This is a genomic window from Sphingobium sp. DC-2 (genome assembly GCF_000722555.1).
In the GTDB taxonomy this organism is placed as follows: domain Bacteria; phylum Pseudomonadota; class Alphaproteobacteria; order Sphingomonadales; family Sphingomonadaceae; genus Sphingobium; species Sphingobium quisquiliarum.
On record NZ_JNAC01000050.1, the window covers coordinates 1 to 56,644 of the forward strand.

Consider the following 56,644-nt stretch of genomic DNA (forward strand, 5'->3'; position numbering starts at 1 on the left):
AATCTCCGCCAAGCATGCTCAAGCTTCACGATTTTTGCAACAGAGCCGACAAGGCCATCCCAGTCGGGGCGCTCGCATTCATGGCCGTTACTGCCAAGGAAATAAGCCCCACAGGTACGGCACCTACAGCCATCCCGCGCCACCTCTGCCGCCTCGCGCAATCCCTGCTGACGGCCTGCTTCTTTCATGCGGGCGAAGGATTGTGCTACTGCCGCTTCATCCCATTCGCCATTGACCATCCAGAGGTAAGCCGCCTCCCGCACATCCTGATCTATCTCGTCGGTCATGCTCTATCCCCTAGCCATTTCGCCCACTCAGCGGCCTGTCGCTCCATGTCGGCGGCACCTTGCTTCAGCCACCCCGCAATGATGGACACCCGCTCAGCAACATCGCCCCCTGTCGTCTCTATCAGGTTGCCAGCCATATCCTGAAGAACAGCGCCGACCTCTCCATCAGGGCGGCGTACAAGCTGAATGTGGCACAGGACACTCCCTTGCAGGCGGGGAAATTCGGTGACGTTGCTCACTGCTCCGGTATCCTCTCATGCCCTGGGTCCATATGGTGGAACACATCGCCCAACTGGCGCTTGTCTACCGCCTGCCCGCAATCGGCGCAGACGTAGAAGTGCTGGCTTTCATCCTCCAGATCGGGGGCTTTGCAGCGGAGGTTGTTTAGCTCTTCGCGGGTTAGTTCAGGCATCACTCCCCCTCCTGTGAGGCGATGGCGCGGATTGCGGCGGCGCAGAGAGCGAGCGCGGGGGTGGCGGCCTCTGCCTCGAATTGCTCGCCATAGTCGGGCCGATGCAGGCGGAACCATGCGTGCTTATCACGTTCTGCGCCAATCTTCAGCGTGTCAGCCTGCCACTCCCAACCTTCCGGCACCAGCAACATGGCTGCATTGAGATACGCGCTTGCATCAAGGAAATTGGCGAAGGTCCAGCCTAACTGGTGCCATTTCTCATAATCCGCTGTCCATTCTTCGCGCTCTTCATCCTCCCAAATCTGCGACGGAGCCGGGAACGCCAGATGGAAAGCGCTCATGAACATGTCGTGGCTCTCAACTTTCACCTCACTGAGTTTGTCAGCCAGCGCGATCAGTTCTTTCTTATCCATGGGTGGTTCCTTCACGGAATGGGAAGGTTATGTCAGCCGCGAACAAAGGCACGTCCTTCGCGGGCGGCGGCTTCCCGTGCATGGCGAGGTAAGCTTTGCAATGCTTGGCCCAGACCTTTTTGCCCCATGAGGTGCCGCCGTGGAAGCATTGCGCCCCAGAGCGAAGGATGCGCTGGCGTTCCTTCCAATCGGTATCAGCGGGAACATCGGCCATCAGGCGCGCGATCTCCTTCTGCGCGGAGGCTTGCCAGTCGCTATACATTTGCTGCCTCACTCCCGTTAAGGCGGGCTTCTGCCAGCTTTAGCAGTACATCGCCGTGGCACGGATCGCCGGGCTTGCACCAGCAAGCGAGATTCTTGCCGACAAGCGGGTCGATCCACCGCCCTTGTGTCAGTGCCATCCACGTTTCCGCAAAGTAGGAAAAGGCAGCAACCGCATCCGCCGCACTATCGCAATGGTCGGGCAGAGCCGTGCTGAAATGGCTAGGGTTGCAGCCGACCGTGAAGGGATTGCCGAACTTCTTGTTCGTCCGGTCCACCTTCACAGTGTTCTCAGGCATCCGCCAGCCCTTCGTGCGGCGCAACTGGACGCGGACCGGGTGTGCGAGTAAATCAGTATCAGCCATGCGATGCCCTCCATCGTGTGGTCAGGGCCGGGGGCTGTAGACGCAGCTTTCCGGCCCAAATTGGTTTGCCAACTGCTGCGGGACTCGGCAGGAATCCGTGGGTCGAAAAATGGCGTTTGCCATCATAACCCGTTGTTCCAGATGGTTTGTGGCTATCCTGCCGGGGTCGCCATCCGCCGCCGCCCGCTACCAGAGCCAGCCCAGACCCAGCAGCAGCACGCCCGCGATCAGCATCGCGAAGGCCAGGAACCCCCAGCCGAAATCAAGGCCGCCCTTATTCGCCATCGAGCGGGCTGTCATCGGGCCGCGCGCGCAGCAGCAGATCGTCAGTCACCGTCATGGTGAAGATAGGATCGGCATCGGCGGGCACTTCGGCGATTGCATCGACAAAGGCGGCACGCGTTTCCGGGTCGTCATAGACCATCTTGCGGTCGAAGGCGGCGCGCCAGGTCTCCTCGTCCGGCCATTCGGCATAGCCGACGAAGCGCCCATCCGCGTCGCGATGCAGCCGCGAGCCGTAGCTGCCATATTTCTCCCGGATCAGGTCAGTTCCACGCCGCCATGCCGCACGGAACTGTTCCTCCTTGCCCGGATGCACCCGCCACCAATAGACCGCGACGAACATCGCACCTCTCCTTTACGGATGAGAGAATGATGCGCGCGGCCAGAGGTTGCGGCAATCACTTACATCCCCCTTCGTTTCGAGCGTAGTCGAGGAACGATATGAGGGTGCTTATCCGTTTCTCGACTACGCTCGAAACGAACGGAGGCGGTCGGCCTGACGATTAAAGAACCGACTGGCCGGTCTTTTCCCAATCCGCCAGGAAGCCCGCAATGCCCTTGTCCGTCAGCACATGGTTGAACAGCGCCTTGATCACCGAGGGCGGTGCAGTCATCACGTCCGCGCCGATCTTCGCGCTTTCCAGCACATGGATCGGGTGCCGCACGCTTGCCACCAGGATTTCCGTGTCGAAGGCGTAATTGTCGTAGATCAGGCGGATATCCTCGATCAGCTTCATGCCGTCAAAGCCATTATCGTCATGCCGCCCGACGAAGGGCGAAATGAAGCTCGCGCCCGCCTTGGCCGCCAGCAGCGCCTGATTGGCCGAGAAGCAGAGCGTCACATTGACCATCGTGCCTTCGCTGGTCAGCGCCTTGCAGGTCTTGAGCCCGTCAATGGTCAGCGGCACCTTGATGCAGACATTGTCAGCGATCTTCCGCAGCACGGCGGCTTCCTTCATCATCGTCTCATGGTCGAGCGCGACGACCTCGGCCGACACAGGGCCATCGACGATGCCGCAAATTTCCTCCACCACTTCCACGAACTTGCGGCCCGACTTGTGGATCAGCGACGGGTTGGTGGTGACGCCGTCGAGCAGGCCGGTGGCGGCAAGGTCGCGGATCTCGTTGGTGTCGGCGGTATCGACGAAGAACTTCATGGCTATGCTCCGGGGCGGGATGTGCGAATCGGCTTCCCTTTAGCGGCTGATCCCCGGATTAGCCATTATTGCCAGCGGCAGGCTTTACGGAAACAGCCGCGTAACATTATGACGGCGGCACCTTTCCAAAGGACCCGCCAATGCCCCGCCCCTTGCGCCCACGCCACATATCGGGCGCCCTTCCCCTGCTGGCGGCGATCGCTGCCCCGCCAGCCACAGCCGCCACCGAAGAAACGCAGGCGTGGATCACCGAATCCCTGACCATCGCCGCGACACCGGCCGACAGCATCTCGCTCGACCTCAGCCAGCGTTTCCGCCGCGACAGTTCCAATGGAGAGCAGCAGACCGCGCGCATCCTTCTGGATCACCGCATCGCCAACGGGCTCCAGATCGGCGGCGGCTTCGCCTTCTTCCACTCCGGCCCCGAACAGGAGCTGCGCCTGTTCCAGCAGGCGACCGTCACGCGCGGCATCTTTCTTGCCCGCACCCGGATAGAGCAGCGCTTCTTCGACACGGCCGATGGTGCAAGCTGGCGGCTTCGCCAGCGAGTGCAGGCGTCCCTGCCCCTGGGCTCCCCAAAAGCCCCGGTCCTCATCGCCGCAGCCGAACTCTTCTTCCACCTCAACCGCGCGCGGCCTGGCGACAAGACGGGCGTGGCCGCCATGCGCCAGCAGATCGGCCTGCGCCAGCCGCTAGGCAGGTCGCTCGATGCGCAGTTGCTCTACATGCGGCAGCAAAGCGTCCGCGGCGGCGCTCCTGACGCCGTGGTCCATGTCCCCTGGCTGACCCTCAACTGGAAGATCTGACCGGCTGCGCGCCCGCATCCTCGCATTCTTCGGGAATCCCGCCTTGCCTCCCGCCCCTCACGCGATAGGGAGGGGCAGATGAGTTCGCGCGCCCGTGTCATCCTTTTGAACGCCGCCCTTGGGCCACTCGATTACCGCGTGCCTCATGACATGAGCGTCAAGCCCGGCAGCATCGTCGTCGCGCCGCTCGGCCCCAGGCAACTTGTCGGCGTGGTGTGGGAAGAGGATGCCTTTCCCGATGTCGAAAGCGTCGGCGACAATCGCCTGCGCAACATCATCGGCCCGGTCGATGCGCCGCCTGTCCCTGAAACGCTGCGCCGCCTGATCGAATGGACGGCGGACTATTATCTGGCTCCCGTCGCTTCGGTCCTGCGCATGACGCTGGCGTCCATGCCCGCGCTGGAGGGCGCGCGCACCGTCATCGAATATCGCGCCACCGGGGACCTGCCGGACCGCATGACCGAACAGCGCGCCCAGGCGATGGAGCGCATTGGCGAGCGTCAGGGCCTGATCCGCGAACTGGCGCTGATTGGCGGGGTCAGCGATGCGGTGATCCGCGGACTCGTCAAGGCGGGCGCGTTCGAGCCGGTGGAAGTCAGCATCGACACGCCCTTTCCCCGACCCGACCCCGATCACGCGCCGCCGCAGCTTTCCGATGGCCAAGCTGATGCGGCGGGCGAGTTCATCGAAGCCGTCCGGCAGCGCGACTTCGCCCCTTTCCTGCTCGACGGCGTCACCGGCTCCGGCAAGACGGAGGTCTATTTCGAAGCCATCGCCGCCGCCATCCGCGAAGGGCGGCAGGTGCTGGTCCTCCTGCCCGAAATCGCGCTGACCGAGCCTTTTCTGGAACGGTTCGAAAAGCGGTTCGGCACCGTGCCCGTGAGCTGGCATAGCGGCCTGCGCCAGAGCGAGCGGCGGCGGGCGTGGCGCGCCATCGCGGCAGGCGACGCGGCGGTGGTCGTCGGAGCGCGCTCCGCCCTGTTCCTGCCGTATCCCAATCTGGGCCTCATCGTCGTGGACGAGGCGCATGAGGCGAGCTTCAAGCAGGAGGACGGCGTTCATTATCATGCCCGCGACGTGGCGGTGATGCGCGGGCTGATGGAGAAATTCCCCGTCATCCTCGCATCCGCCACGCCCGCCATCGAAACCCGGCATCAGGTGGAGCTGGGCCGCTATCGCGAAATCAAGCTGCCCGCCCGGTTCGGCGGCGCTGAAATGCCCGCGATCGAGGGCATCAACCTCCTCACCGACCCGCCCGAACGCGGCCGCTGGATCGCGCCGCCGCTGATCCGCGCGATCGACGAGACGATGGAGAAGGGCGAACAGAGCCTGCTGTTCCTCAACCGGCGGGGTTATGCGCCGCTCACCCTCTGCCGCCATTGCGGCTACCGCTTCCAATGCCCCAACTGCACCGCCTGGATGGTCGAGCACCGGCTGACGCGCCGCCTTGCCTGCCATCATTGCGGCCATGTCATCCCGTCCCCGCGCTTCTGCCCGGAGTGCAAGGAGGAGGACAGCCTGGTCGCCTGCGGCCCCGGCGTGGAGCGGATCGCCGATGAGGTGAAGGCGTTCTGGCCGCAGGCGCGAACCGCCATCGTTACGTCCGACACGCTCTGGTCGCCCGCCAAGGCGGCCGAGTTCGTGAAATCGGTGGAGGCAGGCGCCATCGACATCATCATCGGCACCCAGCTTGTCACCAAGGGCTATCACTTCCCCAACCTGACGCTGGTGGGGGTGATCGATGCGGACCTGGGCCTGGAAGGCGGCGACCTTCGCGCGTCGGAACGCACCTTCCAGCAGATCGTGCAGGTCGCGGGGCGCGCGGGCCGGGGGCAGAAGCCGGGCCGCGTCTTCATCCAGACCCGCATGCCGGAGGCGGAGGTCATCAAGGCGCTGATCGCGGGCGATTCGGAACGCTTCTATGAAGTCGAGACCGAAAACCGCCGCCGCGCCAACGCCCCGCCCTTCGGCCGCTTCGCCGCGATCATCATCTCCAGCGAAGATGCGGACGAGGCCGCGCAGGTCGCCCGGCTGATCGGCAAGTCCGCGCCGATGATCGACGGCATGCGCGTCTACGGCCCCGCGCCCGCGCCGCTATCCGTCCTGCGCGGCCGTCATCGCCACCGCCTGCTGATCCACGCCACAAGGGCGATCGACGTACAGGCGGCGATCCGCGAATGGCTGGGCAACATCACATGGAAATCCGGCACCCGCGTCGCGGTGGATGTCGATCCCTACAGCTTCATGTGAGGGCCTGAACTCCGATGGAAAGCCCCTGCGTCAACATCTGCACGCTGGACAAGGCGGGCCGCGTCTGCACCGGCTGCGGCCGGACCATGGAGGAAATCCGGCGCTGGCGCGGCATGAGCAAGGCCGAACGCCGCGCGGTCATGGAGCGGCTGAGGCGGGCGGTTTAGCCGGAGGCGCTTTCTCCTTCGCCCTGGCGTCATATTCGGCCTTCTGCCCCACCGCCCATTCCCGCATGCCCGATGGGTGGGGCGAAAAAGCAAGCGGATCCAGCAGGCGGGACGCGCGGGCATAATCGCCCCTCGCCGCCATGGAAGCGGCATAGTTGGCGCGATATTCGGGATTTTGCGGCAACAGCGCATAGGCCTTGGCAAGGCCGTCATAGCCAACGTCCGGCATCTCCCCGCCCCTCATCTGATGATAGCGGTAATAGAGGGCGAGCGGCACCGGGTCTTCCGTGTCGGCGCGGTTGGCCTTCACGATCATGGACCTGGCGGCCTTCCAGTCCGCCTCGGCATCGCTATCATAGGCGCGGTCCAGCAGCACATTGGCGCGGACGCTGTAGGCGCGCGACAGAGCGGGGTCGAGCGCGATGGCGCGATCCGCATCGGCCAGCGCCTCGTCCTTTTTCTCCGCCTTCCATTCCGCTTCGGCCAGCAGCGTCAGCGCATAGGCGTTTGGCGGGAATTTGGCGGAGGTGGCGCGGATCGAATCGGCGATCAGGGGAAGCTCCTCCGCCGGAGGATGGTTCATCAACCGCAGTTCGTCTTCGATCAGCGCGCCCCGGACGGGATCGACAGGGCTGATCGCAATCTCGCCAACGGTGACTGCGTTGGCGGCCAGGCGGGACGCCGTCAGCCGCTGACGCATATAGGCGCGCAGGTCCTTTTCCAACCCGTCGACCCCTCCGGCGAAATAGCTGTCCAGCTTCATGTCGGGCACGCCCGCCGACAGGTCCTTCAGATAATGGCTGATCTCCTCCCGCCGGTCGGGGCGATATTGATAATAATGGGTGAGCAGCCAGGCCGTGCCGTAATAGCGGTCGCCATCGCGCAGCCCCAGCCCTTCGGTATCGCGGGCGAACAGCTGCTTGAGCGGATAGGGCGAAGCCATGATCAGCCCCGGCGCGCGCATCAGGGGGATGTGGCCGAACTCTATGGAGCCGTCCTTCGGGAACTTCACGACTGAGAAGAATTCGGCGAATCCCTCCACATACCAGGCTGGGTAAGCCGCCGGAAAATGGTGCAGCATGAAGTAATGGCTATATTCGTGGAACAGGATTTCTTCCGCGCCCGCATCGAACTGGCCCGTCTTCTGGCCGCGCCCCAGCACGGCGAATGCGAACCTGTCCGATGTCGTGTAGAAGCCTGACAGATGCGGATTGCGGGCAATCGCCTTCACCTTCGCATCGTTCGACAGCAGGTAGACATGCACCGGACTGCCCGCTTGCGGATCGTCGATCCCGGTCACGCGGCGCAGCAGGCAGTCGAACTTTTCCAGCTTTTCCGCAAAGTCCCGCAGCTTCGCTTCATTGCTTTCGCTGTAGATGGTGAAATGCCTGCTCTTGGCCTGCAACCATGCGGCATGGGCCGTATCGGGCAGCAGCGCCACCATGAATGCCAGGGCCAGCAGCCCTTTCAATCCTTTTCCCATCAACGCCCCCCGACGGCATACCCCTCATCATTGCCCGTCATGCGGCGGAAAAGAAAGGGGAAAGGCGATGTTCATCCGCCGCCTTCCCGCTCCAGCAGGGCCTTCTTGCGCTCCAGCCCATAGGCGTATCCGCCCAGACTGCCGTCGCTGCGCAAAACCCGGTGGCAGGGGATCAGGACCGCCAGTCCATTGTCGCCGCAGGCCGTGCCCGCCGCCCGCACCGCGCCGGGCCTGCCGATCGCGGCCGCGATCTCGCCATAGCTGCGCGTTTCGCCCGCAGGGATGGCGCGCAAAGCCGCCCAGACCGCCTGCTGGAAGGCCGTGCCACATATGTCCAGCGGCAGGTCGACGGGCGCCGACGGATTCTCGATCAGGCGCACGACCTGCGCCGCCAGTCCCGCCAGGGCGGCGTCGCCCGGCACGATTTCCGCCTTGGGAAAGCGCCGCCGTAACGCGCTCTCATCCTCATCGAAGCTGATGCGGCACAGCCCCTTCGCGGTGGCGGCCACCAGCACGGGGCCAAGGCTCGATCCCACCATTGCATAGCCGATCGTGACGCCCCGCCCGCCGTCCTTCCACGCACTCGGACTCATGCCCAGATGCCGCTGCGCATCGGCATAGGCGCGGCTGGGGGCATTATAGCCCGCCTCATAGATGGCGTTGGTGACGCTCTCGCCCTCCTCCAGCGCTGATTTCAACCGCTGCGTCCGCAGGGACCGGCCATAGGCAGCGGGAGTCAGCCCCGTCTCCCGCTTGAACAGCCGGTGGAAATGATGCGGCGCATAGCCGGCATGGGCCGCGATATCCTCCAGCGAAGGCGGCGTCTCAGCGGCGGCGATGAAGGCCTTCGCCGCCTCCACCGCCAGCCGGTCGCGCCCCGCTTCGTCGGGCCGGCACCGCAGGCAAGCCCGGAAACCCGCCTCCCGCGCCGCCTCAGGCCCGGGCAGGAAAATCATGTTTTCCCTCAGGGGCCGCCGCGCCGCGCAGCTTGGCTTGCAATAGATGCCGGTCGTGAGCACCGCGCCGACGAACAGCCCGTCCATGCCGCGATCGCGCCGCTGAAACGCGTCCCAGCAGGCATCGTCATCCATTGCCATCGGCGTCGGGGCGGAAAGGTCGGTCATCCGGTTCATGCTTATGGATTAGCATGGCGCGTGCCGCCAGCCTTCCCGCTGCTTGCTCTCAAAGCATTTCTCGATTGCCTCAGCCGGGCTTTGCCATATGAATGCGCCGCATATGGTCGCCATCCTCCGCCGCCTGTGCCTCGTGCTCGCCCTCATGCTGCCCGCCGCCGCGCAGGCGGAACAGCAGGACATCGCCGCCGCCGCGCGCGGGGTCGTCCGCGTCGTCATCGTCGCAACGGACGGCAGCGACGCCTATTTCGTCGGGCATGGCAGCGGCTTTGCCGTCGCGCCCGACAAGGTGCTGACCAACGCCCATGTTGTGGAACTGACGCGCGAGGAAAAAAATCTCGTCATCGGCGTCATCCCGTCGGAAGGGCGCAAAAGCTATGGCGGCCGCGTGATCGCCTATTCGCCCGGCAACGACCTGGCGCTGATCCAGCTTGAGGAAGGCCGCCTTCCCGTCAGCACATTTTATGCCGGGGCGGTCAGCGACGGGCAGCATGTGACCGCCATCGGCTATCCCGGCAATGTCGACCGGGCGCAGGGCCTTGGCCTCAAGGACATGATCGAGCCGCTGGGTACGGTGAAGACCAGCGGCAACGTTTCGTCGGGCCGGTCGAGCCACAGCTTCGACACCATCCTGCACACCGCCCCGCTCGCCGCGGGCAACAGCGGCGGGCCGTTGGTTGACGATTGCGGGCGGGTGCTGGGCGTCAACAGCTTCGGATCCGTATCCGACGGCAATGACGCGGAATTCGGTTTCGCCGTTTCCTGGCGGGAAGTCGCCTCCTTCCTGCGGCAGGCGGGCGTTTCCTCCCTGCATACGGTCGTGCCTTGCCGCTCCATGGCGGAAGCCGACGCCGCCGAAGCCGCGCTGACCCAGCGCGAGGCGCAGCAGAGCGAGCAGTCGGAGCGGGCGAAGGCGGACGCGCGGGAGGCCGCGCTGGAAAAGGCCCGCGACACGGCCGAACGCGATATCATCTCCGCCCGCGAAAATGCGATGGCGGGGGCGGCGGTCCTTCTCGCCCTCGCGGTGCTTGGCTTGGGAGCTGGCGGCCTCTACTACAGCCAGGGCCGCGAACGCCGCGCGACATGGTTCCTGGCAGGCGGCGGCGTCCTGCTGCTGGGGGCATTCGCCCTCTTCTTCCTCAAGCCAAGCTTTTCCGGCATCGATGAACGGGTAAAGCTGGCCGATGACAATCGGGTCAGCGGCAACAGCGCCTTTGCATGGGAAGGCGACAATATCTGCCGCATAGACCTCAACCGCAGCCGCCTCACCGTGTCGGAAGCCAATGACATTCCATTCCATTGGACCGGCAATGGCTGCGTCAACGGCAACAGCCAATATGTCAGCGCCGGGAATGAATGGGAACGCGCCACCATCCCCGAATCCGGCAACTTCATCACGGTCAGCCGCTTCGATCCCGTGACCGGCACGTTGCGCGTCCAGCGCTGGCTGCCCGACAGTGACACGATGGACAAGGCGCGCGCATTGTCGAAGGACGGCCCGGTCAAAGCGTGCGGGACCGATCCCGCCCTTCTCGGGAAAATTGCCGGCCTGCGGTCCGATCTCGCTTCCCTGCTGCCCGCCCAGCCCAACGAGCGGCTGGTCTATCATTGCACCAAGGGCCGCCTGTCGCCGGGAGACGCGCCGGACTGACCGGATTTCCGGCGCCGGAAAGCACCGGCAAATCGCATCGATTCCATCCTTGTGACGGAATCGCGTTCCATGACTTGCATAGTCATAATCCCGCTGCTAACCGGCCCGGCAACAGGGGAACGGGCAGCTACTGCTCCCCTCTTTTTGCATGACCGGCAAATCAAGTGCCAGTGACAGAAATTGGAGGACGGTAAGCGCGTGGAGACTACCGGCGGCATTCAGGCTAGCCTCAGCGGACGCTACGCGGTTGCGCTGTTCGATCTGGCCCGTGACGGCAACGCCCTCGACACCGTGGCGGCCAGCCTCGGCGCGATCAAGGGCGCGATCGCCGAATCGGCGGATTTCAGGAGCCTGATCAACAACCCCGTGCTGAGCCGCGATGCAGCTGGCAAGACGATCGCGGCGGTTGCATCCTCCATGGGGATCGACGCGCTGACGACCAAGTTCCTGGGCGTTCTGGCGGCAAACCGTCGCCTTTCGCAGCTGCCCGCGGTCATCCGCGCCTATGAAACGCTGCTTTCGAATCACAAGGGCGAAGTCCGCGCGGAAGTGACCAGTGCGCATCCGCTCGATTCGAACCAGATCACTGCCCTGCAACAGAATCTGCGGACGCGCGTCGGCCGCGAAGTCGCGCTCGATGCGAAGGTCGATCCTGCGATCCTTGGCGGGCTGGTCGTCAAGATCGGCAGCCAGATGATCGATTCCTCCATCCGCACCCGTTTGAATAGTCTCGCCCACGCGATGAAAGGCTGAAAGCCGCAAGGCTTCGATGAAAGGCTGAACATGGATATCAACGCCGCAGAAATTTCGAAGGTCATCAAGGACCAGATCGCCAATTTCGGCACCGAAGCGCAGGTGAGCGAAGTCGGTTCCGTGCTGACCGTGGGTGACGGCATCGCCCGCGTCCATGGCCTCGACAACGTCCAGGCGGGCGAAATGGTCGAGTTCGCCAATGGCGTGCAGGGCATGGCGCTCAACCTCGAAGCCGACAATGTCGGCGTCGTGATCTTCGGCTCGGACGCCGAAATCAAGGAAGGCGACACCGTCAAGCGCACCGGCACCATCGTCGACGTTCCGGTCGGCAAGGGCCTGCTCGGCCGCGTCGTGGACGGCCTCGGCAACCCGATCGATGGCAAGGGCCCGATCCAGTACACCGAGCGCAAGCGCGTTGAAGTCAAGGCGCCGGGCATCATCCCCCGCAAGTCGGTGCATGAACCCGTGCAGACCGGCCTCAAGGCGATCGACGCCCTCGTCCCCGTCGGCCGTGGCCAGCGCGAGCTGATCATCGGCGACCGTCAGACCGGCAAGACCGCCGTCGCGATCGATACCTTCATCAACCAGAAGGGCATCAACGCGGGCGATGACGAGAGCAAGAAGCTCTACTGCATCTACGTCGCCGTGGGCCAGAAGCGCTCGACCGTCGCGCAGATCGTCAAGCAGCTCGAAGAAAACGGCGCGATGGAATATTCGATCGTCGTCGCCGCGACCGCTTCGGAGCCCGCTCCGCTCCAGTATCTGGCGCCCTATACCGGCGTCACCATGGGCGAATATTTCCGCGACAACGGCATGCATGCCGTGATCGTCTATGACGACCTTTCCAAGCAGGCTGTCGCCTATCGCCAGATGTCGCTGCTGCTGCGTCGTCCTCCGGGCCGCGAAGCCTATCCGGGCGACGTTTTCTATCTCCACAGCCGCCTGCTGGAGCGCGCTGCGAAGATGAACGACGCAAATGGCGCAGGCTCGCTGACGGCGCTGCCGATCATCGAAACGCAGGCCGGTGACGTGTCAGCCTACATCCCGACCAACGTGATTTCGATCACCGATGGCCAGATCTTCCTCGAAACCAATCTCTTCTACCAGGGCATCCGTCCGGCCATTAACGTTGGCCTGTCGGTGTCGCGCGTCGGGTCCGCCGCGCAGACCAAGGCGATGAAGAAGGTGTCGGGCTCGATCAAGCTGGAGCTGGCCCAGTATCGCGAAATGGCGGCCTTCGCTCAGTTCGGTTCGGACCTCGACGCTTCGACCCAGAAGCTGCTGAACCGTGGTGCGCGCCTGACCGAGCTGCTCAAGCAGGCGCAGTTCTCGCCCCTGCCCTTCGAAGAGCAGACCGCGTCGATCTTCGCTGGCACCAACGGCTATCTGGACAATATCCCGGTCAAGGACGTGACGCGCTATGAGGAGCTGATGCTCGCTTATCTGCGCCACGACCATGCCGATGTGCTGACCGCGATCCGCGACAGCAAGGATCTGAGCGACGACGCCAAGGCCAAGCTGAAGGCTGCGCTGGACTCGTTCGGCAAGACGTTCGCTTAACGAAAACCGTCGCCCCCGCGCAGGCGGGGGCCCATCTCCGGACCGAGCGTCCCGACGCACCGCAAGGGAGATGGATCCCCGCCTCCGTGGGGATGACGACAAAAGGTTGAAACAGGTAGCATGGCCAGCCTCAAGGAACTGAAGCTCCGCATAGGGTCGGTGAAATCGACCCAGAAGATCACCAAGGCGAAGCAGATGGTCGCCGCCGCGAAGCTGCGCAAGGCGCAGGCTGCCGCCGAAGCCGCTCGCCCCTATTCCAGCCGTCTGGAATCGGTCGTGGCGAGCCTGGCTTCGAAGATCGCTGGCGGTTCGGGCGAAGGCGCTTCGCCGCTGCTGGCAGGCACCGGCAAGGATGACGTGCATCTGCTGGTCGTCGCCAACTCCGACCGGGGCCTTGCTGGCGCGTTCAACGCCAACATCGTCAAGGCCGCCCGCGCCAAGGCGGATGAACTGATCCAGCAGGGCAAGACGGTGCGCTTCTATCTGATCGGCCGCAAGGGCCGTCCGGTGATCAACCGCACCTTTCCCGGCATGATCGTCGCTCAGTTCGACACGACCGGGGTCAAGGAACCCGGCTATGCGCAGGCCGAGGCGATCGCGCATGAGCTGACGGAGATGTATCTGAACAGCAAGTTCGACGTCGCGCACCTCTTCTTCTCGCGCTTCAAGTCGGCTCTTGCCCAGATCCCGACCGAACAGCAGATCATCCCGGTGAAAATCCCGGCGGACGCCAACCGCGACGCCATTGGCGCGACGGTCGAATATGAACCAAGCGAGGAAGCGATCCTCGACGACCTGCTGCCGCGCAACGTCACGGTGCAGATCTTCAAGGCGCTGCTGGAAAATAACGCGTCCGAACAGGGCGCATCGATGACCGCCATGGACAATGCGACCCGCAATGCCGGTGACCTCATCAACAGGCTGACCATTCAGTATAACCGCAGCCGCCAGGCCGCGATCACCACCGAACTGGTCGAAATCATCTCGGGCGCGGAGGCGCTGTAAGTGACCCTCGGGCGGAGCCTTCTAGGATCATGCGTTTCGGTTGCAGCGGCACTTTTCGTTGCAACCGAAACGCACGCGCAGACTGATGCGCGTGCGAAGGATGCCTTTGATTTTTTCAAGGCGTTCTGCGTTGATACTGACGGGGCGAGTGCTCGCGCTCTTTCGGTCATCGGGAATGGAAATGCGATGGCTAACAAATTGCCTGATGCTGTGGTTGCCCAATTACAGGGACAGCCGGGCGGCGTTGCGTGGGCCGTCCGCAGTCCTTCGAATGCGCAACTGCTTTTGGGCTATGTACCAGCAGGCATTTGTGAAATCAGAATTGCGGAAGCCGATGAAAGTTCGGTCGTAGCAAGCTTCGGAGATTTGACCTCATCGCTTCAAGCATCCGCTAAGGGCGAGCTTTCAAAGCCCGAAACTCGTTCTCAAGATGAAGCCCATATCACATACCGGACCTACCGGTTCGATCGGGCAGGCAAGCACGCTCTGATTTCGCTTTCCTCATCCGACAAGAAGGTCGGCGCGCAACAGCATCTAATCATCTTTGGTTTTGTACAGTAAGTTATTCAGACAGCACGAAGAAGGTACTCGTCATGGCAACCACCAACAATGTAGGCCGCATCTCGCAGGTCATCGGCGCTGTCGTCGACGTGACCTTCCCCGATGCGCTCCCCGCTATTCTCTCCGCGCTGGAAACCAGCAACAATGGCCAGCGCCTGGTGCTGGAAGTCGCCCAGCATCTGGGTGAAAACACCGTCCGAACCATCGCGATGGACTCGACCGACGGCCTGACCCGCGGTCAGGAAGTGACCGACACCGGCGCGCAGATCAGCGTTCCCGTGGGTCCGGCCACGCTCGGCCGCATCCTGAACGTCGTCGGCGAGCCGATCGACGAGCGCGGCCCGGTGGAAACCACCCTCTCCGCCCCGATCCACGCCAAGGCTCCCGAGTTCGTCGACCAGTCGACCGACGCGTCGATCCTGGTCACGGGCATCAAGGTCATCGACCTTCTCGCTCCCTATGCGAAGGGCGGCAAGATCGGCCTGTTCGGCGGCGCGGGCGTGGGCAAGACCGTGCTCATCCAGGAACTGATCAACAACATCGCGAAGGGCCATGGCGGCACCTCCGTGTTCGCGGGCGTCGGTGAGCGGACCCGCGAAGGCAACGACCTCTATCACGAATTCCTCGACGCCGGCGTTATCGCCAAGGACGCCGATGGAAACGCGATCAGCGAAGGGTCTAAGGTGGCGCTGGTTTACGGTCAGATGAACGAGCCCCCGGGCGCCCGCGCGCGCGTCGCTCTGTCGGGCCTCACCATCGCGGAATATTTCCGCGACCAGGAAGGCCAGGACGTGCTCTTCTTCGTCGATAACATCTTCCGCTTCACGCAGGCGGGCGCGGAAGTGTCGGCATTGCTCGGCCGTATTCCTTCGGCCGTGGGCTATCAGCCGACCCTCGCCACCGATATGGGCGCCCTTCAGGAGCGCATCACCTCGACCAACAAGGGTTCGATCACCTCGGTGCAGGCCGTGTACGTCCCTGCGGACGACTTGACCGACCCTGCGCCGGCTACCAGCTTCGCGCACTTGGACGCCACCACCGTTCTCAACCGCGCCATTTCGGAACTCGGCATCTACCCGGCGGTCGACCCGCTGGATTCGACCAGCCGCGTTCTGGAACCCCGCGTTGTCGGTCAGGAACATTATGAAACCGCCCGCGCGGTTCAGGCGATCCTGCAGAAGTACAAGTCGCTTCAGGACATCATCGCGATCCTGGGTATGGACGAGCTGTCGGAAGAAGATAAGCTCACCGTCGCCCGCGCTCGCAAGATCCAGAAGTTCCTGTCGCAGCCCTTCCACGTCGCCGAAGTCTTCACCGGCATTTCGGGCAAGTTCGTCCAGATCGAAGACACGGTGAAGTCATTCAAGGCCGTGGTCGAAGGCGAATATGACCATCTGCCCGAAAACGCCTTCTACATGGTCGGCGGCATCGACGAGGCCATTGAAAAGGCGAAGAAGCTGGCTGCCGAAGCGGCGTAAGCTGACGGAAAACTAGCCCCTCCCTTTCAAGGGAGGGGTTGGGGTGGGTGGTGAGCGGAGCGAACCGGCTACCTATCCCAGCAGGTTGCAGGCGATTGCTCACGCAATCGCACCACCCCCGAAAAGCTCGTCCGCTCGGAAGAGGTCTATCAGGTCGTCGTCCCCGGCACCGATGGCGACTTCGGCGTGCTGGAGGGCCACGCGCCCTTCATGTCCACTGTCCGCGACGGCGCGATCCAGATCTTCGCCAGCGCCGATGCGGCCCCCGAAGTCATCCCCGTTCAGGGCGGCTTCGCGGAAGTGAACGAAAAGGGCCTCACCGTCCTCGCGGAGCATGCGGGCTGATCGCAGCCTGACATATCCCGCCATGTAAAAAGGCTGCGCTCCACCGGAGACGCAGCCTTTTTGCTGCCCCAGGCGCAGCTTCCTCGGCCGGCTTGAAATGCTGGACCAGAGCCAGTTTCGACGGTGAATGACGTCAATCATCCGCCGCCCCTGATCCCAGCCGTAGACATTGTCCGCGATCTGCGGTTTCGCGACAGGGCGGATCACAAAAGCTATTGCCGGTCATCAGACTTTCATCCTTTCTCTTCTGTCGCCCGGCCGCGGCGCACGGCACCGGTGCTCCATTCACTTGTATGAAATATCGGCTCTAGCCCGGCGCAGAACCGCCTTGCGCGGCGCGGGCGCCATTAGCCATTTGTCAAAGTTTCCGCCCTATTCACCATTGCAGCCAAATCGGATCGGCCTGTTCTGAACGGCTGGCCCATCGGAATAATGCGGCGGAGAATTATGAGCGCGTTTGGACGGAAGAATGGACCGGCCGGCATCAAGCCGGGATTTGGCGTGGCCCGGCCTATGCAGGGCGGCGCGCCGCGTGAAGAGATACGCGGCGGGGATCAGTTCCCGCCCCTGGACATGGCGCCCCTGCCCGCCGAAACGCCCATTGATCCGCTTTCCGCTCCTACCGGCCAGATGCAGCGTAACGCCGACGCGATGCAGCGCCTGTCCGATCGCGCCAATGCCGAACATATCGCCGACACCGGGCCGCAGGGCTTCGAGGCGTCTGTCCACAAGATCAAGGAACAGGTCCTCCCCCGCCTGCTCGAACGCGTCGATCCCGAAGCGGCCGCGACGCTCAGCAAGGATGAACTGGCCGAGGAATTCCGGCCCATCATCATGGAGGTGCTGGCCGAACTCAAGCTCACCCTTAACCGCCGCGAGCAGTTCGCGCTGGAAAAGGTGCTGGTGGACGAGCTTCTGGGCCTCGGTCCCCTCGAAGAGCTGCTCGCCGACCCCGACGTCAGCGACATCATGGTGAACGGCCCGGAGCAGACCTATATCGAAAAGAAGGGCAAGCTCCAGATCGCGCCCATCAAGTTTCGGGACGAGGAGCATCTGTTCCAGATCGCCCAGCGCATCGTGAACAAGGTCGGCCGCCGCGTCGACCAGACCACGCCGCTGGCCGACGCCCGCCTGCCCGACGGCAGCCGCGTCAACGTGATCGTTCCGCCGCTCAGCCTGCGCGGCACCGCCATCTCCATCCGTAAATTCTCCGCCAAGCCGATCACGCTCGACATGCTCGCCCAATGGGGCGCGATGAGCCAGAAGATGTGCACCGCACTCAAGATCGCGGGTGCGTGCCGGATGAACATCGTCATTTCGGGCGGCACCGGATCGGGCAAGACCACCATGCTCAATGCGCTGTCGAAGATGATCGACCCCGGCGAACGCGTGCTGACCATCGAGGACGCCGCCGAACTGCGCCTGCAACAGCCGCACTGGCTCCCCCTCGAAACCCGTCCGCCTAACCTGGAAGGCCAGGGCGCGATCACCATCGGCGACCTCGTCAAGAACGCCCTGCGTATGCGTCCTGACCGCATCATCCTGGGCGAAATTCGTGGCGCGGAGTGTTTCGACCTGCTCGCCGCGATGAACACCGGCCATGACGGCTCCATGTGCACGCTTCACTCCAACAGTCCGCGCGAATGCCTGGGCCGTATGGAAAACATGATCATGATGGGTGACATCAAGATCCCGAAGGAAGCCATTTCCAAGCAGATCGCCGATTCGGTCGACCTGATCGTCCAGGTGAAGCGCCTGCGCGACGGCTCGCGCCGCGTCACCAACCTGACGGAAGTGATCGGCATGGAAGGCGACGTCATCGTCACGCAGGAACTGTTCAAGTTCGAATATCATGACGAGGATGAGAATGGCCGGATCGTGGGCGAATATCGCTCCATGGGCCTGCGCCCCTACACGCTGGACAAGGCGCGGCAGTTCGGTTTCGACCAGCCTTTCCTGGAAGCGTGCCTCTGATCCGATCGCGCGGCCGCATGCTGCGGCTTGCATGGCGGGCGTATGACCGGCACATCGGAATTTCCACATAAGGAGGATTCCGATGAACCGCCTGATCCGCATCAGCATGCTGTCCGCAGGGCTGATCCTGCCTCTCGCTTCCGCTACCGCCCAGCATGGCGATCATGCCGGTCATGCAGCGCATAGGGCGGCTGACCCTATCGCGGCCGCTGTAGCAGCGCCCACGCGCACGCCAGCCAATGCCGCACGGGATAAATATCGCCATCCCGCCGAAACGCTGAGCTTCTTTGGCATCACGCCGCAACAGACGGTGGTGGAATATTCGCCGAGCGGCGGCTGGTACACCGAAATCCTCGCTCCGCTGCTGCGCGACAAGGGCAATCTGATCGCATTGCAGCCCAGCGGGCGCTTTCTTGACGGATATAAGAAGTTTCTCGCCGCCAAGCCGGACGCCTATGCCAAGGTGAAGCTGGTCGCCTTCCCCGAAGAGACATCCGCCATTCCGGCGGGCAGCGTCGACACGGTCCTCACCTTCCGCAACGTGCACAATATGGTGATGTCCGGGACGGAAGCGTCCGCCTTCAAGAGCTTTTACGACATGCTCAAGCCGGGCGGCATCCTTGGCATCGTCGACCATCGCCTGCCGGAAGATCGCGACGCCGCGCTGGAAAAGAGCAGCGGCTATCTCAAGACCTCCACCGTTCGCCGGATCGCCGAAGCCGCCGGGTTCGAATATGTGGGAGCGTCCGAGATCAACGCGAACGCCAAGGACAGCGCCGACTGGCCCAAGGGGGTCTGGACCCTGCCGCCCGTGCTCAGCAATGGTGAGGTGGACAAGGCGAAATATATGGCGATCGGCGAAAGCGACCGCATGACGCTGAAGTTCCGCAAGCCCGGCTGACGGCGTGCCATTGCGCGGTTGCGCAAATGCGCAGCCGCACTAATGCGGGCTGATGTCCGCCAGTCCCGCCGATCCACGCCCCCACAGGCCCTTGCTGGGCATGGCGCTGCGCCTGGGGGCGGCGGTCTGCGTATCGGCCATGTTCATCGCCGGGCGCGTCGCCAGCACGCGCGGCGTCCATATCGTCGAAACGCTTTTCTACCGGCAGTTGCTGGCCTTGCCGGTGGTGCTGAGTTGGATCGCGATGACGGGCGGGTTCGGCTCTATCCGCGCCCGCAGGATCGGGGCGCATGCCACGCGTATGGTCGTGGGCGTTGCGGGAATGGCGCTCAATTTCCTGTCCTATATCCTGCTGCCCCCTGCCGAAGCGGTGACGATCGGTTTCACCATGCCGATTTTCGGCACCATCCTGTCAGCCGCGATCCTGAAGGAGAAGACGGGGCTGCATCGCTGGAGCGCTGTGCTGGTGGGCTTTCTGGGCGTGCTGGTCACTCAGCGGCCCGACGCGGGCGAATTGCTGCCCCTGGGCGTCGCCGTCGCGATCGCCGCTGCCTTCATGACGGCCTGCGTCAGCCTGATCCTGCGTGAGCTGGGCCGGACGGAGAATGCTGGAACCATCGTCTTCTGGTTCACCGCCCTGTCCCTGCCGCCGCTGGGCCTTGGCGCGCTGCTTTATGGCGGCGGCCATGATCCCCTCACCTGGGCCCTGCTGCTGTTCATCGGCCTGAGCGGAGGCGCCGCGCAAATGCTCCTGACCGGCGCGCTGCGCTGGGCGCCGGTGTCAGTGGTGCTGCCGATGGATTATTCCAGCATCCTGTGGATCGCGCTGCTTGGCCTGCTGATCGGTCAGGGATGGCCGCCAGCGACGACCTGGATCGGCGCATCCCTGATCATGGCGAGCGGCCTCTATATCGCCTGGCGGGAGCATCTCCACGCCCGGCGGCAGCGGTCAGCCTAGCAGTTCCGCGTCAAGGCTGATTTCTGCGTTCAGCAGCTTGGAGACGGGGCAGTTCGCCTTGGCCTTCGCGGCAAGCTCCTGAAAGCGGCTGTCGTCGATGCCTGGGATCGACGCCTTCAGGCTGAGCTTGCTCGCGGTGATGGCGAAGCCGCCGTCCTTCTGCTCCAGCGTGACGACGGCGTTGCTTTCCATCTTCTCGGCCGTGAAGCCCGCCTCGCCCAATATCAGCGAGAGCGCCATGGTGAAGCAGGACGCATGCGCCGCGGCAATCAATTCTTCCGGGTTGCTGCCCGGCACGCCTTCGAACCGCGTGGCGAAGCCATAGGGATGGGCGTCCAGCGCGCCGCTCTGGGTCGAGATCGCGCCCTTGCCGTCCTTCAATCCGCCGCTCCAGACGGCCGATCCGCTGCGATTGATCTTCACCTTACCCTCCTGTTTCCGTTCAGGGAGGAACTCGGTCTGTCCTGCCCGGTTTCATCCTTATAGCCTGATTTTCACAGGAGAATGACGATGACTGACGCGATGACCGGAAATCCTGGCGATCTGATTGCGTCGGACCGGGTCGAAGGAACCGCCGTTTACAACCGGGAAGGCGAACGGCTGGGTCATATCTCCAACTTCATGGTCGACAAGCTGAGCGGGCAGGTCCGCTACGCGGTGCTGTCGTTCGGCGGCATATTGGGGCTGGGGCAGGATCATTATCCGCTGCCCTGGTCGATGCTGAATTACGACACGGACAAGGGCGGCTATGTCGTCGATCTCAGCCGGGAGGCGCTGGATAATGCGCCCAAACATCTGCCTGACGAGCGGCCCGATTACACTGACGCCTATGGCCGCAGCGTCTTCCAATATTATGGCCTGATATATCCCTGGTAAGGTGATGATATAGCAGCGGATGAAGGCTCGGAAGGCTGTTTTCCGAGCCTTTTTCCTTTGCTGGAGCGGCGGCTTTCAGGTTGCCCATATTTCGCCACATTCTGGCGCTGGACTATTGTCTACTTAAAAAATAGAATTATTTCTGATGCTCGATAAAGTGGACGAGGATCTCACCATGGACCGATTCGGACATATGGACGATGCACGCCAGCCTGTGGTGCTGACGATACCCGGCCTGAACAATAGCGGGCCGGGACATTGGCAGACCCTTTGGGAAAAGACGCGAGGCGATTGCGAGCGCGTGGATCTGGGCAGTTGGGCCAGCCCCAACCGCAACAGCTGGGTGACGCGGCTGGACGCAGCCATCAGGGAAGCTGACGGGCCGATCATATTGGCGGCGCACAGCCTGGGCTGCCTGGCTGTCGCCTGGTGGGGCGCGTTGCAGAGCCAGGCCTATGGCTGGCCGGTGACTGGCGCGTTGCTGGTCGCCCCACCCGATTGCGACCGGATGGAAACGCCGGAGACGATCGGGGGTTTTGGCCCCACCCCCAGAGGCCAGCTACCCTTCCCCTCCATCGTCGTGGGAAGCCGCAACGACCCCTATATCTTCTTCGAGCGCGCTCACAGCATAGCGAAGAACTGGGGAAGCGCGTTCGTTGATGCTGGCTATAGCGGCCACATCAACGCGGATTCCGGCCTTGGCGAATGGGCGTTCGGGCAAAGCCTGCTGGAAAGCCTGATCGACAATGCGCGCGAGCAGGCCTCTGCAATGCGCCAGATCCGCCCCGCCGTGGCATCAGCGCATCAGGATCGCAGGGTCAGCGCGATGAGGAGCATCGGCTAAGCGCTGGGGGCGACAAGTTGAACTTGCACGCCCCCTATTTTTGTTTCTTTGTCTATCGTAATAGTTGAGTTAAGAACGGCCTTGAGGTGTTTATGAGTGAAACAAGATCCGTTGAGAATGCACGTAACGGCCGGGCTGACGGTCAACGCCATGACATTGCCATCAGCATCGAAAAGCTGCGCAATGTTCTGGAAGCGCTTCGGTTCGGGTCGGTGACCCTGACCGTGCACGACGCCCGCGTGGTGCAGATCGACGTAACAGAAAAAACACGCCTGACAGCCTGAAAGGCTGCGGAAGAATATCAGGGTTGCGAGACTAAGCCGCCGGGCAGGCGGTGATTGGAAGGCGGCAGGGGTGGCCGCCGACTGCCCGATACCATTCCCAGACCATCGGTTTTGACCGGACCGCCGGAAAAGCCGCGATCAACATCAACCGGACATCCGGAAGGGGAATCTTATGATTGCGCGTTTCCTGTTGCTCGCCTCCGCGGCGAGCGCCTCCATCATCGCGTCCAGCGCTCAGGCCGAGGACGCGGTCCAGCCAGCCGCCGACGCAGCCCAACAATCCAGCCCGCGCGGAGACGTGATCATCGTCACCGCCCGCCGCCGTGCGGAAACCGCGCAGGAAGTGCCGCTGGCGATCTCCGTGATCCGCGGCGACAGCATCGAGGCCACCGGCAATTTCAACGTGGTGAAGCTCCAGCAGCTCGCGCCGACATTGCAGGTCTACACGACCAATCCGCGCAATACCTCCGTCAACATTCGCGGGCTTGGCGTGCCCTTTGGCCTGACCAGCGACGGTTTCGAACAGGGCGTCGGCATCTATGTCGATGATGTCTACAATTCGCGCGTCGCCGCCGCGACCTTCGACTTTCTGGACGTGAGCCAGGTCGAAGTGCTTCGTGGCCCGCAGGGCACGCTGTACGGCAAGAACACGACCGCTGGCGCGATCAACATCACGACCAACCAGCCGACCTTCGACTTTGAAGGCCGCGCCGAACTGTCCGTCGGCAACCTCAACTACCGGCAGGCCAAGGCCGCCATTTCTGGCCCGCTGTCCGACACCGTCGCCGCACGTCTTGCCGTTGCAGCGACCAGCCGCCGGGGTACGCTCTACAATGTAACCACGAACCGCTGGATCAACGAGCAGGACAATCTGGGCCTGCGGGGCCAGATATTGTTCCAGCCCAATGACGACCTGAGCATCACATTGTCAGGCGACTACAGCAAGCAGGACCCCGAATGCTGCGGCACCACCTTCGTCCGCGTGGGCCGGACGCAGCGTCCACTTACGCGTCAGTATGATGCGATCATTGCGGCTATCAATGCCGCCAATCCCGGCCGCAACTATGCGGTCCCCAGCCGAAACCCCTATGACCGCCTGACCGATCTCGATTCGAGCCTGAACGCGGGTAACAAGATCGGCGGCGTGTCCGCACGCGTGAAGTGGGATATTGGACCCGGCACGCTGACCTCGGTAACGGCGTGGCGCTTCTGGGACTGGAAGCCGGAAAATGACCGGGACTTCACTGGTCTGTCGGTCGTTTCCCGCTCGCAGAATCCGTCGCAGCAGGACCAGTACAGTCAAGAATTCCGCTACAACTATGACGGCGAGAAGATCGACTTCGTGGTCGGCCTGTTCGGCTTCAAACAGCGGATCGACACGCAGGGCACCGAGCAGCAGGGCCTTGACGCCACGCGCTTCAGCCTGGCGCCGTCCACCAATCAGAACAATCCCTACAACCGCCCTGAGGTGCTGGCTGGACTGACCGCCAGCAATACGCAATATCTCAAGAGCAGCAGCGCCGCGCTGTTCGGGCAGTTGAGCTGGCATGTGAACGACACGCTGACCATTCAGCCGGGCGCTCGCCTCAACTATGACAAGAAGTCGGGCTTTTATGAGCGCGTTGTCACCAATGGCCAGGGCCAGGTGATTTCCTGCACTCCTACGCCTCCGACCGGCTCCGATCTGGCGGCACAGTGTGGCGTGTATCAACCGCAGGTCAGCGCGCCATCTGACAGCGCCTGGAACTTCACTTACGACCTCAATATCAATTACAAGATCGCTCCGGATATCCTCGCCTATGCGACCTATGCCAAGAGCTTCAAGACGCTGGGCATCAACCAGAACGGGTTGCCGCTGAACGCCGATAATACGGTCAACACCGACGCAGGCACCGTGAAGCCGGAATCGGTCCATCATTATGAAATCGGGCTGAAAACCCAGTTTTGGGATCGACGCGCCACCTTCAACATCACCGCCTTCCGAACAGAGATCAAGAATTTCCAGGCGACGGTGAATGGCGGGCAGTTCGGTACGGTTCGCGGCTATCTTGCCAATGCGGAAAAGGTGCGGTCACAAGGCATAGAAGCAGACTTCAAGGTTGTCGCCAGCGATCGCTTCACCGCTTACGCCAACGGCGCCTACACCGACGCCAAATATGAAAAGTTCACCAACGCTCCGTGCCCGCCCGAACTGTCCGGCGGTCCGTCTCAGCCAGCTAATGCGGCCCCCGACTACTCGCAACCGGGCGTCCCGGGCGCGGCCAGCCCCCGTCAGTGCGACATCTCCGGCCAGGACCTGCCCGGCGTGTCCAAATGGGCTTTCTCCTACGGCGCGGAATATAATATTCCGGTCACGCTGCTGGCGAAGGAAGGTCAGGTCTATCTGGGCGTCGACGGCAATTACCGCTCGCACTGGAATTCGAACGCGTCGCCGTCGCGCTACACGGAAGTGAAGGGATATGCCCTCACCAACTTCCGCGCGGGCTTCCGTGGCGAAGGCTTCGATCTCTTCGGCTGGGTCCGCAATGCTTTCGACGTGAACTATATCGAAAATCTACAGGTTGCGCCCGGCAACACCGGTCTGATCGCCGGTCAGGTGGGCGATCCGCGGACATGGGGCGGAACGATCAAATTCTCGTTCTGATCCTTCTTTCGAGGTTCACCCCCTGCGGGAGCGGCACAGGCCCGCCGCTCCCGCATTTTTTTGCGCCGATCCGGCGAGTGGGGTAGAGCGCAAGGTCATGTCCACCACCTTCACGCTCGACACGTCAACCAGCCGCGCCAATCCCACGCCCGCGCCGATGAAGCGGCTGACCGTCCCCGCGATCCAGCGGCGCAAGGTCGAAGGCAAGACGGCCGAACCGCTGGTGATGTTGACGGCCTACACCGCCCGTCAGGCGCAATTGCTGGACCCGCATTGCGACATGCTGCTGGTCGGCGATTCGCTGGGCCAGGTGATTTACGGCCTGCCATCCACCCTGCCGGTGACGCTGGACATGATGATCGCCCATGGCGCTGCCGTGGTGCGCGGCAGCTATCACAGCGTCGTCCTGGTCGACATGCCCTTCGGCAGCTATGAAGCCTCCCCTGCCCAGGCCTTCGCCAGCGCCAGCCGCGTCATGGCCGAAACGGGCTGCGCCGCCGTCAAGCTGGAAGGCGGGCAGGCGATGGTGGAAACGATCAGCTTCCTCACCCGCCGGGGCATCCCCGTCATGGCGCATGTCGGCCTGACCCCGCAGGCGGTCAATGCGCTGGGCGGCTATGGCGCGCGCGGCAAGAGCCAGGAAGAGCACGCCCGCATCATGGACGACGCCAGGGCCGTGGCGAATGCCGGAGCCTTTGCCCTGGTGCTGGAGGGCGTGATGGAGGAGCTGGCGGTGGAGATCACCAACGGGGTCGACATCCCCGTCATCGGCATCGGCGCATCGGCCCATTGCGACGGGCAGGTGCTGGTGGCCGAAGACATGCTGGGCATGTTCGAACGCACGCCGCGCTTCGTCAAACGCTATGAAAACATAGCCGAAACCATCAGCGGCGCGGCGGAACGCTATGCCGCCGACGTGCGCAGCCGCAGCTTTCCGACCGAGGATCAGGTCTATCGCCCTAAAAAGTGATTTGCGTGTGGCCGCGCCCCCGCTATTGATCGCGCCTTCCGCCTGCCTTTTCTGACGTATCTGGAGACTGATGTGGCCCTGACGCCGCAAAATAGCGAAGTGTTCATGCGCGAAGTCGATGAGGCGGTGCGCCAGGACCAGTTGCTGTCATTCTGGCAGCGCTTCGGCCGGTGGATCGTCATCGCCGTCGTCGTGGGGCTGGCGGCGTTCGCCGGCTGGCTTTACTGGCAGCATCACAGCAAGACGCAGTCGCAGGCCGTGTCCGAAGAGATGGACAAGGTGATCACGGCGGCCGCAGGGGGCGGCACGCCGGATGCCAAGCAGCTTGAGGCGCTGACCAACGCCAGCCAGCCGGGCTTCCGCGCTTCGGCCTTGCTGGTGAAGGCTGGCGTTGCTTCCCAGAAGGGCGACACCAAGGCCGCGATCGCCGCCTATAAGGCGATGGCCGCCGACAGCAAGCTGGACAAGCCCTATCGCGACCTCGCCCTCATCAGGCAGACGGCGCTGGAATTTGAAGCGCTCAAGCCGCAGCAGGTCGTCGACCGGCTGAAACCCCTCGCGGTCGAAGGCGCGCCCTGGTTCGGCAGCGCGGGCGAGATGGTCGCCATAGCCTATATGAAGATGCGTAAGCCCGACCTTGCCGGGCCGATGTTCGCTGCCATGGCCAAGGATGACAGCGTGCCGCAGTCGATCCGTTCACGCGCGCGACAGATGGCGGGCTTATTGGGGGTGGACGCGGTCGAAATACCGGCCGTTCCGGGACAGGAATAACGGAAAAAAGCGCATGGGGATGCACAGCATGACGAAATTCGCGGGCACGCGCCGCGCCGTGACGGTGGCCGCAATGGTTGCGCTGCTGGCAGGCTGCGGCATCATCGGCGGCAAGAAGGGCGGACCCAAGACGCCGGTGGTCGGCAACCGCGTGTCGATCCTGACCAATGAGCAGGGGATCGAGGTCGATCCGGCGCTGGCCGACGTGCCGGTCACGCTGCCCGAAGCGGTGGCCAACCCCGACTGGACGCAACCGGCGGGCAACAGTTCCAAGGCGATGGGCCATCTGGCGCTGAGCGCGTCTCCGCGGACTGCCTGGACCGCCTCGATCGAAGGCAGCACGCCGCGCGCGCGCCTGGCCTCCGCCCCGGTCGTCGCCAATGGCAAGCTTTATGTGATCGACGCGGGCGCGCATGTCATCGCCTTCGACGCCAACAGCGGGGCCAAGCTGTGGCAGACCGCCCTGCCCGCCGAAGGCAGCGGACGCGCGCTGTTCGGCGGCGGCGTCAGCGTGGTGGATGACAAGGTCTATGCCAGCACGGGCGTGGGCGATGTCGCCGCGCTCAACGCCGCCAATGGCTCAATCCTGTGGAAAAAGCGCCCCGGCGGCCCGCTACGCGGCGCGCCGACCCTCGCCAACGGCCATGTCTATGTGATGGGGCAGGACAACCAGATCTTCGCCCTGAACCAGAGCGATGGCGAGGTGCAGTGGACGGACAGCGGCACGCTGCAAGTCACCGGCGTTTTTGGCGTCGCGGCGCCCGCTGCTGCGCAAGGCACGGTGATCGCTGGCTATAGCTCGGGTGAACTGACCGCCTATCGCTACGAAAATGGCCGCACCTTGTGGGGCGACGCCCTGTCGCGGACCAGCATCTCCACCGCCGTGGCGACGCTGACCGACATCGACGCCGATCCGGTGATCGATCGCGGGCGCGTGTTCGCCATCGGCCAGGGCGGCCGCATGGCGTCCTATGAACTGGTCAGCGGCCAGCGCCTGTGGGAAATCAATATTGCGGGCATCTCCACCCCCTGGGTGGTGGGCGAATGGGTGTTCGTCGTGACCAGCGACGCAAAGCTGCTCTGCGTCGCCCGCGCCACCGGCAAGATCCGCTGGATCAGCCAGCTTCGCCGCTGGGAAAAGGAAAAGAAGAAGACCAACGCGATCCGCTGGACCGGACCTGTGCTCGCTGGCGGCCGCCTGATCCTGGTATCCACGCATGGCGACCTCAACTATGTCGATCCGGCGACGGGAACGGTGCAGGCCGCTGTCGACATGGACCGTTCCATGTCGCTGTCGCCCGTGGTCGCCAACAACATGCTGTACATCCTGGCGGATGACGGGAAACTGACGGCGTTTCGCTGACTCCGCTGATAATGTTAGATAATGTGCTCCTGCGCAGGCTGGGGCCCGGTCCAAGCGACGGAACTGGGCTCCAGCCTGCGCAGGAGCACTCATATTTTAAGGAATAGGGCTTTATGCTGCCCACAGTTGCCATTGTCGGGCGGCCCAATGTGGGCAAGTCCACCCTCTTCAACCGCCTCGTCGGCAAGAAGCTGGCGCTGGTCGATGATCAGCCCGGCGTGACGCGCGACCGGCGGGAGGGGCAGGCGAACCTGCTGGGCGTCGATTTCACCATCATCGACACGGCGGGCTATGAGGATGAAGATCCGCAGACCCTGCCCGGCCGCATGCGGTTGCAGACGCAGGCGGCGGTCGAAAGCGCCGATGTCGCGCTGTTTCTGATCGACGCCCGCGCGGGCATCACCCCGCTGGACGAGGAAATCGCCCGCTGGCTGCGCGAAGGCGACGCCCCGGTGGTGCTGGTCGCCAACAAGGCGGAGGGCAAAACGGGCGCGGATGGCGTGATGGAAGCGTTCAGCCTGGGCCTTGGCGAACCAGTGCCGCTGTCGGCCGAGCATGGCCAGGGCCTGGCCGACCTGTTCCAGGCGCTGCTGCCCTATATCGACCGTGAGGAAGAGGAAGAGGAGGAAGCCCAACCGAGCGAAGCCGACCTGGAAGCCGCGCCGCTCAAGCTGGCGATCGTCGGCCGTCCGAATGCGGGCAAATCGACACTCATCAACCGGCTGCTGGGCGAAAACCGGCTGCTGACCGGGCCGGAGGCGGGCATCACTCGCGACAGCATCGCCGTTGACTGGACATGGACCAGCCGGGAGGGCGAGGAACGCCCGGTCCGCCTGATCGACACGGCGGGCATGCGCAAGCGCGCCAAGGTGCAGGACAAGCTGGAAAAGCTGGCGGTTTCAGATGGCCTCAACGCCGTCAACTTCGCCGAAGTCGTCGTGCTGCTGCTCGACGCGACGCGCGGGCTGGAAGCGCAGGACCTGCGCATCGCGGACAAGGTGCTGGAGGAAGGGCGCGCCCTTGTCATCGGCCTCAATAAATGGGACACGGTGGAAAATGGCTCAGCGCTCTATCAAGGCATCAAGCAGGCGCTGTCCGATGGCCTCGCCCAGGTGCGCGGCGTGCCGATCATGACCGTATCAGGCGCCACCGGCAAAGGGCTGGACGACCTGATCCGCGTCGCCTTCGAAACGCGCACGGCATGGTCGCAGCGCGTGTCCACCGGCATCCTCAACCGCTGGTTCGAGCGCGCGCTGGAAGCGAACCCTCCCCCGGCGCCGGGCGGCAAGCGCATCAAGCTGCGCTACATCACCCAGAACAAGACCCGGCCGCCGACATTTGTCCTGTTCGGCACCCGGCTGGAGGACCTGCCCGAAAGCTATCGCCGCTATCTGGTGAACGGCATCCGCAAGGAATTGGGCTTCGGCGCGGTGCCCGTGCGGCTGACGCTGCGAAGCGCGAAGAACCCCTATGCCAGCAAGTGACGCGCTTCATATCGACGCGCGCGGCATGAAATGCCCCTGGCCTGCCCTGCGCGCCGCGCGCGCCATGCGATCGGCGAGCGCCGTGACGATCGAAGCCGACGATCCGGTCGCGCCGGGCGAACTGGAAGCGCTCGCCGTGCAGCAAGGCTGGGCGTTCACGGCGAATGGCGGCCATCATTTCAGGCTGGAACGGCAGGGTTGAAGGAAAAATCGCGCTGGAACCGTAACAGCTTAACCGGCTGTTTACGCGCGCAACTTATCCTGAGCAGAAATTCAGGGAGTGTCGCGGGTGGCCTATCAAGAGGCGGAACTGGTAAACTGGAACGAGTTTGCTAAAACACGGGCGGAGCTGGGCAGCGCCTTCCTCCGCATCCTCGGCTATTTTCGGGAAGATGGCGCAAAGGCGATCAGCGCGATCGAACAGGCCATTCGCGAACGCAATGCCGTGGCGCTGGTGACGCCCGCCCATACGTTGAAGGGCGAATCGGCTCAGTTCGGCGCCCATCGCCTGAGCAGCATGGCTGAACGCATCGAAATGGTCGCCCGCCGCTGCGTGGAATCGCGGGAAGGCCCGGACGAACTGATCGAGATCGTCGTGGCGCTGCGTCCCTGCTTCACTGAAACCATGGCGTTGCTGGATCGCGATTCCAATCCGCTGGTGGCGCGGCGTCAGCCCGCCTTCGGCCGCCGCACCGATGCGGGGCCGCAGGGCTTCGGACGCTCCGTCTGACGCAGACTCACATTTCGTATTGAAACGAAACGGATCATGCCCCCATATGCGGGCGATGATCCGTTTTTCCGTTCTGGACCTTGCCCCCGTCACCGAAGGCAGCGACGCAGGCACCGCGCTTCGTCAGTCCGCCGTCTTCGCCGCCCACGCCGAAGCGCTGGGCTTCCACCGTTATTGGGTGGCCGAACATCATGGCATGCCCGGCATCGCATCGGCGGCGACCTCCGTCGTGCTGGCCCATATCGGCGCGGCGACGTCCCGCATCCGCATCGGCGCTGGCGGCATCATGCTGCCCAACCATGCGCCGCTGCTGATCGCGGAGCAGTTCGGCACGTTGAGCGCCCTGTTTCCCGGCCGCATCGACCTTGGCCTCGGCCGCGCGCCCGGTTCCGACCAGCGCGTCGCGCAAGCGATCCGGCGCGGCTTGTCCGGCGGACCCGATGAATTCCCGCGCGACGTCATGGAATTGCAGGCCTATTTTGCAGGCGACCCGCGCCTTGGATTTCAGGCGACGCCAGGCGCGGGCGAACAGGTGCCGATCTGGATATTGGGATCAAGCCTCTACGGCGCGCAGCTTGCCGCCGCGCTTGGCCTGCCCTACGCCTTTGCCTCCCACTTCGCGCCCGCGGCTCTGGACGAGGCGATCGCCATTTATCGCCGTGATTTCCGCCCCTCGGCGCAGCTAGACCGCCCTTATGTAATGGCAGGCTACAATGTCTGCGCCGCCGATGATCTTGACGAAGCCCAATTGCTGGCGACATCGATGCAGCAAATGTTCGTGCAGTTGCGCACCGGGCAACCGGGCAAGCTGCCGCCCCCGGTTCCTGGCTATCTCGACAGCCTTCCCCCGGTCGTTCAGGCCCAGATGGCGGCGGCACGGAGCGCCACCAGCATCGGCACTCAAGCGGAGGTGGAGCGCGATCTGGCCGCCTTCATTGAACGCACCGGCGTCGATGAATTGATCATCGGCGGGCAGATCTACGATTTCGAGGCGCGCAAGCGGAGCCTGGACATCACCATGGCTGCCATCCAGCGCCTTACCGGCGAGTAGGCGCGCCAGCCCGTTCAGGCCGTCGCGCGCAACCGCCCGCCGCTCAACAGGCCCGCAAGGCCCGGCCAGGCCCGGTTCAGCAGCGAGCCAAGCAGCAGCACCGCGATCAGCACCAGCAGCGGCTGAACGATCAGATAGGCAGGATAGAGCGGGGACCCCAGCTTGCCGAACAACGCGCCCAGCACCGGCCCGCCCAGCCAGATGAGGATGAGGTGCGAGCAGAAGAGGAAGAAGGCGAAAGGCTCGATCCGCAACAGCATCGCCCGCGCGGGGCTCGCCGCCAGCGCCCATGACAACCGCCAGAAACAGGTGGCGGCCGCCACCCGCACGGCCAGGTCGAGCATGCCGACGCCGAGGCCCGCGCCCGACGCCGCCTTTAGCGAGAAGTAAAGCTGTACGGTCATCAGCAGGAGGAAGGGCACCGCCGCCCTGGGCCAGGAAAGCGCCGCCACCCGGTCCGCCAGGCCGCCCCGCCGCGCCATCATGCCGATGGTGAAGAAGAACAGGATCGCCGGGCGCATCAGCACCGGCGGCCCCCATTCCATTAGTTGTGCAAAGCCGGCTGCGCCTGCGACCCCCAACAGCGCTCCGCCCGGCAATCGGACGAGCAGCGGCGCAGCGACCATGCAGAGAAACAGGTCCCGCAGGAAGGGCATCTGCACATTGATGTCCGGGTTGCGGCTGACGATGAACAGCTCCTGCACCAGCCAGTCCAGCGACACAGGCACGGGCGCTGGCAGATGCAACAGCAAGGCCGCGCCCGACACGAACAAAATCGCCAGCGCATTCCACATGACCATGGGCAGCAATATCGTTCGCGCCTTGCGCGCGATGTGGCGCGGCCAGTCGAGCGTCTGCGCCGATCCGCCCACCAGCCAGCCGGAAATGATGCCCAGCAGGGGCACGGCGCTGCGGCCGAAGATTTCCATCAGCAGCCAGCGCAGATTTTCCTGCGGCGTTCCCCGCGCGATTTCCAGGTCATGGCCGTTCAGTCCCGTCCATGCATGAACATAGACGACGCCCAATATGCAGATGACGCGGGCAATGGAAATCGCATCGGACCGGCGGGACGCACTGGCATTCATCAATTCGCGCAAGCAGCTATCCTGTGTAAATGCCCCATTGCTGGCGGCTCTTTCCCATGAATGGATATGGTCCCGCACTTGGCAGCGCCATATCGGGCGGCGGTTTGACGCGCCGGGCGGAGCCCTGATCACGCCGGATGGCGCTCATAAGCATATTCTTTACCACTGGCGCGATAAAAAGGGTGACGGCTGCCTGAAGCTGGTTCCGGCGGCGCAACGGGAGCGCTTATGAGTCTCATGCCTGCGGCAGCCGAATTCGCCGACGCCCTACCCCAGGCCGCGGCGCTGCCCGGCTCGATCGGCGAGGTGTTTCAAATCGCCGGTTCCAGTTCGAAGGTGCTGATCGACGCGGCCTGCGTGCAGACGCTGGCGCGGGATGGCGATCCCTGCATAGCGATGGCGGGACAGGTGGGCAGCCAGGTGAAGATGCGCGTGGGCGCGGCCTGGCTGATCGCCAGCGTCCGGTCCATGGCGCTGGACCGGCAGAATAGCGGCCTGATCATCGCCGACATCGACTTTCTGGGCGAAGGGGATGAGGAACAAGTCACGGGCCGCATCTGCCGCTTTCGCCGGGGCGTCACCCATTATCCTCCGCCCGGAACCGAAATCCATCCGCTGTCCAGCGAAGACATGCGCCAAATCTACGCCGCCGATGACCGGCCGCATGTGCAGATCGGCACCGTCTTCCCCACCGCCGACACACGCGCCGCGCTCTATGTCGATGCGATGCTGGGCAAGCATTTCGCGCTGCTTGGCTCGACCGGCACCGGCAAGTCGACCAGCGCCGCCCTGATCCTGCACCGCATCTGCGACCTGTCGCCCGAAGGCCATATCGTCATGATCGACCCGCATGGCGAATATGGCGCGGCCTTCGCCCAGAATGGCGCGGTGTTCGACGTGGGCAACCTGAACCTGCCCTATTGGCTCATGAATTTCGAGGAGCATTGCGAGGTTTTCGTGACCTCCTCCGGCTCCGACCGCACCGTCGATTGCGACATCCTCGCCAAATGTCTGCTTGCCGCGCGGCAGAAGAACCGGCTCGCGGAAAGCATCGGCCGTCTGACGGTGGATTCGCCCGTCCCCTATATGCTGTCCGACCTCACCAACATCCTTCAGAATGAAATGGGGAAGCTGGACAAGGGCACCGGCGCCCTGCCCTATATGCGGCTCAAGACCAAGATCGACGAGATCAAGACCGATCCGCGCTACAGCTTTATGTTCTCCGGCATGCTGGTCGCCGACACCATGCAGGAGTTCATTGCCAAGATTTTCCGCCTGCCCTCCAACGGCAAGCCTATCTCCATCATCGATGTGTCGGCCATGCCGTCGGACATCACATCGGTCGTCGTTTCGGTTCTGTCGCGGCTGGTGTTCGACTATGCCATCTGGGCGCGGGACGAAGCGCAGCGCCCGCTTCTGCTGGTATGCGAGGAAGCGCATCGCTACATCCCCGCCTCCACCACCGGTAATGGCCAGGCGGTTCGCCGCATCCTGGAAAGGATCGCAAAGGAAGGCCGCAAATATGGCGTTTCGCTGGGCCTCATCACCCAGCGGCCGTCCGACCTGGCCGAAGGCGTGCTGTCGCAATGCGGCACCATCATTTCCATGCGCCTCAACAATGATCGCGACCAGGCATTCGTGAAGGCTGCCATGCCCGAAGGCTCGCGCGGCTTCCTCGATACCATTCCGGCGCTGCGCAACCGGGAAGCGATCATCTGCGGCGAAGGCGTTGCCGTGCCGATCCGCGTGGCGCTCGACAATCTGGAAGAAGCGCGGCGTCCCGCGTCGGGCGACCCCAGCTTCACGCAGCAATGGCGCGAAACGGGCGGCGAAGCGGATATTCTGGACCGCACCATCACGCGCTGGCGCAGCCAGGGCCGCTGAGCTTTCAGGTGGCGGATCAGCCCACCGGCGCGATCCGCCCCGTGGCTTCCGCTTCGGAATTGACGTTTTCCACGCACTCTTCCTCGCTGGGCGGCACCATCAGCTTCGCGCTGCGCCAATCGCCGCGATAATAGGAATATCCGGCGAGCAGCAGGGCCGTCAGCGACCCGGCGGGATAGCTCCACCACAGCGCATCCGCGCCCATATACGGGTAGGCGACGGCATAAAAGCCCAGCCGCGCCCCGAACAGCGCTACGATCATGATGATCAGCGGCCGCACCACCACGCCATTGGCGCGCATGATGCCGAAATAGATCATTGCCCCGCCGAACAGGATGAAGCTCCAACTCGCGATCACCTGCATGCGCCAGGCAAGCGGGATGGCCGCGCTCTTGTCGCCCAGGAAAAGCGCCAGCAGCGGATGGTGGAACCACAGCATCAGCGCCACCATCAGGCCGGTGAAACCGACCAGATAGACAAGGCCATAAGCCGTGATCTTGCTTATCCGGTCCCAGCGTCCTGCCCCCAGATTCTGCGCCGCCATGGCGCTGACCGCCCCGCCGATCGCCATGGACGGCATCTGGAGATAGGACCAGAGCTGCTGCGCCGCGCCATAGGCCGCCGTCGCCAGCAGCCCTTCGCGATTGACGAGCCCGATCATCACCAGCCCCGATGCCGAAGCGACGATCATCTGCAATCCCATGGGCAGTCCCTTGACCACCAATATGCGTAGCTGCACCATGGCGGGGCGCAGATAACTCCACTCCGCCCCCCTCAGCCGCAGCGGCAGATCGCGGCTATAGGTGTAGGCGACCAGCGCGGCGAAGCTGATGAAACCCGCAAAGGCCGTGGCCGCCGCGGAGCCCGCTATGCCCCAGGCTGGCGCTGGACCCAGACCCAGGATGAGTACCGGGTTGAGGATCAGGTCCAGCCCGACATTGAGCAGCATGAAGTAAAAGGGCGTGCGCGCATCCCCCGTGCCGCGCACGCCCATCGTCATCATGACGCTCAGCAGCGTCGCGGGCATGGAAATGAAGATGACGCGCAGATAGGCCAGCGCCAGGTCGAAGGCTTCGGCCGGCGTCGCGAGCAGGCGCAGCAAAGCGGGCGCGCCGATCCATCCGGCGGTGGCGACCAGCAGCGCGAAGAGGAAGCAGAAGCCCACCGCCGATCCGAAGGCGCGGCGCGCGGCATCGATGTCCCTGGCTCCCGTCGCCTGCGCGATCAGCACGGTCGACGCCATGCCGAAGCCGAAAACGATGGAGAACATCAGGAACATGATCAGGTTGGCGTTGGCCGTCGCCGCCACCGCCTGCTCCCCCAGGAAGCGGCCGACCCAGATGGTGTTGATCGACCCGTTGAGCGACTGGAGGATGTTTGACCCAAGCGTGGGCAGGCCGAAAAGCAGCAGCGTCGATCCGATCGGCCCCTGCGTCAAATCCCTCTGGCCGGCCGCCACGCTTTTCTCCCCTTCGCTGTTCTGCCGCCCGACCGTAGCGGATCAGGCGAGCCGGTCCAGCGCCGCCTTCAACTTTTCCGCCTCCGCCGTCTTTTCCGCATGGTCCTCGCGCGCCTTGGCGACGGCTTCGGGCTTGGCCTTCTCCACGAAAGCGGGGTTCGACAAGCGGCCGCCCAGCGCATCCCGCTCCTTTTCAGCAGCAGCCAGCGCCTTGGCGAGCCGCGCCTTTTCAGCCGCGATATCGATCACCCCTTCCAGCGGAAGGATGAAGGTCGCTTCATCGACGACGATCTGCGCCGCGCCGCCAGTGACCTCCTCACCGAAGGACAGGCTTTCGACCCGCCCAAGCCGCGCGAGCGCAGCGCCTTGCCGGTCTATCCGGCGGCGTGTTTCGTCCGACGCGTCGCTGACCACGACCCGCAGCTTCGCGCCGGGGGGCACGTTGAGTTCGGTCCGCGCGGTGCGCATGGCGCTGATCAGGCGGATCAGCCAATCGATCTCCGCCTGCGCCTCGCTATCCACGGCATAGAGAGCCTGAGGCCAGCGCGCGACGATCAGGTCGCAGTCCCGCTCGCCCATGGCATGCCATAACTCTTCGGTAATGAACGGCATGAAAGGGTGCAGCATGACCAGAATCTGGTCGAACGCCCATCCCGCGACAGCGCGGGTTTCCTCGTCCATCTGCCCCTTGCTGAGTTCGATATACCAGTCGCAAAACTGGTCCCAGACGAAATGATAAATGGCGTTGGCCGCCGCATCGAAGCGCAATTCGGCCATGGCGGTGTCGATCGCCTGCACCGTCGCAACGGTCTCTGCGACGATCCAGCGGTTGACCGGCGCCTGCGCATGCGGCGCTTCGTGGGTGGCCGATCCGGCGACGCCGTTGGCTTGCAGGAAACGGGCCGCGTTCCACAGCTTGGTCGCGAAGTTGCGATAGCCCTCGACCCGCTTCTCATCCATCTTCACGTCGCGGCCCTGGCTTTCCATCGCCGCCATGAAGAAACGCAGCGCGTCGGCGCCGAACCTGTCGATCAGCCCCAGCGGATCGACGACATTGCCCTTGGACTTGGACATTTTCTGCCCGTCCGCCGCGCGCACGAGACCGTGGAGGTAGAGCTTGCGCCACGGCACATCGCCCATGAACTCCAGCCCCTGCATCGCCATGCGCGCATCCCAGAAGAACAGGATGTCAAAGCCGGAGATCAGCAGGTCATTGGGATAATGGCGCTTGAGCGTGTCGCTCTCTTCCGGCCAGCCCAGCGTGCCGAAGGGCCACAGAGCGGAGGAGAACCAGGTGTCGAGCACATCGGGATCGCGCGTCAGCTTCTTGTTACCGGCGAGTGCCTGCGCCTCTTCCTCGCTTTCCGCGACATAAGGATTGCCATCCTCGTCATACCAGGCCGGGATCCGATGCCCCCACCAAAGCTGGCGCGACACGCACCAGGGCTGGATATTTTCCATCCAGTTGAAGAAGGTCTTTTCCCACGTCCTGGGCACGATCTCGATCCGCCCGTCGCGCACCGCCTGCATCGGCGCGACCGCCAGCTTCTCCGCATCGACATACCATTGATCGGTCAGCCAGGGTTCGATCACCACACCCGAACGGTCGCCAAAGGGCGTCTGGATGGTGCGCGGCTCCGCGTCGGACAGGATTTCCTCGCCATCCTTGTTCTTCGACACATGCGGCACCAGCAGGCCGAGCGCCTTCATCTCCGCCACGACCAGTTCGCGCGCGCCGTCCACGCCGTCGCGCCGGAAGCGGTGCAGGCCCAGGAACCGTTCAGGGATCAGCCCGTCCGCCGTCTGGATCACATTGGCGTCGGCATCGAACATATTGAGCATTTCCGCCGGACGGAAGCCCGCCCGCTTGCCCACTTCGAAATCGTTGAAGTCATGCCCCGGCGTGATCTTGACCGCGCCCGATCCCAGTTCGGGGTCGGCATGTTCGTCGCCTATCACCTTGAAGCGGCGGCCGGTGATCGGCTGGAGGATGTCCTTGCCGATGACGTCCTTGTAGCGCGGGTCTTCGGGATGCACCGCGACCGCCATGTCCGCCAGCATGGTTTCGGGCCGCGTGGTCGCGACCACGATATGGTCCGCTCCATCGGCGAGGCGAACGCCATCGGCCAGGGGATAGCGGAAATGCCAGAAGCCGCCCTTCACTTCCTGCGTTTCGACCTCAAGATCGGAGATGGCTGAGCGGAAACGCGGGTCCCAGTTCACCAGCCGCTTGTCGCGATAAAGCAGGCCCCGCCGGTGCAGTTCGACGAACACCTTGATGACGGCGCGCGAAAAGCCCTCATCCATGGTGAAGCGCTCATTGGCCCAGTCCATCGAGCAGCCCAGGCGCCGCAGCTGCCGCGTGATCGCGCCGCCGCTTTCCGCCTTCCACTCCCACACCTTCTCGATGAACTGCTCACGCGTATAGTTGGTGCGCTTGTCCTGTCGCGCCTCCATCTGCCGCTCGACCACCATCTGCGTCGCGATGCCCGCATGGTCCGTGCCGACCACCCACAAGGCATCCTTGCCGCGTAGCCGCTCGTACCGGATAACGATATCCTGCAACGTATTGTCGAGCGCATGGCCGATGTGCAGGCTGCCCGTGACGTTCGGCGGCGGGTTCACGATGGTGAAGGGTTCCGCGTCCGGCCGTTCCGGGCGAAACAGCCCATTCTGCTCCCAATGGGCATACCAGCGGGATTCGATTTCAGCGGGGTCGAAGGTCTTGGGCAGTTCGGTCATGGGAGGCGCTTTAGCGGCAAGGGCGGGAAGATCAAATAGCGCCGTTCCCGGTCCTACCGCGATTGTATTTCGTGCGTGATCCGCTCGATATAGCGCGCCGCTACGGGCTTGCCGTCCGGCCCCGCATAGACGCGCCCCTTAAGCCCCACCGGATAACGCATGCACGGGTCGACAGGCACCTCAAACTCTCCAGATTTGACGCTGCTGCATTTTTCCACCACTCCCTCGCTACTGATGTCGACCGTGATGATCAGCGTCTGGGGTTCGGGAAACGGGACCACCGAACCCGCTGGCAGGCGCCATGTGATACGCCCGGAATAGATGGATTCGATCTTCCGGCCCTTCCCGTCCCGCGCGGGATAGAAGGAGGCCCTTTCCTTGACAGGGCGCAAGTCGTCGCATCCAGCGCAGGGGAGCCGCTGCTCTGCACGATGCGGCAATCCTTGACGCCCCATCTTCCTGAACCAGCAGATTGAAGGCAGCCGTCCCACTCGACCCCTTCGCGCTTTCGGATGTGGGATAATCCTTGTCGCTGAACCAGCTGCCTGGGCTGGCCCGGGGCGTCGGCCCCACAGGTTCACGCGCGAAAGCAGGACAAGCCGCCAGGATCAGCAGCCCGCCACCAGCCAAAATCGATTTCATGGAACACCCCTTCCGCCCGACGATGATGGCATCGCCTGCGAAAAAGATGTTACGATGTCAGGTAATATCAGCGCGCCGTGATGCGGGCGATTTCCTTGGCGACCATGTCCTCGACCAGCGCAGGCAGGCGCGCGTCGAGCCATTCCTTGAGCATCGGTTTCAACATCGACCGGACCAGCCCGTCCAGCGTATTGTCTTCCCCATCCCTGGGCGTGACGAGCATGGACGACAGAGCGGAAAGCGAATGGCGCGCGGCGACTTCGCTTTCGACCGACAGGATGGACTCATCCTTCTGCGGCGGCGGCGCGGCGGCGGACACGGCATCGGCGGGCGGAGCTTTATGGGCGGGCATCGGCTCCTCCACATGGACCTCGTCGGTCAGTTCCAGCACTTCTTCGGGCACGGGCTGCTCGGCTGGAGCCTGCTTCGCCTCGGCCCGACCGCGGCGGGACATGGATTGCGCGGCTTCCTCACCCTCTTCAGCGATGATGCGCTTGATGGACGAGAGGATGTCCTCCATCGAGGGTTCCTTGCTCATGTCACCCACGAATTGTCCCCAATCGTCCTAAGGTTGCTGCGCCAATCCAGCAGGCACATTGGCATTTTGTGCCGGTGTGTCAACGGTTCGCGTCGCCTGAGGTTGCGGCGCGGGATCGAAATCCCAATCGAACCATTTGCCATCGACCCGCTTGTAATTGACGATCGGGTCATAAAGCGCGCCCGTGTCGAAGCTCAGATCATCCGCTTCGGCATGGCCCATCGCCGCCAGCAGGCTGAACCCCGCGACATAGGCGTTCCGGCGCGCGGACACGAGTTCCACCTTGGCGTTCAACGCCTCCTGCTCCGCGTTCAGAATGTCCAGGATGGTGCGGCTACCCACCGAGTTTTCCGCCCGCACCCCTTCCAGCGACAGGTTAGCGGCCTCAACCGCTTTCTGGCTGGACTGGATCGTCTGGAGCGACGCCTGCCAGCTCGCATAGGCGGACCGGGTTTGCGCGATCACGCTGCGTTCGGCCTCGATTTCCCGTTCGATCGCTTGCGCTTCCAGCGCCTGGCTCTGACGCACTTGCGCCGCCGGGCGTCCGCCTTGATACAGGGGAATTGTCAGCCTCGCTCCCGCCACGACTTGGGTATTGACCTGAGAGGGGTCGGGCGGGACCACGCCATTCTGGTCAGGCGCATCATGAAGCGTGCCCAGAAAATGGGTATAGCTGCCCTGTGCAAAGCCGGACAGCGTCGGAAGCACGCCCGCTTTCGCGACGCGCACATCATAGCGCGCGGCTTCGCGCAGTTTCTTTGCTGACAGTATATCGGGATTATCGGTCAACGCCACTTGCACCGCCGTCTGTGGCGATGCGGGAAGACCCGGCAGCGGCGGCGGCGGTTGCAGATCATCCGGCGGCGTTCCGACCAGCGCTATGTAATTTTCCCGGCTGGCGATCAGGTTCGCTTCCGCCGATTGAAGATCAGACCGGGCCAGCGCCAACCGCGATTCCGACTGCGCCACATCGGTTCGGGTAAGGTCACCCACCTCGAACCGGTCGTTGGTGGCTTGAAGGTTCACCTCCAGCACGTTCACATTCGCCATGTTGAGCGACACGATCGCGCTGTCGCGAATGACATCCATGTAGGCGGCGACAACCTGTGAGAAGATCGATGCCTCCGTGCCGCGCAGGTCTGCTCGCCCCCCTTCCGCCCGCACTTTCGCGGCCTTGACCCCATTCCGCACTGCTCCGCCCTGATAAATGGGCACATTGACGTTCGCGGTTCCATTAACCTGCCGGTCTGGAGCCAGAAAGGCGCGAGTCGGCTTTACCACCTGTTCCTGATATTGTGCATCGACATCAATATTCGGGCGTCCATCCGCCTTGCGGATCGGCACATTCTCATCATTGGCGCGCTGCTGCGCCCGCGCGCCCGTCAATGTGGGGTTGGAGCGGTAGGCCTTTGCTAGCGCGCCCTGGAGCGTTTCCGCGCCGGCAACGGCCGGCATGGCGGAGGACACGAGCAGCAGAAGCGTCGCGGCGGAGCGCCGTAAAAAGACCTGCCTTGCCGTCATGATCCCCCGACCTGTTAAAAAACGAAACCTTTCGGCGCAGCGAAACCTGGCAAGACCACCATTTCCACGTCCGTGAGGCTGGCCAGCCCCAATGTCCCTCCGACGACGCGGCCGCTGCACAGGCGCGTGACGCCGCGCTCCACGATGCCCGTCACGACCCGCGCGCCATCGGCAAGCTGCTCAACGAGCGCGGCAGGCACTTCCTCCACCGCGCCATCGATAAACAGAAGATCATAAGGCGCACCCTCCGGCGCGCCATCCCTGAGCGGTCCACGCACCAGCGTGCCGTCAAATCCGGCAGGCTCCGGCCCGTCGGCCTCTTCCACCGCGGTCACCTGCGCGCCAAGCGCTTTCAGCAGCGCCGCGCTGTAGCCCGTCGCCGCGCCGATCAGCAGCACGCGATCGCCCGGCTCCACCTGCGCTTCCTTGAGCAGACGGCCCGTCGCCAGCGGCGGGTTGAGCGCCCGGCCGCCCGGCAGCGGAATGGCGCGATCGACATAAGCCATGAAGCGCCGTTCAGCGGGAACGAATTCCTCACGCGGCACCCGCGCCATCACCGCGATCACCCGCTGGTCATCGACATCGCTGGTGCGAAGCTGGCTTTCGACCATGGCGGCCCGCATCGATGAAAAATTCTGCTCGGTCACGATATTTCCTCGATTGCACAACTGTATTGCGAAAGCAATACAGCGCTGACATTACCGGACCTCTAAATCAGCATGCAGGCAACGCCAAGCAGCTTTCCGCGCCGCGGAGCGAGAATCTTGGGATCGCTGGCAAGAGCCATGCTTGACTTTGCAGCGAAAGCCGCACATTTGCGGCGTCCCACTTGGCGAGGCCCGATGGCGGAGTGGTGACGCAGCGGACTGCAAATCCGTATACGCCGGTTCGATTCCGGCTCGGGCCTCCAAAAATCCCCAGTTAAAGCGACCGCAGCGCGCATGCGGGGCGGACGGACATGAGCGGGATCGATCCCAGCAGGCCGATGGCCAGGGTCAGCACCCCGCCCGCCGTCAGCGTGCCCGCCACCAGCACCCAGTCCGGCGACCAGGTGAATTCGAATATCCGCACGATCACGAACCACGCCGCTCCCAGTCCCAGCGCCAGAGCCACGAAGGCCAGGATCGCCGCCAGCAGCGCATATTCGATCGCCTGGCTGCCCAATATCTGCCAGCGCGTCGCGCCCAGCGTCTTCAGGATCACGCTGTCATAGGCGCGGGTCTGCCGTGATGCGGCGATCGCGCCGATCAGCACGGCTATGCCCGCCAGGATCGCGACCGATCCCGCCAGGATGATCGCCGTCGCCATCTGGCCCAGCAGCAGCGTGACCTGCCCTACCACTTCCCCCACCTCGATGATCGAAATGGACGGAAAGGCGGAGAGCAAGGCGCGGGTCAGCCTTGCTTCCGAAGGCTTGGATGCCCCGGCGGTGATCGTCGCCGCCAGGCTGTGGGGCGCGCCGCGCAGGCTGTTGGGGGAGAAGACCATGATATAGTTGAAGCCCATCGTCTCCCAATTCACCTGCCGCAGCGATGCGATGCGCGCTTCAATCTCGCGCCCCAGGACTGAGACCAGCAGTCGGTCGCCGACGCCGACGCCCATGACTTTCGCCGCCTCCCGGTCGAGCGACACGAGCGGCGGCCCGCTATAGCCGCGCGGCCACCATTGCCCCTCCACCAGGTCTGACCCTTCAGGCAAGCTGTCGCTGTAGGTGACGCCCCGCTCGCCGCGCAGGAACCACGCATCCTTGGGCAATTCTTCCAGGTCCGCGACCCGCGTCGCGCCATAGGCGATGATGGTGCCGCGCAGCGTGGGCACGATGTTGACCTCCGCGCCCGGCGCATGACGCGCGACCAGATTCTGGAATGAGGGTCTCTGATCGACAGGGATGTCGAGCACGAACTGGTCCGGCGCCGTGCGGGGAACGGTGTTGCGGATTTCGGCGCTGAGGCTCGACTGGATGGCCGCGAGCGTGACGAAGAGGGTGAGGCCCAGCCCCAGCGCGACCACCAGCGCGCTCGTCTGCGCGCCGGGGCGATGCAGGTTGGCGATGGCCAGGCGCAGAAGCGGCGTCCGGGGCCTGCGCATCCGCCGCGCGATCCTTCTGACGATCAGGCCGATGCCCAGCAATATCGCCAGCGCCGCGCCGATAGCGCCCAGCACCGATGCGGCGAACAGCGGCTCGCGCGCGGTGCCAAGGGCGAGCATGACCGCCGCCAGCGCCGCGACCCCGACGGCGATCGTGCTCGCCCTGTCCATCCCGCGCCGCCGGTCGACCGTTTCCCGGAACAGCGCCGCGGCAGGCAGCATCCGCGCACGCGCCAGCGGCGGCATGATGAAGATGAAGGCGACCAGCAGCCCATAGGCAGCGCTGACAAGGAAAGGCCAGGGAGACAAGGCAAAGGAAGGCTGTACGGGAAGCAGGCCGCCAACCGCCATCAGCAGCAGCGCAGGAAGACCCGCCCCCACCAGCAGGCCGCAGCCTGTCGCCAGCAGCGCAATCACGCCGATCTGCATCAGGTAGATGCGCGTGATGTCGCTCGACGACGCCCCCAATATCTTGAGCGTCGCGATGCCGTCGCGCTTCATCGCAAGATAGGAAGTAACGCCGTTGCCCACGCCGATCCCGGCAATAGCAAGGGCGCTGAGCCCGATGAGCGAGAGGAACTGGCCCATCCGCTCGAAAAAGCGGCTAGTCCCCGGCGCCGCGCGATCGCGGTCCTTGATCTCCAGCCCGGCCGCCGGAAAAGCGCGCTTCAATGCCTCGCCCGTGGCGCGGGCGTCCGTGCCGGGCGACAGCCGGATGCGATATTTGCTTTCATAAAGACTTCCGGGCTGGAGCAGGCCCGTGCGCCGCAGCCCTTCCAGCGACGTGATCGCCACCGGCCCCAGGGTAAAGCCTTCGCCCACGCGGTCGGGCTCATCCACGATGATGTCCCGGATGCGGAAATCAGCGCTGCCGTAGCGCAGATACTGGCCCGGCCGGACGGCGAGCCGGTCGGCCAGCGCCTGTCCGATGACCAGTTCACCGGCCTTGAGCGCCCCGGCCGGACCCGCACGCAACATCAATGTGCCGTAGAGGGGATAAGAGCGATCGACGCCCTTCAATTCCGTCAGCACCGCCGCCGGGCCGCCGCCGCTGCCCTGGCCCGGCCGCTGCGCCATGGCGCGCAGGCGGATGGTTTCGCTAAGGTGCCCCGCGCGGCGAAAGGCCTGCTTTTCCGCCGCGCTTGCTTCACGCTGCGACACGGCCACTTCAACGTCGCCGCCCAGCAGCAACTGCCCCTTGCTGGCGATCTCGCCCGTGATCGCTGCGGTCAGATTGCCGATCGTCGCCAATGTCGCGACGCCCAGGAAAAGGCAGATGAACAGCAGGCGCAATCCTCGCAGCCCGCGATGCAGGTCACGCCGGGCGATCCGCCAGCAACCCCGCCAGCCAAGCCCCCGGCTCATGACCGGCCTTGGGTCAGGATCAGGCCGTCGCGCATCTCGACAATGCGGTCGCACCGCTCCGCCAGCGTGGGATCATGGGTGATGATGACCAGAGTTGCGCCGTTGGCGGCCTGCCGCGCGAACAGCAGGTCGATGATCGCGCCGCTCGTTCCCCCGTCCAGATTGCCGGTCGGCTCGTCGGCGAATAATATCTCAGGGCCGGGCGCGACGGCGCGGGCGATGGCGACCCGCTGCTGCTCGCCGCCGGACAGCTGCGCCGGATAATGATGCAGCCTGTGGCCAAGGCCGACAGCCTCCAGTTCCGCCGCCGCCCGGTCGAACGCATCACCCTTGCCCGCAAGCTCCAGCGGCACGGCGACATTCTCGATCGCCGTCATGGTCGGCAGCAGGTGAAAGCTTTGCAGGACGATGCCTATCCGCCCCCGCCGGGCCCGCGCGAGCCCGTCCTCGTCCAGCGGGCCAAAATCTACCCCCGCGACCCGCACCTCTCCCCCCGTCGCGCGCTCCAGCCCCGACAGGATCGCCATCAGCGACGACTTGCCCGACCCGGATCGTCCCAGGATGGCAACGCTCTCTCCGCGCAGGATCGAAAGGTCGATGCCCTTCAATATTCCGGTCCCGCCCAGCGACAGGGTGACATTGCGCGCCTGGATGGCGATATGGGTGGGATCGGACGAACCGTGCATGAATGAAGGAAATCCTGATGGCGCGACGTTGGCCAACATATGTGGCCGCTGCACTGATTGTGCAATTGCTCACCGCCTGCTCTGGCGATCCGGCGTCGAACCACAATGCCGCAAGCACCGCCACGCATCAGGAAAACAGCACCACCCCCGCCAGCGAGCGAAAGCTGATCCTGGCTTTCGGCGACAGCCTGTATGCGGGCTATGGCGTCGCCCAGAATGAAAGCTTCCCGCACGAACTGGAAAGGGCCCTGAAGGCACGTGGCGATGCGGTCGAGGTGCGCAACGCCGGGGTTTCGGGGGAAACGACGCAGGGCGGCTTGAAGCGATTGACCTTTACCCTGGACGGATTGCCCCGCAAGCCCGATCTGGTGCTGCTGGGGCTGGGCGGCAACGACATGCTGCGCGGCCTGGACCCGGCGCAGAGCGAGAAGAACCTGCGCGCGATGCTGGATATATTGAAGGCGCGCGATGTGCCGGTGATGCTGACGGGCATGCTCGCGGCGCCGAACATGGGCGCGAACTATGCCGGGCGGTTCAACGCGATCTATCCCGCGCTCGCCAGGGATTATGGCATCCCGCTCTATCCCTTCTTCCTTGACGGCGTGATCGGCAATCCCCGCTTCATGCAGCCGGACTCGATCCATCCCAATCCCGCGGGCGTGGACGTCATCACCGGCAAGATCGCGCCTCTGGTCAGCCGCAGCCTGGATGCGGCGCCGTAGGAACGCGGCTGACCGCGCGAACGCAATGCCGCTATCGACTTCCCTTCCCGGCTCCGTCTAAAGAGGTCGGATGATGAAGCTTTTCATTGGCAACAAGGCCTATTCGAGCTGGTCGCTGCGCGGCTGGCTGGCGTGCAAGCTCAGCGGCCTGCCCTTTGAGGAGGTCGTCGTTCCCCTGTATGACGAAGCCTGGGAAAAGCGGCGCGAAGGGGACGAATTCGCCCCTTCGTCCGGTAAGGTGCCGATCCTGTGGGACGGGGACGACATCGTCGTCTGGGACAGTCTGGCCATCATCGAATATCTCAATGAAAAGACGGATGGCGAGAAGTTCTGGCCCGCCGATCCGGCCGCGCGCGCCATGGCCCGCTCCATGGCGGCGGAAATGCATTCCAGCTTCGCCGCGCTTCGGCGCGAGCACAGCATGAACATCCGCCAGATCTATTCCCCGGTGCCGCCATCGGAAGCGGTGGCGCAGGACCTTGGCCGAATCATGCAACTATGGGCGCAGGCCCGCGCACGCTATGGCGGCCAGGGGGAATTTCTGTTCGGCGAATTTGGCGCGGCCGATGTGATGTTCGCGCCGGTGGTGACCCGCTTCATCACCTATCAGCTTCCCGTGGCGCGCTTTGCCCAGGCCTATATGCAGGCGGTGATCGCCCATCCCTGGATGCAGGAATGGATCGGCGGCGCGCAGGCGGAAGAATGGGTCATCGACCGCTTCGAAGCCCCGCCGCAACTGGGATAGCCCCTTCGATCCTCCCCATTCATGGCAAGGGGGGATTTCAGGAAGCCCAAAGAAAAAGGGCCGGAAGGCATTCGCCCCGGCCCTCTTCATCCCATCGGCTGACGGATCAGCCGACGATTTCTTCCGGCTTGAAGAAATAGGCGATCTCGATCGCGGCATTTTCCTCGCTGTCCGAACCATGGACCGAGTTGGCTTCGATCGATTCGGCATATTCCTTGCGGATCGTGCCTTCATCGGCATTGGCGGGGTTGGTCGCGCCCATGATGTCGCGGTTGCGCTTCACGGCGTCTTCGCCTTCCAGCACCTGCACGACGACCGGGCCCGAAATCATGAAGGCGACCAGATCGGCGAAGAAGGGGCGGTCCTTGTGAACGGCGTAAAAGCCTTCGGCCTGCTCGCGGCTCATGCGGATGCGCTTGGATGCGACGACACGCAGGCCCGCTTCCTCCAGCTTCTTGGTCACGGCGCCCGTCAGGTTGCGACGGGTCGCATCGGGCTTGATGATCGAAAAGGTGCGGGTGACGGCCATGAGGCTCAAAAGCTCCGAATTGTTTGGAAAGAGAATGGCGCGCCTTTAGACCGGGCGCTCCGCCGCCGCAAGGGGCGTTATCCGGCCGCGTATATCAGGGTCCTTGCACCCATTTGCGCCCGTCCTGCCGCCAGAAACGGGGCATTACCCCGTCCCGCCTGGACAAAGCGCGCCAGCTTTCCCGTGCGCCGTCCACGCTCGCCGCATCGAAGAAGTAGAAGGCGCGCTCGAAATTCAGCGCCTCGTCCCGCCACAGGCCATCCGCGATAGCGACATGGCGCGCGCCATTGGCTGCATCGCAATCCTGCGACAGCAGCACCGGCTGGATCGACTCCGCCCCCTCGCCCGCCCGTCCATGCGCCAGGAAGCTTTCCGGCGGCCCTTCCCACAGGCCAGTGGAGATGCGGCCAAGCTGCGCGTCATCCGCCGCCACCACCAGCAGCCGCTCGCCAAGGCTCAGGACGCGCGCCGCGATGGCGGGCAGCACCTGATCCACCGGATCACGGCTCAACTGATAGAAGTCGACCTGCATCTTTCACCTGTCTGAGGGGGGCAATCGTTCCTGCGACGGCAGGAATCCGGTCCTGCCGCACGATCCCGTCAGTCCGCCCCTTACCGCTCGAACCTGTCCGCCACCAGGCGATCGATCAGGCGCACGCCGTAGCCCGTCGCGCCCTTGTCCCATGTCGCTCCGGGCTTGTCCGCCCACACCATGCCTGCAATGTCCAGATGCGCCCATTTCACGCCATCATCGACGAAGCGCTTGATGAACTGGGCGGCGGTGATCGACCCCGCATAGCGGGCGCCCATATTCTTCATGTCGGCGATCGGGCTGTCGATCAGCTTGTTATAGGCGTCGGACAGCGGGAAGCGCCACAGCTGGTCGCCCGCCGCCTTCCCCGCCGCGATCAGGTCATCGGCAAGGCCATCGTCATTGGCGAACAGGCCCGCATATTGATCACCCAGCGCCACGATCATCGCGCCGGTCAGCGTCGCAAGGTCGATGATGACCTCCGGCGCATAGGTCTTCTGCGCCCAGGTGATGACGTCGCATAGCACCAGCCGCCCTTCCGCGTCGGTATTGATGACCTCGATCGTCTGGCCCGACATGGACGTGACGATGTCGCCCGGCCGCTGCGCATTGCCGTCCGGCATGTTTTCGACGAGGCCGCAGATGCCGACGACGCGCGCCTTCGCCTTGCGCCCCGCCAGCGCCTTCATCGCTCCGGCGACCGCGCCCGCGCCCCCCATGTCCCACTTCATGTCTTCCATGCCAGCGCCGGGCTTCAAGGATATGCCGCCCGTGTCGAAGGTGACGCCCTTGCCGACGAAGACCACCGGCTTGTCCGCAGCGCCGCCGGTGCCGTCCCATTCCATCGCGATCAGGCGCGGCTCGCGCACCGAACCCTGCGCCACGCCCAGCAGGGCGCCCATGCCCAGTTCAGCCATCGCCGCCTTGTCGAGGACGGTGATCTTGACGCCAAGCTGTTCCAGATGGCGGCAGCGTTCGACGAAGCTTTCGGGGTAAAGGATATTGGCCGGTTCGGAAACAAGCTCGCGCGTGAAGGCGACGCCGTCCGCCACCGCCGACAGCTTTTCCCATGCCGCCGCGCCGTCCGATCCAACCAGCGTCACCGTGGCCAGCGTCGGCTTCGCCTTTTCGCTCTGCCGCGTGCGATAGGTGTCGATGCGCCAGCTGCGCAGCAGGGCGCCAAAGGCAAGGCGCGCCGCATCCTCGCCGCTGACGCCGCCGGGAAATTCCACCGCCGCATGGACGGCCCCGCTGGTCAGCAGCCGCGCGGCCAGCGCGCCGCCCGCCTTTTCATAATCGCCCTCGCCGCCGCCGCCGGTGCCCAGCAGCACGATGCGGACGACCTTGCCGCCTTCTTCCGCGAAGCTTTCGAAGCTCGACCCGGCCTCGCCCGTGAAGCGCGCCGCCGTTGCCCCTGCCGACAGCGTCGTGGCGGCGGCGAGCGGCAGGCCGTCAAGGCGGCCCTTCGGCACGGCCAGGACCAGGGTGTCTGCGTCTGGACGCTGCGGGCTGAACGCGATTTCCATCTGGGGTCCTTCTTTTCTGTCGGCCGTGAAGCTCAAATCTGTCTGCGTCAGATAATGGCGCTTGCACCGTCTGGCAAAGCCGTTCGCCCGATTTCCTGCAAAAGAAGCATGACGAAAGATTGCGGCCTGAGCAAAGCAGTGCGATAGGCGGGCAAAGAAGCGCCCCTGAAGAGGCACGATCCCCTTGCACGATTTTACCTTTCTCCAACGTTCCAGACTGGCGCTGGCTACAGGCGCGGCCTTGGCGTGCCTTGCCTGTGCCCAGCACGGCGCGGCGCAGGAACTGAACGCGCCGCCGGTGCCGGTCAGCGCGCCCGACGCGCCTGTGCCGCAAAGCGATGATCAGATCGGCTTTGCCGCCGACCGGCTGGACTATGACAGCAATAGCGAGGTCGTGACCGCCAGCGGCAATGTGCAGTTGCTGCGCGAAGGCAACCGGTTGCGCGCCGACGCGGTGGTCTGGAACCGCACCACCGGAAAGGTCGAGGCGCAGGGCAATGTCTCGGTCACCGACCCGGAAGGCAACATCGCCTATGGCGACCGTTTCGAAGTCACCGACACGCTGAAGGACGGCGTGGTCGACAATATGCTGCTGGTGCTGGAATCCGGCGGGCGGCTGGCGGCGGCGCGCGGTGAGCGGGCGAACGGCGTCTATACGCTGCACAAGGCCGCCTATACCGGATGCGCGGTGGAGGATTCGGACGGCTGCCCCAAGGAACCGACATGGCAGATCAAGGCGGTGAGGGTCGTCTATGATCCGGTGCAGGCGCGGGTCCGGTACACCAACGCCAATATAGAGATATTCGGCCTGCCGCTGATCCCGCTGCCCGGCTTTTCGCATCCGGTGGGCGGCGAGGGCGGCAACGGCCTGCTGGTGCCCAACATCCGTTATGATCGCACCAACGGCGTGGAGGTCGCGCTTCCTTATTATTTGAAGCTCGCGCCCAATCGCGACCTGACCATCACGCCGCACGTCTATTCCGGCACGCTGCCGATGCTGGAGGCGAATTTCCGCCATCGCTGGGATCGCGGCGCATACCAGATCACCGGCTATGCCACCCATGCCAGCCGCCAGGACGCCAGCAGCTCGCTGCCCAACGCCACGGTATCCGATGAGTCGCAGAAGGATTTCCGCGGTTATCTGGACGCCAGCGGCGGCATGCAGCTAACCCCGGAATGGAGCGTCAACGGGTCGATCCGGGTGGTCAGCGACCGCACCTTCCTGCGCCGCTATGACATCAACCGCGACGACCGGCTGCGTTCGACCCTGGGAGCGCAGCGGATCGGGCAGAACAGCTATTTCTCCATCGCCGGATGGGCCGTTCAGACGCTGCGCCTGGGGGATTCGCAGGGGCAGACCCCGATCGCCCTGCCCGCCATTGATTACCGCCTGCGCATGACCGACCCGCTGCTAGGCGGGCGCATCCAGTTGCAGGCGAACAGCCTCGCCATCACCCGCACCCATGGGCAGGACACGCAGCGCGCCTTCGCCGCATTCGAATGGAACCTGCGCAAGCTGACCGGCATGGGACAGGAAGTCACCTTCACCACCTATCTGCGCGGCGACATCTATCACAGCAGCGACAGGGGGCTGAACACCATCCCGCTCTACGCCGGTGATCCCGGCTGGCAGGCGCGCGGCATCGCCGCGGCGGCGGTCGATGTGCGCTGGCCCTTCATGGGCGAAGCCTTTGGCGGGGTGCAACGCATCGCGCCGCGCGTTCAGATCGTCGCCGCCCCGCGCCTTGCCAACCTGTCCGTACCCAATGAGGATGCGCGCGCCATCGACCTGGAGGACAGCAACCTTTTCGCGCTCAATCGCTTCGCGGGCTATGACCTGTTCGAAGATTCGACCCGCATCACCTATGGCCTGGAATATAGCCTGTCGCTGCCCGGCTTCTCGCTCGAAAGCGTGCTTGGGCAAAGCTACCGCCTGAACAATCGCGAAAGCATCCTGCCGGACGGCACCGGCCTTTCCGACCGCATGTCGGACGTGGTCGGCCGCACGACCGTCCGCTACAAGGATTTCATCAGCCTCATCCACCGCTTCCGCCTGGACAAGGACGGCCTCTCGGTCCGCCGGAATGAGATCGACGCGACCATCGGCACGCGCAAGACCTATGCGCTGGTCGGCTATCTGCGGCTCAACCGCAACGCCGCGACCGGCCTGGAGGATTTGCAGGACCGCGAGGAATTGCGCCTGGGCGGCCGGGTCCAGTTCGCGCGTTTCTGGTCGCTTTACGGATCGACCGTCATCGACCTCACCGATGCGAAGGAAGACCCGCTGAGCGTCGCGGACGGATATGAGCCCGTGCGCCACCGCCTCGGCATCACCTATGAGGATGACTGCCTGACGCTGGGGCTGACATGGCGGCGCGACTATCAGGCCGCCGGTGACGCGCGAAAGGGCAACAGCTACCAACTACGGCTGGCTTTTCGGAATATCGGTATATAAGGATCATCCTTCCCGCCCTCCGCTCAGGACCGGTTAAGGCGGACCGGCGCATCACGCGCCGGACCGTATTGGAGAGTTTTGTCGACGATGCACCCAGTCGTTTCCCCGTCTGCCCGCCTTCGCCATTCCCTGCGCGCGGGCATGCATGCCCTTATACTGTCCTCCATGCTGGCAGGCGCAACCGTATCGCCCCTGTCCGCGCAGACCGTGGACGACGATGACGGCGTTGCGTCGCAGCAGTTGAACCTGCCCAAGGATGTCACCGTCTTCGGCAAGAGCGACCCCAATGTCCGCAAGGCCACGGCGATCGTCAACGGCCGCATCATCACCGGCACCGACGTCGATCAGCGGCTTGCCCTGATCGTCGCCGCCAATGGCGGCAAGGTTGCGCCGGAGGAAAAGGAACGGCTGCGCGTCCAGGTGCTGCGCAACCTGATCGACGAAACGCTCCAGATTCAGGAAGCTGCCGCCAACGACATCCGCATCGACAAGGCGGAAATCGACCAGAGCTATGAGCGCGTGGCCGCCAATTTCCGCCAGTCGCCCGCACAGTTTGACGAGTATCTGCGTAAGCAGGGCAGCTCTCCCGCCAGCATCAGGCGCCAGATTGAAGGCGAACTCGCCTGGAGCCGCCTGCTCCGCCGCAACATCCAGCCCTTCGTCAACGTGTCGGAGGATGAGGTGAAGTCCGTCATCGACCGGATGAACGCGGCCAAGGGCAGCGACGAATATCGCATCGGCGAAATCTATCTGTCCGCGACCCCTGAAAATCAGCAGCAGATCGTCGCCAACGCGCGCAACATCATCGAACAGATCAAGCAAGGCGGCAGCTTCGCGGCCTATGCCCGGCAATTTTCCGAAGCGTCCACGGCGGCGGTCGGCGGCGACCTTGGCTGGGTGCGCCCTGCCCAGCTTCCCGACGAACTGGCGAAGGCGGCGGGCGAAATGCAGGTCGGCCAGATCGCCGGTCCCATCAGCGTTCCGGGCGGCGTGTCGGTCATCTACGTCATGGACAAGCGCAAGGTGCTGACCGCCGACCCGCGCGATGCCCTGCTCAGCCTGAAGCAATTGTCGGTCAACTTTCCGGCGGGCACGACCAAGGAACAGGCCAGCGCCAGGGCCGCCAGCTTCGCCGCGCAGGTGAAGGCGATCAAGGGTTGTGGCCAGGCCAATGACCTTGGCGCGAAGATCGGCGCTGATGTCGTCGACAATGACAATGTGAAGGTGCGCGACCTGCCGCCGCAATTGCAGGACATCCTGCTCGGCCTGCAAGTCGGCGAAGCGACGCCGCCCTTCGGTTCGATCAGCGATGGCGTGCGCGTGCTGGTGGTCTGCGGCCGCGACGATGCGGCTTCGGCGGCCGCGCCCAACCCCGCGCAGATCATGGCGCAGCTTGAGGAAGAACGGGTCAACAAGCGCGCGCGCATCTACCTGCGAGATCTCCGCCGCGATGCCGTCATCGACTATAACTGATCCTGCGGCGGACCGGCCGCAGCTTGCGCCCTTCGCCGTTCCGCTGGGCGACCCGGCGGGCATCGGCCCCGAAATCGTCGCGAAAAGCTGGGTCATGCGCGAAGCGCGCGGTCTTCCCGCCTTCTTCGCGGTGGGGGACATGGCGTCTCTGCGCGCGGTATGGCTGGGGCCGGTAGAGCAGATCGCCGCGCCTGAGGAAGCCGCATCGGTCTTCAACCGCGCGCTGCCATGCCTTCAGGTCGCCGACGCAGGTCCGGTCGTGCCGGGAACCCCCAGCATCGACGGCGCCCGCACGGCCTTTCAGGCGCTGGAAGTCGCGGTCGGCCTTGCCAGGACCGGATCGGCCGCGGGCATCGTCACTGCGCCGGTCGGCAAGGAGCAGCTGTACGGCGTCGGCTTCACCCATCCCGGCCAGACGGAATTCGTCGCCGAACGCTGCGGCGTCGCGCCCCATAACGCCGTGATGATGCTGGCGGGACCGTCGCTCAAGGTGGTGCCGGTGACGATCCACATCCCCCTTGCCGATGTGCCGTCCGTCCTGACCGCCGACCTGATCCGCGCGCGCGCGGTCACGACCGTGAAAGGCCTGCAACGCAATTTCGGCATTCCCCGCCCCCGGATCGCGGTGGCCGGGCTCAACCCCCATGCGGGCGAAGGCGGCGCGCTGGGCCGCGAGGAAATCGAAATTATCGGCCCCGCGATCGAGGCGTTGCAGGCGGAAGGCATGGATATTCGCGGCCCGCTGGCGGCTGACGGCCTGTTCCACAGCCGTGCCCGCGAAACCTATGACGCGGTGCTGTGCATGTATCATGACCAGGCGCTGATCCCGCTCAAGACGCTGCATTTCGATGAAGGCGTCAACATCACCCTCGGCCTGCCGATCGTGCGCACCTCGCCCGATCATGGCACGGCGTTCGGCATCGCCGGAACCGACAGCGCCAATCCCGGCGCGATGATGGCGGCGCTCAAGATGGCCGCCGAAGCCGCGCGCGCACGCCTGACCCATGGCTGCTGATACGCGGCCGGCATTGCCGCCGCTGCGCGATGTGATCGCCGCGCACGGGCTTCAGGCGAGCAAGGCGCTGGGCCAGAATTTCCTGCTCGATGAACAGTTGCTCGACCGCATCGCCGCCATTCCGGGACCGCTCAAGGATGCCCCCGCGTTCGAAGTCGGACCTGGGCCGGGCGGCCTTACCCGCGCGATCTTGCGCGCCGGAGCCCGGCTCGTCGCGGTCGAGCGCGATGCCCGCTGCCTCCCCGCGCTGGCAGAACTTGCCGAAGCCTTTCCCTCCCGGTTGCGCGTCATTTCCGGCGACGCCATGCAGGTCGATGCCCGCGCCGAAGCTGGCGACGGCGCGCACATCATCGCCAACCTTCCCTATAATGTCGGCACGGCGCTGCTTGTCGGCTGGCTGTCGGCGGCATGGGAGCCGCTTCCCTGGTGGTCGTCGCTCACGTTGATGTTCCAGATGGAAGTGGCCGAAAGGATCGTCGCCAGACCAGACAGCGATCATTATGGCCGCCTCGCCGTGCTTGGCCAATGGCGCAGCGACGCGCGCATCGCCATGAAGGTGCACCGCAGCGCCTTCACCCCGCCGCCCAAGGTGATGTCGGCGGTTGTCCACATCACGCCCAAGGCAGCGCCGCAAGGGGTGCAACTCAAGACGCTCGAACGCCTCACCGCCGCCGCCTTCGGCCAGCGCCGCAAGATGCTGCGCCAAAGCCTCAAGGGCCTGCCCGGCGCTCTGGAAGCGCTGGAAGCAGCAGGCATCGACCCGCAACGCCGCGCCGAAACCGTCAGCGTCGACGAATATGTCGAAGTGGCGCGCCTTATGGACCGGGTTTAGCTACAGACCGGGCTCGCCCTGCACCGTTCGGTTTGAAACCCTTCAAACCTTGCCCTTCAGCATCTGACTCAAACAGTCCCCTCACTTCGCAAGGTCAAGATGCAGAAACTGGTTGAACGCGCTTTTCTCATAGCTGCCGAAAGCGGCCCCATTTCTGAAACCCCGCCGCCGATATAGCGCCAGAGCCGGTTCGAATGCCGCCCCGCTGCCCGTTTCCAGGCTCAGCCGCCGGATGCCACCCGCAACTGCGGCAGCGATAATGGTCTCCAGGATCGCCGCTCCAGCGCCTCTTCGCAGAAAATGCGGATGCGTGCGCATGGATTTGATCTCGGCCAAGCCCTCTTCCAAAATCTTCAAGGCGCCGACCGCCGCAATGTAATCGCCGTGCCAAGCCGTCCAGACCGTGACCGCAGGATTTTTCAAAGCCGGCAGGTCGAGGGCAAACACACTGCCTGGCGGCGAACCGGCGTGCATATCCGCAAGATGCAGCGCCAGCAGTTCGCGCGTCCCGTCACTGCTAAGATCGTCCTGCCGAATATCGAACATGCGGTGTTGCCCATGATGCGCCGCCAACTCCGCCGAACCGGCTGGCACCATGGGCGGCGCGGCAGGTAGCTTGGCTCAGGGCGTTTCTGTCGCCACTGCCTTGGGCACGGCTACCCCGTCCTTGGCGCTCAGCACGGTCGCGGGCGGACCTTTCTCGATCGCGGCGGCCAGCTTTCCGACCACCGCGCAGTCGGTCTTGCAGACGCTTTGCGCCTGGGCCAGATTTTCCTTGGCCTTGGCGATCGCGCCCTTTTCGACCATCGCCTCGCCCTGGCCCACCAGCGCGCCGACATCGGTCGGATCGAGCAGCAGCGCTTCACGATAAAGGCGGATGGCCTTGCCCTGCAATCCTTGCGCCCGCGCCACCTGCGCCAGTTCTATATAGGCGCTGCGGTTGCGCGGATCGACCGCGAGCGCGGTTTCCAGCGCATCGGTCGCTGCCTGATAATTGCCTGCCTTGCGCGCCGCCGTGCCCGCATGCTGCCATTCGATCGACAGGGGCGAAATCTGCGCATCGGGGCGCTGGGAAAGGCCCGCGCTCGACACGGTAGTCAGCAAAGCGGCAAGGGCGATCGAGGCGGGGGTAAAACGCATACACAACTCCAGCCATGTTTCAGGCGATGATTCCGCCCAAGTGTCGCCATTTTGCCGGGGCTTGTCCATGGTCTCTTTCAGCCCGTCCGCCGCAGCCGGGCGAAATAAAAGCCGTCCGTCGCATCATGCCCCGGCGTCAGCAGGATGCCGTGCCCATGCGCCCGTCCCATCGGCGTCATGACGGGCTCAGGCGTCCAGCCATCATGGCGTTCCAGGAAACTGTTCACCTGATCGCGCCCTTCCCTGTCCGTCAGCGCACAAGTGGCATAAACGAGCGCGCCGCCCGGAGCCACCAGCGGCGCGGCAAAGTCGAGTATCCGCGCCTGCTCCTGCGCCAGCCGGTCAAGCCGGGCGGGGGTAAGCCGCCAGCGCGCCTCAGGATTGCGCCGCCAGGTGCCGGTGCCCGAACAGGGCGCATCGACCAGCACGGCATCGGCCCTTCCGTG

The 56,644-nt window shown here is 64.3% G+C and carries 56 protein-coding genes, 1 tRNA gene and 1 pseudogene (1 of these 58 cut by a window edge); 32 read left to right on the plus strand and 26 right to left on the minus strand.

What is annotated here, in order from left to right; translation table 11 throughout:
- From ET21_RS25770 to fsa, 8 genes are all read right to left on the minus strand, one after another.
- On the minus strand, positions 1-287 hold a 287-nt coding region (locus tag ET21_RS25770), incomplete at its 3' end, for a hypothetical protein (protein ID WP_037470700.1).
- A complete protein-coding gene (locus tag ET21_RS0110015) occupies positions 284-526 on the minus strand; it encodes a hypothetical protein (RefSeq protein WP_030539575.1) in 243 nt (80 codons plus the stop codon). The genes ET21_RS25770 and ET21_RS0110015, both read right to left, overlap by 4 nt.
- Positions 523-699 (minus strand): hypothetical protein, encoded by a 177-nt coding sequence (locus ET21_RS27665; protein WP_156029091.1) that lies wholly within the window; start codon positions 697-699, stop codon positions 523-525. Before ET21_RS27665 ends, ET21_RS0110015 begins: the two co-directional genes overlap by 4 nt.
- Positions 699-1,112 carry a hypothetical protein gene (locus tag ET21_RS0110025; RefSeq protein WP_030539576.1) on the minus strand — a complete coding sequence of 138 codons (414 nt, stop codon included), beginning with the start codon at positions 1,110-1,112 and terminating at the stop codon, positions 699-701. Before ET21_RS0110025 ends, ET21_RS27665 begins: the two co-directional genes overlap by 1 nt.
- A complete protein-coding gene (locus ET21_RS0110030) occupies positions 1,105-1,326 on the minus strand; it encodes a hypothetical protein (RefSeq protein ID WP_156029094.1) in 222 nt (73 codons plus the stop codon). The genes ET21_RS0110025 and ET21_RS0110030 overlap by 8 nt, the downstream gene beginning before the upstream one ends.
- A gap of 40 nt (positions 1,327-1,366) precedes the next feature.
- Positions 1,367-1,738, minus strand: a complete 372-nt coding sequence (locus ET21_RS0110035) for a DUF4326 domain-containing protein (RefSeq protein ID WP_030539578.1) — start codon at positions 1,736-1,738, stop codon at positions 1,367-1,369.
- Between the two features lie 274 nt (positions 1,739-2,012).
- Positions 2,013-2,363 carry an antibiotic biosynthesis monooxygenase gene (locus tag ET21_RS0110045; RefSeq protein WP_030539579.1) on the minus strand — a complete coding sequence of 117 codons (351 nt, stop codon included), beginning with the start codon at positions 2,361-2,363 and terminating at the stop codon, positions 2,013-2,015.
- A gap of 160 nt (positions 2,364-2,523) precedes the next feature.
- Positions 2,524-3,177 carry a fructose-6-phosphate aldolase gene (gene fsa / locus ET21_RS0110050; protein ID WP_021237603.1) on the minus strand — a complete coding sequence of 218 codons (654 nt, stop codon included), beginning with the start codon at positions 3,175-3,177 and terminating at the stop codon, positions 2,524-2,526.
- A 140-nt stretch (positions 3,178-3,317) separates the two neighbouring features.
- Here fsa and ET21_RS0110055 point away from each other — a divergent pair, with 140 nt between their 5' ends.
- From ET21_RS0110055 to ET21_RS0110065, 3 genes are all read left to right on the plus strand, one after another.
- On the plus strand, positions 3,318-3,983 hold the full coding sequence (locus ET21_RS0110055; RefSeq protein ID WP_030539580.1) for a DUF2490 domain-containing protein: 666 nt from the start codon (positions 3,318-3,320) through the stop codon (positions 3,981-3,983).
- Positions 3,984-4,061: 78 nt separating this feature from the next.
- Positions 4,062-6,233 (plus strand): primosomal protein N', encoded by a 2,172-nt coding sequence (locus ET21_RS0110060; protein WP_030539581.1) that lies wholly within the window; start codon positions 4,062-4,064, stop codon positions 6,231-6,233.
- 14 nt (positions 6,234-6,247) lie between these two features.
- Complete coding sequence (locus ET21_RS0110065; RefSeq protein ID WP_021237600.1) at positions 6,248-6,400, plus strand: DUF1289 domain-containing protein; 153 nt, start codon at positions 6,248-6,250, stop codon at positions 6,398-6,400.
- Here the strand turns inward: ET21_RS0110065 and ET21_RS0110070 are convergent.
- Positions 6,372-7,883, minus strand: a complete 1,512-nt coding sequence (locus ET21_RS0110070; protein WP_030539582.1) for a hypothetical protein — start codon at positions 7,881-7,883, stop codon at positions 6,372-6,374. The two genes, ET21_RS0110065 and ET21_RS0110070, sit on opposite strands and share 29 nt — an antisense overlap.
- 71 nt (positions 7,884-7,954) lie before the next feature.
- Complete coding sequence (ada, locus tag ET21_RS0110075; protein ID WP_030539583.1) at positions 7,955-9,016, minus strand: bifunctional DNA-binding transcriptional regulator/O6-methylguanine-DNA methyltransferase Ada; 1,062 nt, start codon at positions 9,014-9,016, stop codon at positions 7,955-7,957.
- 103 nt (positions 9,017-9,119) lie between these two features.
- On the opposite strand from ada, the gene ET21_RS0110080 reads away from it, so the two are divergent.
- The 10 genes and pseudogenes from ET21_RS0110080 to ET21_RS0110120 all read left to right on the plus strand — a co-directional run bounded on the left by ET21_RS0110080 (position 9,120) and on the right by ET21_RS0110120 (position 20,202).
- The gene (locus ET21_RS0110080) at positions 9,120-10,667 is read left to right on the plus strand and encodes a S1C family serine protease (protein WP_030539584.1); all 1,548 of its coding nucleotides are present in this window, start codon (positions 9,120-9,122) and stop codon (positions 10,665-10,667) included.
- Positions 10,668-10,865: 198 nt separating this feature from the next.
- Positions 10,866-11,420 (plus strand): F0F1 ATP synthase subunit delta, encoded by a 555-nt coding sequence (locus ET21_RS0110085; protein WP_030539585.1) that lies wholly within the window; start codon positions 10,866-10,868, stop codon positions 11,418-11,420.
- A 30-nt stretch (positions 11,421-11,450) separates the two neighbouring features.
- Positions 11,451-12,980 carry a F0F1 ATP synthase subunit alpha gene (gene atpA, locus ET21_RS0110090; RefSeq protein ID WP_030539586.1) on the plus strand — a complete coding sequence of 510 codons (1,530 nt, stop codon included), beginning with the start codon at positions 11,451-11,453 and terminating at the stop codon, positions 12,978-12,980.
- A 120-nt stretch (positions 12,981-13,100) separates the two neighbouring features.
- Positions 13,101-13,985 (plus strand): F0F1 ATP synthase subunit gamma, encoded by an 885-nt coding sequence (locus ET21_RS0110095; protein WP_030539587.1) that lies wholly within the window; start codon positions 13,101-13,103, stop codon positions 13,983-13,985.
- Entirely contained in the window at positions 13,986-14,546 is a 561-nt protein-coding gene (locus ET21_RS27670; protein ID WP_156029097.1) for a hypothetical protein, read from the plus strand.
- A 32-nt stretch (positions 14,547-14,578) separates the two neighbouring features.
- Positions 14,579-16,024: a F0F1 ATP synthase subunit beta gene (atpD, locus tag ET21_RS0110100; RefSeq protein WP_007683648.1), complete on the plus strand. Its 1,446-nt coding sequence runs from the start codon at positions 14,579-14,581 to the stop codon at positions 16,022-16,024.
- A gap of 114 nt (positions 16,025-16,138) precedes the next feature.
- A pseudogene (locus ET21_RS27045) lies at positions 16,139-16,369 on the plus strand (ATP synthase F1 subunit epsilon); the annotation flags it as partial.
- Positions 16,370-16,816: 447 nt separating this feature from the next.
- Positions 16,817-18,343, plus strand: a complete 1,527-nt coding sequence (locus ET21_RS0110110) for a CpaF family protein (RefSeq protein WP_021237590.1) — start codon at positions 16,817-16,819, stop codon at positions 18,341-18,343.
- 82 nt (positions 18,344-18,425) lie between these two features.
- On the plus strand, positions 18,426-19,244 hold the full coding sequence (locus ET21_RS0110115) for a class I SAM-dependent methyltransferase (protein ID WP_030539589.1): 819 nt from the start codon (positions 18,426-18,428) through the stop codon (positions 19,242-19,244).
- 52 nt (positions 19,245-19,296) lie between these two features.
- Positions 19,297-20,202, plus strand: a complete 906-nt coding sequence (locus ET21_RS0110120) for a DMT family transporter (RefSeq protein WP_030539590.1) — start codon at positions 19,297-19,299, stop codon at positions 20,200-20,202.
- Here ET21_RS0110120 and ET21_RS0110125 read toward each other — a convergent pair.
- On the minus strand, positions 20,194-20,625 hold the full coding sequence (locus ET21_RS0110125; RefSeq protein ID WP_021237587.1) for an OsmC family protein: 432 nt from the start codon (positions 20,623-20,625) through the stop codon (positions 20,194-20,196). The two genes, ET21_RS0110120 and ET21_RS0110125, sit on opposite strands and share 9 nt — an antisense overlap.
- Before the next feature lie 87 nt (positions 20,626-20,712).
- Here ET21_RS0110125 and ET21_RS0110130 point away from each other — a divergent pair, with 87 nt between their 5' ends.
- From ET21_RS0110130 to ET21_RS0110180, 11 genes are all read left to right on the plus strand, one after another.
- On the plus strand, positions 20,713-21,078 hold the full coding sequence (locus ET21_RS0110130) for a PRC-barrel domain-containing protein (protein WP_021237586.1): 366 nt from the start codon (positions 20,713-20,715) through the stop codon (positions 21,076-21,078).
- A 175-nt stretch (positions 21,079-21,253) separates the two neighbouring features.
- On the plus strand, positions 21,254-21,922 hold the full coding sequence (locus ET21_RS0110135; RefSeq protein WP_030539591.1) for an alpha/beta hydrolase: 669 nt from the start codon (positions 21,254-21,256) through the stop codon (positions 21,920-21,922).
- A 92-nt stretch (positions 21,923-22,014) separates the two neighbouring features.
- Positions 22,015-22,206, plus strand: coding sequence for a DUF2292 domain-containing protein (locus ET21_RS0110140; protein ID WP_021237584.1), 192 nt, complete (start codon positions 22,015-22,017; stop codon positions 22,204-22,206).
- Between the two features lie 172 nt (positions 22,207-22,378).
- On the plus strand, positions 22,379-24,850 hold the full coding sequence (locus tag ET21_RS0110145; RefSeq protein WP_030539592.1) for a TonB-dependent receptor: 2,472 nt from the start codon (positions 22,379-22,381) through the stop codon (positions 24,848-24,850).
- Positions 24,851-24,947: 97 nt separating this feature from the next.
- Positions 24,948-25,820 carry a 3-methyl-2-oxobutanoate hydroxymethyltransferase gene (gene panB, locus ET21_RS0110150; protein ID WP_030539593.1) on the plus strand — a complete coding sequence of 291 codons (873 nt, stop codon included), beginning with the start codon at positions 24,948-24,950 and terminating at the stop codon, positions 25,818-25,820.
- A 72-nt stretch (positions 25,821-25,892) separates the two neighbouring features.
- The gene (locus ET21_RS0110155; RefSeq protein ID WP_030539594.1) at positions 25,893-26,591 is read left to right on the plus strand and encodes a tetratricopeptide repeat protein; all 699 of its coding nucleotides are present in this window, start codon (positions 25,893-25,895) and stop codon (positions 26,589-26,591) included.
- 13 nt (positions 26,592-26,604) lie between these two features.
- On the plus strand, positions 26,605-27,954 hold the full coding sequence (locus tag ET21_RS0110160) for a PQQ-binding-like beta-propeller repeat protein (RefSeq protein WP_051585389.1): 1,350 nt from the start codon (positions 26,605-26,607) through the stop codon (positions 27,952-27,954).
- A gap of 113 nt (positions 27,955-28,067) precedes the next feature.
- A complete protein-coding gene (gene der, locus ET21_RS0110165) occupies positions 28,068-29,438 on the plus strand; it encodes a ribosome biogenesis GTPase Der (protein ID WP_030539596.1) in 1,371 nt (456 codons plus the stop codon).
- The gene (locus ET21_RS0110170; protein WP_021237578.1) at positions 29,425-29,640 is read left to right on the plus strand and encodes a sulfurtransferase TusA family protein; all 216 of its coding nucleotides are present in this window, start codon (positions 29,425-29,427) and stop codon (positions 29,638-29,640) included. Before der ends, ET21_RS0110170 begins: the two co-directional genes overlap by 14 nt.
- 87 nt (positions 29,641-29,727) lie before the next feature.
- The gene (locus ET21_RS0110175; RefSeq protein WP_021237577.1) at positions 29,728-30,168 is read left to right on the plus strand and encodes an Hpt domain-containing protein; all 441 of its coding nucleotides are present in this window, start codon (positions 29,728-29,730) and stop codon (positions 30,166-30,168) included.
- 55 nt (positions 30,169-30,223) lie between these two features.
- Positions 30,224-31,219, plus strand: coding sequence for an LLM class flavin-dependent oxidoreductase (locus ET21_RS0110180; protein ID WP_030539597.1), 996 nt, complete (start codon positions 30,224-30,226; stop codon positions 31,217-31,219).
- A gap of 14 nt (positions 31,220-31,233) precedes the next feature.
- Here ET21_RS0110180 and ET21_RS0110185 read toward each other — a convergent pair whose 3' ends face one another.
- Positions 31,234-32,304 carry an acyltransferase gene (locus ET21_RS0110185; protein ID WP_156029101.1) on the minus strand — a complete coding sequence of 357 codons (1,071 nt, stop codon included), beginning with the start codon at positions 32,302-32,304 and terminating at the stop codon, positions 31,234-31,236.
- Between the two features lie 228 nt (positions 32,305-32,532).
- Between ET21_RS0110185 and ET21_RS0110190 the strand changes: the two genes are divergently transcribed.
- Positions 32,533-34,188, plus strand: coding sequence for an ATP-binding protein (locus ET21_RS0110190; protein ID WP_021237573.1), 1,656 nt, complete (start codon positions 32,533-32,535; stop codon positions 34,186-34,188).
- Positions 34,189-34,204: 16 nt separating this feature from the next.
- Here ET21_RS0110190 and ET21_RS0110195 read toward each other — a convergent pair whose 3' ends face one another.
- From ET21_RS0110195 to ET21_RS0110220, 6 genes are all read right to left on the minus strand, one after another.
- A complete protein-coding gene (locus ET21_RS0110195; RefSeq protein WP_030539599.1) occupies positions 34,205-35,647 on the minus strand; it encodes an MATE family efflux transporter in 1,443 nt (480 codons plus the stop codon).
- 42 nt (positions 35,648-35,689) lie between these two features.
- Positions 35,690-38,389, minus strand: coding sequence for a valine--tRNA ligase (locus tag ET21_RS0110200; protein ID WP_021237571.1), 2,700 nt, complete (start codon positions 38,387-38,389; stop codon positions 35,690-35,692).
- A 53-nt stretch (positions 38,390-38,442) separates the two neighbouring features.
- Positions 38,443-38,781 (minus strand): hypothetical protein, encoded by a 339-nt coding sequence (locus tag ET21_RS0110205; protein WP_021237570.1) that lies wholly within the window; start codon positions 38,779-38,781, stop codon positions 38,443-38,445.
- A 317-nt stretch (positions 38,782-39,098) separates the two neighbouring features.
- Positions 39,099-39,578, minus strand: coding sequence for a DUF2497 domain-containing protein (locus tag ET21_RS0110210; protein ID WP_030539600.1), 480 nt, complete (start codon positions 39,576-39,578; stop codon positions 39,099-39,101).
- Positions 39,579-39,596: 18 nt separating this feature from the next.
- Positions 39,597-41,090, minus strand: a complete 1,494-nt coding sequence (locus ET21_RS0110215) for a TolC family outer membrane protein (protein WP_030539601.1) — start codon at positions 41,088-41,090, stop codon at positions 39,597-39,599.
- A 14-nt stretch (positions 41,091-41,104) separates the two neighbouring features.
- Positions 41,105-41,737, minus strand: a complete 633-nt coding sequence (locus ET21_RS0110220) for a protein-L-isoaspartate O-methyltransferase (RefSeq protein WP_030539602.1) — start codon at positions 41,735-41,737, stop codon at positions 41,105-41,107.
- Positions 41,738-41,926: 189 nt separating this feature from the next.
- Between ET21_RS0110220 and ET21_RS0110225 the strand changes: the two genes are divergently transcribed.
- Positions 41,927-42,000 (plus strand) — tRNA-Cys (locus ET21_RS0110225).
- Positions 42,001-42,011: 11 nt separating this feature from the next.
- On the opposite strand, the gene ET21_RS0110230 is transcribed toward ET21_RS0110225, so the two are convergent.
- Positions 42,012-44,543 carry an ABC transporter permease gene (locus ET21_RS0110230; RefSeq protein ID WP_030539603.1) on the minus strand — a complete coding sequence of 844 codons (2,532 nt, stop codon included), beginning with the start codon at positions 44,541-44,543 and terminating at the stop codon, positions 42,012-42,014.
- A complete protein-coding gene (locus ET21_RS0110235) occupies positions 44,540-45,229 on the minus strand; it encodes an ABC transporter ATP-binding protein (RefSeq protein WP_030539604.1) in 690 nt (229 codons plus the stop codon). The genes ET21_RS0110230 and ET21_RS0110235 overlap by 4 nt, the downstream gene beginning before the upstream one ends.
- Positions 45,230-45,246: 17 nt before the next feature.
- Here ET21_RS0110235 and ET21_RS0110240 point away from each other — a divergent pair, with 17 nt between their 5' ends.
- Both ET21_RS0110240 and ET21_RS0110245 read left to right on the plus strand, forming a co-directional pair.
- Complete coding sequence (locus tag ET21_RS0110240; RefSeq protein ID WP_030539605.1) at positions 45,247-45,951, plus strand: arylesterase; 705 nt, start codon at positions 45,247-45,249, stop codon at positions 45,949-45,951.
- A 70-nt stretch (positions 45,952-46,021) separates the two neighbouring features.
- Entirely contained in the window at positions 46,022-46,696 is a 675-nt protein-coding gene (locus ET21_RS0110245) for a glutathione S-transferase family protein (protein WP_030539606.1), read from the plus strand.
- Positions 46,697-46,802: 106 nt separating this feature from the next.
- Here the strand turns inward: ET21_RS0110245 and ndk are convergent, their stop codons facing one another.
- The 3 genes from ndk to ET21_RS0110260 form a co-directional block, all read right to left on the minus strand.
- Positions 46,803-47,225, minus strand: coding sequence for a nucleoside-diphosphate kinase (gene ndk / locus ET21_RS0110250; RefSeq protein WP_030539607.1), 423 nt, complete (start codon positions 47,223-47,225; stop codon positions 46,803-46,805).
- A 94-nt stretch (positions 47,226-47,319) separates the two neighbouring features.
- A complete protein-coding gene (locus ET21_RS0110255; protein ID WP_021237561.1) occupies positions 47,320-47,757 on the minus strand; it encodes a DNA polymerase III subunit chi in 438 nt (145 codons plus the stop codon).
- Positions 47,758-47,837: 80 nt separating this feature from the next.
- Positions 47,838-49,283 (minus strand): leucyl aminopeptidase, encoded by a 1,446-nt coding sequence (locus ET21_RS0110260; RefSeq protein ID WP_021237560.1) that lies wholly within the window; start codon positions 49,281-49,283, stop codon positions 47,838-47,840.
- A gap of 184 nt (positions 49,284-49,467) precedes the next feature.
- Here ET21_RS0110260 and ET21_RS0110265 point away from each other — a divergent pair, with 184 nt between their 5' ends.
- From ET21_RS0110265 to rsmA, 4 genes are all read left to right on the plus strand, one after another.
- Positions 49,468-51,738: an LPS-assembly protein LptD gene (locus ET21_RS0110265; protein ID WP_030539608.1), complete on the plus strand. Its 2,271-nt coding sequence runs from the start codon at positions 49,468-49,470 to the stop codon at positions 51,736-51,738.
- An 87-nt stretch (positions 51,739-51,825) separates the two neighbouring features.
- On the plus strand, positions 51,826-53,211 hold the full coding sequence (locus ET21_RS0110270; RefSeq protein ID WP_030539609.1) for a peptidylprolyl isomerase: 1,386 nt from the start codon (positions 51,826-51,828) through the stop codon (positions 53,209-53,211).
- Positions 53,189-54,226: a 4-hydroxythreonine-4-phosphate dehydrogenase PdxA gene (gene pdxA, locus ET21_RS0110275; RefSeq protein WP_030539610.1), complete on the plus strand. Its 1,038-nt coding sequence runs from the start codon at positions 53,189-53,191 to the stop codon at positions 54,224-54,226. The genes ET21_RS0110270 and pdxA overlap by 23 nt, the downstream gene beginning before the upstream one ends.
- Positions 54,216-55,058 carry a 16S rRNA (adenine(1518)-N(6)/adenine(1519)-N(6))-dimethyltransferase RsmA gene (gene rsmA / locus ET21_RS0110280; protein WP_030539611.1) on the plus strand — a complete coding sequence of 281 codons (843 nt, stop codon included), beginning with the start codon at positions 54,216-54,218 and terminating at the stop codon, positions 55,056-55,058. The genes pdxA and rsmA overlap by 11 nt, the downstream gene beginning before the upstream one ends.
- An 81-nt stretch (positions 55,059-55,139) precedes the next feature.
- On the opposite strand, the gene ET21_RS0110285 is transcribed toward rsmA, so the two are convergent.
- The 3 genes from ET21_RS0110285 to ET21_RS0110295 all read right to left on the minus strand — a co-directional run.
- A complete protein-coding gene (locus ET21_RS0110285) occupies positions 55,140-55,604 on the minus strand; it encodes a GNAT family N-acetyltransferase (RefSeq protein ID WP_030539612.1) in 465 nt (154 codons plus the stop codon).
- A 75-nt stretch (positions 55,605-55,679) separates the two neighbouring features.
- The gene (locus ET21_RS0110290) at positions 55,680-56,198 is read right to left on the minus strand and encodes a tetratricopeptide repeat protein (protein ID WP_030539613.1); all 519 of its coding nucleotides are present in this window, start codon (positions 56,196-56,198) and stop codon (positions 55,680-55,682) included.
- Positions 56,199-56,275: 77 nt separating this feature from the next.
- On the minus strand, positions 56,276-56,644 hold the 3' end of the coding sequence (locus ET21_RS0110295) for an RsmB/NOP family class I SAM-dependent RNA methyltransferase (protein ID WP_030539614.1). The gene runs 807 nt beyond the window's last position; the window shows 369 of its 1,176 coding nt (coding positions 808-1,176); its start codon lies off the right edge, out of view; the stop codon is at positions 56,276-56,278.

Bases quoted from the DNA above. Each gene is read 5' to 3' on its own strand.
- ET21_RS0110070 (WP_030539582.1), bottom strand. From the start codon at position 7,883: ATGGGAAAAGGATTGAAAGGGCTGCTGGCCCTGGCATTCATGGTGGCG.
- ET21_RS0110270 (WP_030539609.1), top strand. From the start codon at position 51,826: ATGCACCCAGTCGTTTCCCCGTCTGCCCGCCTTCGCCATTCCCTGCGC.
- ET21_RS0110045 (WP_030539579.1), bottom strand. From the start codon at position 2,363: ATGTTCGTCGCGGTCTATTGGTGGCGGGTGCATCCGGGCAAGGAGGAA.
- ET21_RS0110130 (WP_021237586.1), top strand. From the start codon at position 20,713: ATGACTGACGCGATGACCGGAAATCCTGGCGATCTGATTGCGTCGGAC.
- ET21_RS0110290 (WP_030539613.1), bottom strand. From the start codon at position 56,198: ATGCGTTTTACCCCCGCCTCGATCGCCCTTGCCGCTTTGCTGACTACC.
- ET21_RS0110190 (WP_021237573.1), top strand. From the start codon at position 32,533: ATGAGTCTCATGCCTGCGGCAGCCGAATTCGCCGACGCCCTACCCCAG.
- fsa (WP_021237603.1), bottom strand. From the start codon at position 3,177: ATGAAGTTCTTCGTCGATACCGCCGACACCAACGAGATCCGCGACCTT.
- ET21_RS0110025 (WP_030539576.1), bottom strand. From the start codon at position 1,112: ATGGATAAGAAAGAACTGATCGCGCTGGCTGACAAACTCAGTGAGGTG.
- ET21_RS0110170 (WP_021237578.1), top strand. From the start codon at position 29,425: ATGCCAGCAAGTGACGCGCTTCATATCGACGCGCGCGGCATGAAATGC.
- ET21_RS0110135 (WP_030539591.1), top strand. From the start codon at position 21,254: ATGGACCGATTCGGACATATGGACGATGCACGCCAGCCTGTGGTGCTG.
- ET21_RS0110215 (WP_030539601.1), bottom strand. From the start codon at position 41,090: ATGACGGCAAGGCAGGTCTTTTTACGGCGCTCCGCCGCGACGCTTCTG.
- ET21_RS0110260 (WP_021237560.1), bottom strand. From the start codon at position 49,283: ATGGAAATCGCGTTCAGCCCGCAGCGTCCAGACGCAGACACCCTGGTC.
- ET21_RS0110230 (WP_030539603.1), bottom strand. From the start codon at position 44,543: ATGAGCCGGGGGCTTGGCTGGCGGGGTTGCTGGCGGATCGCCCGGCGT.
- ET21_RS0110180 (WP_030539597.1), top strand. From the start codon at position 30,224: ATGATCCGTTTTTCCGTTCTGGACCTTGCCCCCGTCACCGAAGGCAGC.
- ada (WP_030539583.1), bottom strand. From the start codon at position 9,016: ATGAACCGGATGACCGACCTTTCCGCCCCGACGCCGATGGCAATGGAT.
- ET21_RS0110030 (WP_156029094.1), bottom strand. From the start codon at position 1,326: ATGGCCGATGTTCCCGCTGATACCGATTGGAAGGAACGCCAGCGCATC.
- ET21_RS0110235 (WP_030539604.1), bottom strand. From the start codon at position 45,229: ATGCACGGTTCGTCCGATCCCACCCATATCGCCATCCAGGCGCGCAAT.
- ET21_RS0110065 (WP_021237600.1), top strand. From the start codon at position 6,248: ATGGAAAGCCCCTGCGTCAACATCTGCACGCTGGACAAGGCGGGCCGC.
- ET21_RS0110255 (WP_021237561.1), bottom strand. From the start codon at position 47,757: ATGCAGGTCGACTTCTATCAGTTGAGCCGTGATCCGGTGGATCAGGTG.
- ET21_RS0110245 (WP_030539606.1), top strand. From the start codon at position 46,022: ATGATGAAGCTTTTCATTGGCAACAAGGCCTATTCGAGCTGGTCGCTG.
- ET21_RS0110160 (WP_051585389.1), top strand. From the start codon at position 26,605: ATGGGGATGCACAGCATGACGAAATTCGCGGGCACGCGCCGCGCCGTG.
- ET21_RS0110285 (WP_030539612.1), bottom strand. From the start codon at position 55,604: ATGTTCGATATTCGGCAGGACGATCTTAGCAGTGACGGGACGCGCGAA.
- ET21_RS0110095 (WP_030539587.1), top strand. From the start codon at position 13,101: ATGGCCAGCCTCAAGGAACTGAAGCTCCGCATAGGGTCGGTGAAATCG.
- atpD (WP_007683648.1), top strand. From the start codon at position 14,579: ATGGCAACCACCAACAATGTAGGCCGCATCTCGCAGGTCATCGGCGCT.
- ET21_RS0110120 (WP_030539590.1), top strand. From the start codon at position 19,297: ATGTCCGCCAGTCCCGCCGATCCACGCCCCCACAGGCCCTTGCTGGGC.
- ET21_RS0110200 (WP_021237571.1), bottom strand. From the start codon at position 38,389: ATGACCGAACTGCCCAAGACCTTCGACCCCGCTGAAATCGAATCCCGC.
- ET21_RS0110115 (WP_030539589.1), top strand. From the start codon at position 18,426: ATGAACCGCCTGATCCGCATCAGCATGCTGTCCGCAGGGCTGATCCTG.
- ET21_RS0110080 (WP_030539584.1), top strand. From the start codon at position 9,120: ATGGTCGCCATCCTCCGCCGCCTGTGCCTCGTGCTCGCCCTCATGCTG.
- ET21_RS27665 (WP_156029091.1), bottom strand. From the start codon at position 699: ATGCCTGAACTAACCCGCGAAGAGCTAAACAACCTCCGCTGCAAAGCC.
- ET21_RS0110060 (WP_030539581.1), top strand. From the start codon at position 4,062: ATGAGTTCGCGCGCCCGTGTCATCCTTTTGAACGCCGCCCTTGGGCCA.
- ET21_RS0110185 (WP_156029101.1), bottom strand. From the start codon at position 32,304: ATGAATGCCAGTGCGTCCCGCCGGTCCGATGCGATTTCCATTGCCCGC.
- ET21_RS0110035 (WP_030539578.1), bottom strand. From the start codon at position 1,738: ATGGCTGATACTGATTTACTCGCACACCCGGTCCGCGTCCAGTTGCGC.
- ndk (WP_030539607.1), bottom strand. From the start codon at position 47,225: ATGGCCGTCACCCGCACCTTTTCGATCATCAAGCCCGATGCGACCCGT.
- rsmA (WP_030539611.1), top strand. From the start codon at position 54,216: ATGGCTGCTGATACGCGGCCGGCATTGCCGCCGCTGCGCGATGTGATC.
- atpA (WP_030539586.1), top strand. From the start codon at position 11,451: ATGGATATCAACGCCGCAGAAATTTCGAAGGTCATCAAGGACCAGATC.
- ET21_RS0110140 (WP_021237584.1), top strand. From the start codon at position 22,015: ATGAGTGAAACAAGATCCGTTGAGAATGCACGTAACGGCCGGGCTGAC.
- ET21_RS0110055 (WP_030539580.1), top strand. From the start codon at position 3,318: ATGCCCCGCCCCTTGCGCCCACGCCACATATCGGGCGCCCTTCCCCTG.
- pdxA (WP_030539610.1), top strand. From the start codon at position 53,189: ATGCCGTCATCGACTATAACTGATCCTGCGGCGGACCGGCCGCAGCTT.
- der (WP_030539596.1), top strand. From the start codon at position 28,068: ATGCTGCCCACAGTTGCCATTGTCGGGCGGCCCAATGTGGGCAAGTCC.
- ET21_RS0110110 (WP_021237590.1), top strand. From the start codon at position 16,817: ATGAGCGCGTTTGGACGGAAGAATGGACCGGCCGGCATCAAGCCGGGA.
- ET21_RS0110240 (WP_030539605.1), top strand. From the start codon at position 45,247: ATGGCGCGACGTTGGCCAACATATGTGGCCGCTGCACTGATTGTGCAA.
- ET21_RS0110145 (WP_030539592.1), top strand. From the start codon at position 22,379: ATGATTGCGCGTTTCCTGTTGCTCGCCTCCGCGGCGAGCGCCTCCATC.
- panB (WP_030539593.1), top strand. From the start codon at position 24,948: ATGTCCACCACCTTCACGCTCGACACGTCAACCAGCCGCGCCAATCCC.